Below are 57,671 nucleotides of genomic sequence, written 5' to 3' on the forward strand. Positions count from 1 at the left end.
GCGCGACAGTTTGCGCAGGGCCGCCGCCCGGCTTGGCCCATGGGTGATCAGCTTGGCAATCATCGGATCGTAAAAGGGCGAAATCTCGTCGCCCGTACGCACGCCGCTATCGGCGCGGGCGCCATCGGGAAAGGCCAGATGCGCCAGGCGGCCCGTGGCGGGCAGGAACCCTTTCGGCACGTCCTCGGCATAAAGCCGCGCTTCAAAGGCGTGGCCGGTGATCTGCAGCTCCTCCTGCCGCTTCGGCAACCCCTCACCGCTGGCCACGCGCAACTGCCATTCCACGAGATCGACCCCCGTGATCGCCTCGGTCACCGGATGCTCCACCTGCAACCGGGTATTCATCTCCATGAACCAGAACCCATCGGCGCGCAGGCCTCGGCTCCCGTCCACGATAAACTCCACAGTACCCGCACCCTTGTAGCCAATGGCCTCCGCCGCGCGCACCGCAGCCTCGCCCATGGCGGCACGCATCTCCTCGGTCATCCCCGGCGCCGGGGCCTCCTCGATTACCTTCTGATGCCGCCGCTGAAGCGAACAATCCCGCTCGAACAGGTGCACGGCGTTCTGCCCATCACCGAAAACCTGCACCTCGATATGACGCGGCTGCTGAACGAATTTCTCGATCAAGACATCCGAGTTGCCAAAAGCCGTCGCTGCCTCGCCCTGCGCACTGGCCAGGGCATCGGCAAACTCCTCCGGGCGCTCCACAAGGCGCATCCCCTTGCCGCCACCGCCGGCCACGGCCTTGATCAGCACCGGATAGCCAATCGCCTCCGCCGCGCCCGACAAATGCTCGGGGTCCTGGTTCTCCCCGTGATAGCCCGGCACCACCGGCACGCCCGCGTCTTCCATCAAGGCCTTGGCCGCATCCTTCAGCCCCATGGCGCGAATGGCCTCGGCCGAGGGTCCGATGAATGTCAGATCCGCCGCTTCAACGGCCGCCACGAACTCCGGGTTTTCCGACAAGAACCCATAACCCGGATGGATCGCCTGCGCGCCTGTCTGCCGCGCCGCCGCGATAATCGCCTCACCACGCAAATAGCTCTCCGCCGGGGCCGAGCCGCCGATGTGCACCGCCACATCTGCCATCTGCACATGCTTGGCACCCCGGTCCGCATCTGAATAGACCGCGACCGTGCGCACCCCCATGGCCCGCGCGGTCTCCATTACCCGACAGGCGATCTCGCCCCGGTTGGCAATCAGGATCGTGTCAAACATCTCGTTTCTCCCATCCGCGAAGGTCATGATCCCCCGCTTCATCTTTCCCAAAATACTCCCGCCGGAGGCATCCTGCGCGCACCAAGGGCGCATCGTCCCCGGTCATAGCGCCACGCTCTACCACCGGCCCAGCGCCACCCGCGCCTCTTGCATCATCGTTTCAACAATCTCCGCCGCAGGCCGCACATCCTGGATCAACCCCACGGCCTCCCCGGCAATCGCGGGCGCGCCATCTGCATCACCCTTTGCCACGGCCTCGGCATAGGCATGCCGTGCCTCGGCACTGGCCGGACCACCCGGCACCTTTTCCCAGTCACGAACCCAGGCGTTGCGCAGGGTGCGAATGGTAAAGGGGGCAGGCCAATCCAAACCGCGGGCGATATCCGGCAGGCTGCTGCGCCGCGTGGCATCGCCCGAGGCCTCGACCGCCGCCTTGTGAAACCCCTCTGCCACCAAGGCCTCTTCAGCGGCCCAGAACCGCGTACCAACCAGCACCCCGTCGGCCCCCAGCATCAAAGCGGCGGCCAATCCCCGGCCATCGGCAATTCCACCGGCGGCCAGAACCAGCGCATCGCGGGCCACGGCATCCACCACCTCGGGCACCAGCGTCATGGTCCCCCGCGTGGCGCCATGCCCCCCGGCCTCGGTGCCTTGCGCGACGATCACATCTGCGCCCGCATCCCGCGCGGCCCGCGCTCCGGTAAGGTCCTGCACCTGCACGAAGCTCGGCACGCCTGCCGTCCGCGCCCGCTCGACATACGGCGCGGCCTCGCCAAAGGACAAGAACACCGCTGCAGGCCCCCGTGCCAAAACCGAGTCGAACACCCCCGGGTCCGCCTCGTCCAGCGCCCATGTGATAAAACCACACCCCACGGGTCGATTGCCCGCCTCGCCGAACTGCGCCGCGATCCAATCGGCATCGCAATAGCCTCCGCCGATGAACCCAAGGCCCCCGGCGTCGCTCACCGCACCCGCCAGACGCCCACCTGCCGCCATGGCCATGGGCGCGCTGACAATCGGGGCCTTCAGCCCAAAGCGTTCGGTCAACCGAGTCTTCACGCGACGCCCTCCCTTACATCCGGAACACGCCAAACCGCGTGTCTTGAATGGGCGCGTTCAACGCCGCCCGCAGGCTCAGGCTCAGAACCTCGCGGCTCTTGCGCGGGTCAACGATGCCGTCGTCCCACAGCCGCGCGCTGGCATACAAGGGATGGCTCTGCCGCTCGAACATCTCCACCGTGGGGCGTTTGAACTCTGCTTCCTCCTCGGCGGACCACGCGCCGCCCTTGCGCTCGATGGCATCTCGCTTGACGGTGGCCAGAACGCCCGCGGCCTGCTCGCCGCCCATCACCGAAATCCGGCTGTTGGGCCATGTCCACATGAAGCGCGGCTGATAGGCCCGACCGGCCATGCCATAGTTGCCCGCGCCGAAACTGCCGCCCACGACCATCGTGACCTTGGGCACATTGGTGGTGGCCACCGCCGTCACCATCTTGGCACCGTGCCGTGCGATCCCCTCGTTCTCATACCGCCGACCCACCATGAATCCGGTGATATTCTGCAAGAATACCAAGGGGATATGCCGCTGACTGCACAGTTCCACGAAATGCGCGCCCTTCTGCGCCGCCTCGCTGAACAACACGCCGTTGTTGGCGATGATCCCCACGGGGCAGCCCTCCACATGGGCGAAACCACAGACCAGCGTTTCACCAAACCGCGCCTTGAACTCGTCAAACCGCGAACCATCCACGACGCGCGCAATGACCTCTCGAATATCATACGGCGTGCGCAGGTCGGCCGGCACCACACCCAGCAACTCCTCGGGGTCATAGGCCGGGGGCTCGGGGCTCTCGAACCGAACACCGGCCACATTGGCGGCCCCAAGGTTGCCCACCGCCCGCCGCGCCAGCGCCAGCGCATGCGCGTCATCCTCGGCCAGGTAATCCGCCACGCCTGACAGGCGGGTATGCACATCGCCCCCGCCCAGGTCCTCGGCGCTCACCACCTCGCCAGTGGCGGCCTTCACCAAGGGCGGTCCGGCCAAAAAGATCGTCCCCTGCTCTTTGACGATGATCGTCACATCGCTCATCGCGGGCACATAGGCGCCGCCAGCAGTACACGACCCCATGACAACCGCGATCTGCGGAATGCCCTTGGCGCTCATCTGCGCCTGATTATAGAAAATTCGCCCGAAATGGTCGCGATCCGGGAAAACCTCGTCCTGGTTGGGCAGGTTTGCCCCGCCGCTATCCACCAGATAGACGCAGGGCAAGTGGCATTCCTCGGCGATCTCCTGCGCGCGCAGGTGCTTCTTGACGGTCATCGGGTAATAGGTGCCACCCTTCACCGTGGCGTCGTTGCACACCACCATCACGTCCCGGCCCTGCACCCGGCCCACACCGGCGATCACCCCGGCACAGGGGGCGGCCCCGTCATACAGCCCATGCGCCGCCGTGGCGCCGACCTCCAGAAACGGGCTTCCCGGGTCCAAAAGGTTGGCCACCCGCTCGCGCGGCAGCATCTTGCCCCGCCCCACATGCCGCTCGCGCGCGCCCTCGCCCCCCCCGGCGGCGGCCAAGGCGGCGGCCTCCTCCACAACGCGCAGCGCTTCAAGATGCCCCTCGCGGTTGGCCTTGAACTCATCCGACGCCGGAATCGCCTTCGATTGCAGTTTCATCCCGTTCCTCGCTTCTCAAGGCCACCTACGGCCCGCCAATCTGTTGTATTTTTGCCGCAATGCGGCACGACCCGCGCAACTTGACCCAAATCAAGGCGACTCGTCCGCCCCAAGCGCAGGGTCCGCCGCGAAGGACGCGCACGAATAGAAAGAAAACGACCATGAAAAGACTCACAGCTCTCACTCTCGCCACAGCCCTCACTGCTGTCGCCGCCCCGGCCCTCGCTCAGGAAAAAGGCGACATGCTTCTCGGCCTCGGCATCGGCTACATCCAGCCCACCGACAGCTACAGCGGCACCCCTGGCACCCCACTGCGGGTCGATGGCAACGCCCGCCCCACGCTGACGTTTGAGTATTTCATCGCCGACAACATCGGCATCGAGGTTCTGGCCGCCACGCCCTTCGAGCACGACATCGAAACACCCGCAGGCGACATCGGCAAAACCAAGCACCTGCCGCCCACGGTTTCGCTGCAATATCACTTCACCAACAATTCCAGCATGACCCCCTTCATAGGGGCCGGTATCAACTACACCACCTTCTGGGATGACCGCCTCAACAGTGGCGCTCCACTGAAGCTTGATGATAGCTGGGGCTATGCCCTGCACGCCGGGATCGATTTCGCAGTCAGCGAAAAGGCCGCCATCCGGACCGACCTTCGCTACATCGACATCGAAACCGACGCAAGTTCGGGCGGGACGGCACTTGGCAAGGTCAAGATCGACCCGGTCGTCTTCGGTGTCTCCTACGTGATGAAATTCTGATCCACCACTCAGGACAGTGATCGAAGGGCCAGCCACCGCGCTGGCCCTTTTTTCGTGGGCACAGGCGATCATTGCGCCGCCTCCGCCGCTGCGCGGGCCTTCAACTCCTTGCGGATCACCTTGCCGGTAACCGTCATCGGCAAGGCCTCAAGAAACTCGATCTCTCGCGGGTACGAATACTGCGCCAGCCGCGCCTTGACATAGTCGCGCAACGCCCCGGCCAGGTCCTCGCCAGCCTCGAAACCGTCTTTCAAAACCACATAGGCCTTCACCACCTCGGTGCGCAGCGGGTCGGGCTTGCCGACAACCCCCACCGTGGCCACGGCCTCATGGGTCAAAAGACAATCCTCGATCTCGGCAGGGCCAATGCGATAGCCCGCAGAGGTGATCACGTCATCCTCGCGCCCGACAAAGCGCAAATACCCCTGATCCCACTGCCCGCGATCCCCTGTCAGCATCCAGTCACCCCGGAATTTCTCTGCCGTTTCCCCGGGCTTGTTCCAGTACTCCAACATCATGCTGGCCGCGCCCCGGCGAACGGCGATATCGCCCTCGCCTTCCGTGACCGTTCCAGCCTCATCAAGCACCCCGATCTCGAACCCCGGCACCGGCTTGCCAATGCAGCCCGGGCGCGGCGCGAAGAGGGCATTGCAACTGCTGGCGACCATGTTGCACTCGGTCTGGCCGTAAAACTCGTTGATCGTCAGGCCAAAAGCCACGCGTCCCCAGTCCAGCATTTCGGCCCCTAAAGGCTCTCCGCCACTGGCCACACTGCGCAGCCCTGCAACCTCCTGATCGGCCGCCTTCAGCATCCGCAGGGCCGTGGGCGGGAAAAACACGTTGCGCACCGCGCCCTCGCGGACGATCCGGGCGCAGTCCCCGGGGGTGAACTTCGGCAACCGTGCCGCCACCACCGGCACGCCCAGCGCCAGCCCCGGCATCAGCACATCGAACAACCCGCCGATCCACGCCCAATCGGCGGGCGTCCAAAGGCAATCACCGTCTTGTCCCAGAAAATCGTGGCTCATCTCGACACCCGGCAAATGCCCCATCAGCATCCGGTGCCCATGCAGCGCGCCCTTTGGGCTTCCCGTGGTGCCGCTGGTGTAAATCAAAACCGCCGGGTCTTCCGGCCCGGTCGGGGCAGGATCAAACGGCGCCTCGTCCAACGTCAGGGGCTCGGGTAACAGCGCCCGCGCCTGCATCCCCTCCAACATGCCAGCGCCCTCGGCATCGGTGACAACCCAGACCGCGCCAGCATCGCCAACACGGCTTTCCAAGGCATCGTGCCGGAACAGCTTGAACAGCGGGATGGAAATCGCCCCCAGCTTCCAGATCGCGATATGCGCCGCCGCGCACCACGCATCCTGTGACCGCAAAACGCCCACCCGATCACCGCGCGTCACACCCCGCGCCTGCAAACCCCGGGCCAGGCCATCCGCCATCCGGCGCAACCGGCCATAGCTGATTTCCTCGCGCCCCTCGCTCAGGTCAAGGATAGCGGCCCGATCCGGGGCACGCGCGGCCCAGTCATCACAAACCTGCACAGCCATATTCAGCCGCGCCGGCAACTCCCAGCGGAACCGGGCACAGATCGCGTCATAGCTTTCACCCCGGCTCAACATGACCGCCCCGGTGCAACTATTCGTTCAGACGGTAATAAAACTCCACCGCGCGCTCCGCGGCCATATCGCGGTAACAGGTAGCCGCGAAAATGACCCGGATCGACCCTTCGCGCCACTTGTCGTACACGCGCGCGCATTCCGCTTCCCGGTCCTCGCTCCAGCGTCGTTGATCGGCCAGCAAGCGGTCCACGTCGCCGCTTGTCTTTTGCCGTTCCTTCAAACGTGCCAACCATGCATCGAGCAGGTGGTCCCACGCCGCCGTCTCTCGCATGATGCAGTCGGAAATCTCGATGGTCGTCTTGCCGCCACAGGCGCTTTTGATGATTCCGACACAACCACCAATCACCCGCTCCTGCGGCGCACCCTTGGCGTAATTCCGAACGCACGCCTCGATCTGCGCGACATCGGCCGCGCCCTCCGCCTCCGCATGGGAGGCCGCGGGCCAGATCGCGGCAAGCAACAGTAGAATCCAGCGCATGGCGCCCTCCATGGCAGCTCGGCACAACACGTGCCAGCCTACCACGGATCGCGCCTGACGCACAGATGCGGCGGGACTGGGTCACCCCATGGCCCCCATCAATTCGCGGCCCACCAACATGCGGCGAATTTCGCTCGTGCCCGCGCCGATCTCCATCAGCTTGGCATCGCGGAAAATCCGTGCCACCGGCGCATCGTTCAGGAACCCGGCGCCGCCCATGGCCTGCACCGCCTGATGCGCCTGCACCATGGCCTGTTCACTGGCATAAAGACAGCAGGCCGCGGCATCCTGCCGGGTCACGTCGCCCCGGTCACAGGCCTTGGCCACCTCGTAAACATAGGCCCGCGCGCTGTTCATCGCCGTGTACATATCGGCGATCTTGCCCTGCATAAGCTGGAAATTCCCGATCGGCTGCCCGAACTGCTTGCGCTCGGCCAGATAGGGCATGATCTCGTCCAGACAGGCTGCCATGATCCCGGTGCCGATCCCGGCCAGAACGACGCGCTCGTAATCGAGGCCCGACATCAGAACGCGAACGCCCTTGCCTTCCTCGCCCAGCACATTCTCGAACGGCACTTCCACATCGTCGAAAATCAACTCGGCGGTGTTGCTGCCCCGCATCCCCAACTTGTCGAAATGCGGACTGGTCGAAAACCCGGTCATCTCCTTCTCGATGATAAAGGCCGTGATCCCCTTGGCCCCGGCCTCCGGGTCGGTCTTGGCATAAACCACCAGTGTGTCGGCATCCGGCCCGTTGGTGATCCAGTACTTGTTGCCGTTCAGCTTGTAATGATCGTTGCGCTTTTCCGCGCGCAGCTTCATCGAAACCACGTCGCTCCCCGCGCCCGCTTCGGACATGGCCAAGGCGCCCACATGCTCGCCACTCAGCAGCTTGGGCAGGTACTTGGCCTTCTGCGCCTCGTTGCCATTCAGCTTGATCTGGTTGACGCAAAGGTTCGAATGCGCCCCGTAAGACAAGGACACACTGGCCGAGGCCCGCGCAATCTCCTCCACCGCGATGACATGCGCAAGGTATGACATATCCGCGCCGCCATATTCCTCGGGCGTGGTGATCCCCAGAAGGCCCAGCTCCCCCATCTCTTTCCACAACTCGTTGGGAAATGCGTTGGACGCGTCGATCCCGGCGGCCATGGGCTTCACCCGCTCCTGCGCCCACCGATGAACCATCTCCCGCAGGGCATTCACGTCCTCGCCCAGATCATATTGCATCACCGCGTTGAACATCGCGCCTCGCCTCCCGCTTCCGGCATTTATTGAACACTTGTTCATTTATAGCCACAAAGCCCGAGTCGGGTCAATCCCGGACTCTGCCGGGCCCTGACACATTCACTTTTCCTGAAATATTCCGGGGGAGGCGTTGAAAATCCCATTTTCAACGTCGGGGGCAGCGCCCCCAATCCCTACGCGCCCTGCCCCTGGTAGACCGCGCCCACCTCGGCCCGGATAATCCGCGCAATCTGTGCGCAATCCTCAAGGCTGAAGGTCAGCGGCAGGCGCATGTCCAGAATGCCGCGCAAAATCCGGTCGCTCTTGGGCATCCGCTCAGACGGGGCATAGCGCCAACTGTCATAGCGGCTGGTGAACCCCGCAGGCTCGGCCCCGCCGAACCACTTGAGCTCCACACCCCGTTTCAAACAGCGCGAGACCACCTCGCCAATCGCGCTATCTTCCCAATCCAAAAGCAAAAACTGGATCGACGACCCCACGAATGTCTCGCTCTCGGGCCGCTCGACGATCTGCAAGCCGGGCGTCCCGCGCAGCCCCTCCTCGACCACGGCATACCGCGCGTTCCAGGCCGTGCATTGTGCGTCCAGCTTCGCCAATTGAGGCCGCAGGATCGCCGCGCGCAGATGGTCCATCCGCCCGGACACATTGGGCGTTTCATATTTCACCCGCTCGAACACCTCGTCCGGCGGAACCGTCCCGTTGCGCCCATAGAGCATGTACGAGCCGGACAGGATCGTGGCCCGCGCCGCGATCTCGTCATCGTCGGTGACCAGCAACCCGCCCTCGCCCGAGTTCATGTGCTTGTAGGTCTGCGTCGAATAGCACCCCACAACACCCCAACGGCCCGACGGCACGCCCTTCCACGCCGCCCCCATCGTATGCGCGCAATCCTCGATCACCACGATTCCGGCGCCATCGCAAATTTCCATCAGGCGCTCCATATCGCACAGATGGCCGCGCATGTGGCTCAGCATCAAAACCTTGGCCTCGCCCACCTTGTTACCCAGATCGTCAAGGTCGATGGTCAGGCTTTCGGTCACGCCCACGAAAACGGGAACCGCCCCGACGCTCGCAATCGCCCCCGGCACCGGGGCCAGCGTGAAGGCATTGGTCAGAACCCTGTCGCCGGGTTTTACGCCCACTGCCCGCAGGGCCGTGGCCATGGCATAGCCACCCGACGCGACGGCCAGCGCATATTTTGCGCCGGTGTACTCCGCGAATTCACGTTCCAGCAGCCCGGCTTCGCCCACCTCGTCGCCCACAAGGTTATAACGGTGCAACCGCCCGCTGCGCATCACCTCCAGCGCGGCTTCGATCCCCTCGTCGGGGATCGGCTCCTGCTGGGTGAAGTTTCCTTTGAATATCTCGCTCATAAAGTTGTTTTGCGCCGCCGCGGCGCAACCGTCAAACCTTTTCCCCCTCGCCAAGCGCCTCTTCACGAAAACCGAAAATCCCCTGTATCCTTTCCAAAAGCCTCATCCGATCAAGTCTCGCACTACATCGCTCAATTCACCATAATTCGCGATCATCGCCTCGGGTTTCAGGGCGGCCACGCCCTCGCCATCCGGCCCGAAAGTCACCAGAACCGAGGGCACCCCCGCCGCGCGGCTGGTCTCGCGGTCGGTCACCGTATCGCCCACCAGAAGGCTGCGCGCCGGATCGCCGCCCGCGCGCCGCACCGCCTCGCGCAAGGGCTCGGGGTCGGGCTTGCGCACCGGCAGGGTATCGGCCCCGATCAAGGCGCCGAAGGCGTCCAGCACCCCCAGCCGCGTCATCAATAGCCGCGCCAGCCCTTCGGGCTTGTTGGTACAGATCGCCACCCGGTAACCGGCCTGCCGCAGGGCCTCCACCGCCTGCATCGCACCGGGGTATAGCGCCGTGTGCGTATCGATTGCCCCTTCGTAAGCCTCAAGAAGCAAAGGATAATTCCGGTCCACCTCGGCCTGGTCACCGGCGCGGCCCAACCGCTCCATCCCCAGCGCCAGCATGGCCCGCCCGCCGCGAAAGGCCGTGGCGGCATCGCGCACCGGGTCCAACAGATCGCCCGCGCCCATGCCCCGGAAACAGGTATTCGCCGCCGCGATCAAATCGCCGCTGGTATCGGCCAATGTCCCGTCCAGATCGAAAACAACCGTCCGCATGTTCTCACTCTCCCGCCTCAAACGGGCGTTTTTCCGCCCATCCCTGTCACAAACCGAAATCTGGTTTGATCCATTGCCACCTTGCACAGCATGGGCAACCCGATAAAACGGGCGGAACAGGAATACAAAGAGAAACCGTATGAGCACAGCACTGATCCTCCTTGCCGCCGGGCAAGGCTCCCGCATGAAATCCGACCTGCCCAAGGTCCTGCATCAGGTGGCGGGCGCGCCCCTGCTGGTTCATGCGATGAAGGCGGGGGCGGTGCTCGACCCTGACCATACGGTCGTGGTCGCGGGTCACGGGGCCGAGGCGGTCAGCAAAGCCGCCCAAGCTCATGACGAGACCGCGCAAATCGCCATCCAGTCCGAGCAGAAAGGCACCGCCCATGCCGTGGCCCAGGCCGCGCCGCTTCTGAACGGCTATGAGGGCGACGCCATCGTGCTCTATGGCGACACCCCCTTTATCCGCCCCGAAACCCTGGCCCGCATGGCCGAGGCCCGCAAGGCCCATGACGTTGTGGTTCTGGGGTTCGAGGCCGCCGATCCCGGCCGCTATGGCCGCCTGAAGATGTCCGGCGATGCGTTGCAGGCCATTGTCGAATTCAAGGATGCCGACGAGGATGAGCGCGCCATAACCTTCTGCAATTCCGGGGTGATCTGCGCCGCGGCTCCCCTGCTGTTCGACCTGATCTCGAAGGTCGGCAACGACAATGCCAGTGGCGAATATTATCTGACCGACATCGTGGGCCTCGCCCGGTCACAGGGCCTCTCGGCTACCGCCATCGCCTGCGACGAGGCCGAGACGATGGGTGTCAACTCGCGCACCGATCTGGCCCGCGCCGAAGCCGCCTTTCAGGCCCGCGCCCGCGCCGCGGCGCTGGACAACGGCGTCACCCTCACCTGCCCCGAGACCGTGCATTTCGCCCATGACACCCACGTCGGCCGCGACACGGTGATCGAACAAAACGTCGTCTTCGGCCCCGGCGTCACCATCGAATCCGGCGCGCATATCCGCGCCTTTTCGCATCTTGAGGGCTGCCACGTGGCGCGCGGCGCCACTGTCGGGCCCTACGCCCGCCTGCGCCCGGGCACCGAACTGGCCGAAAACACCCGCATCGGCAATTTCGTGGAAACCAAGAACGCGATCATCGACACCGGCGCCAAGGTCAACCACCTCAGCTATATCGGTGACGCCCACCTGGGCGAGGAAACCAATGTCGGCGCGGGCACCATCACCTGCAATTACGACGGCGTGATGAAGCACCAGACCGAGGTGGGCAAGCGCGTCTTCATCGGCTCCAGCACCATGCTGGTGGCCCCTGTGAAAGTGGGCGACGAGGCCATGACCGCCTCTGGCTCCGTCATTACAAAAGACGTGGCCGAAGGGGCCCTTGCCATTGCCCGGGGCCCTCAGGTCGAGAAACCCGGGATGGCGCGAAAATTGTTCGAAATCTTAAAATCCAATAAAGCAAAAAGAGATAAAGGGGTAAAATAATGTGCGGTATTGTAGGCGTCCTAGGCAAACACGAAGCGTCTCCCATCCTCGTCGAGGCCCTCAAGCGACTGGAATATCGCGGCTATGACAGCGCCGGGATCGCCACGCTGCACGAAGGCCATCTCGAACGCCGCCGCGCGGTGGGAAAACTGGTCAATCTCTCCGACCTGCTGGTGCACGAGCCGCTGGCCGGCAAGGCCGGTATCGGCCACACCCGCTGGGCCACCCACGGCGCGCCGACGCTGGGCAATACACACCCGCATCGCGCCGGGCCGGTGGCCGTGGTGCATAACGGGATCATCGAGAACTACCGCGAATTGCGCGCCGATCTGGCCGAACGCGGCATCGGGTTCGACACTGACACCGACACCGAAACCGTGGCGCTGCTGACCCATGGCTATCTCGATCAGGGCTATGCCCCCATCGACGCGGCGAAGGCCACAATCGACCGGCTGGAAGGGGCCTATGCGCTGGCCTTCCTCTTCGATGGCGAACCCGACCTGATGATCGCCGCCCGAAAGGGCAGCCCGCTGGCCATCGGCCACGGCGAGGAGGAGATGTACGTCGGCTCCGACGCCATCGCGCTCGCCCCTTTCACCAACCGGATCACCTATCTCGAAGAAGGCGACATCGCCGTCCTCAGCCGCACGAGCCTGACGATCACCGATGCCAACGGCGAGCTGGCCAACCGCGAGGTCCGCACCATCCGCATCGACAGCACACAGGTCGACAAGGGCGGGCACAAGCACTTCATGGCCAAGGAGATCGCCGAACAACCCTCCGTCATCGGCGATGCCCTGCGCCATTACCTTTCCGACGATGGCCGCGACGTGGTGCTGCCCGGCGCAGATCTCGATTTTACCCAGTTCGACCGCATGATCATGGTCGCCTGCGGCACCGCCTATTACGCCTGCCTCACCGCGAAATACTGGTTCGAGCAACTGGCCGGAATGCCGGTCGAGGTCGATATCGCCTCGGAATTCCGCTATCGCGAACCGCCCATTCCCGCCCGCACCGGCGCGCTTTTCGTCAGCCAATCGGGCGAAACCGCCGACACGCTGGCCGCCATGCGCTATTGCGAGGGGCGCGCCGACAAGGTGCTTTCTGTGGTCAATGTCCCCGAAAGCTCCATCGCCCGCGAGAGCGACATCGCCCTGCCGATCCTTGCCGGCACCGAAATCGGCGTCGCCTCCACCAAGGCGTTCACCTGCCAGCTCACGGTGCTCTTGCTGCTGGCCCTCAAGGCCGCCCATGATCGCGGGACCCGATCCCCCGAGGAGTTGGCCGATACGCTCTCCAACCTGCGCGGGTTGCCCGCGACCATCAACCACGCGCTCGAACTGGACCCGGCCTTCAAAACCGCCGCCCGACAGTTGGCCGAGGCCGACAACGCGCTGTTCCTGGGCCGGGGCCTGATGTACCCCCTCGCACTGGAAGGTGCCCTGAAACTCAAGGAAATCAGCTACATACACGCCGAAGCTTATGCATCGGGGGAGCTCAAGCACGGCCCGATCGCCCTCATCGACAAAACGATGCCGGTGGTGGTCATGGCCCCTTGCGACGCGCTTTTCGACAAGACCGTTTCCAACATGCAGGAGGTCATGGCCCGCGGCGGCAAGGTCATGCTGATCACCGACCGCGCGGGCGCCGAAGCGGCCAATGATGGCGTCTGGACACAGATCACCCTGCCCGATGTCGACCCCATCCTGTCGCCCATCCTCTATGCCCTGCCCGCACAACTTCTGGCCTATCACACGGCAGTCGCAAAGGGCACAGACGCGGACCAGCCGCGCAACCTCGCAAAATCCGTGACGGTGGAATAACCCCGACGCGCCCCGGGCATGCCCCGGGGCCTCACAGGGTTTGCACACAAAGAACCGGGATGGTCACCGCGGGCCGACACGGCCTCAGTTCAGCCGGTAAACCTTCACCTCTGGCAGTTCGGTCAGGCCAACCCCCAACAGGCGCATCGCCGCCAGAGAAAGCTGGCTACCCGCCCCGCGCGGCGCATCCAGCGGCAGAAGGTCCACCGCAACCTGCGCGCCACTCGCCGGATCCTCCACACGCCCCTTGGCGGGCGCGCTGACAAGCGGTGTCTTCATCCAGATACCGGCCTCCGACGGCGCGCCCAGCGAGGCAATCGTTGTCCCCAAAAGTTTTGCCCCGGCCCCGCTTTGCGCCGTCTGAACCGCCGCGAGACGCTCTTCTTCGGTGGTGGTATCGAACTCTTCAGCGGTGCGCGCGCCCTCGGGCGGGCGCTGGCCCATAGTCACACCGGATGGTCGCACCCTTGGCCGGGTTTGCCCCTCCGCCGGGGTCAGCACCTCGATATCGCTTTTCGGCCCAGCCCGGTCAAAAAGTCCCTGACCCGGCGTACAACCGGCCAGCGGCATGGCCAGAATGGCAATCGCAAAACCTGTTCTCATAAGAATAGTCGTAAACCCGTACCAACTGCCCTGCAACGACCAAGATCGTACTTGCCCCACCCCGGGCAAAGCCTTACCTTTTCACTCATGACCGCACCTCTTATTGATCCATTCCAGCGCGCGATCTCCTACCTGCGCGTCTCCGTCACGGACCGCTGCGATTTTCGCTGCGTCTATTGCATGTCCGAGAACATGACTTTCCTGCCCAAGAAGGAATTGCTGACGCTCGAAGAACTGGACCGCATGTGTTCGACCTTCGTACGCATGGGCGTTGAGAAACTTCGCATCACGGGCGGGGAACCCTTGGTGCGCAAGGGCATCATGACGTTTTTCAACTCCATGACCCGGCATTTGGACTCCGGCGACCTCAAGGAACTGACCCTCACCACCAACGGCAGTCAGCTTGAGCGTTTCGCCGATGATCTCTACGCCGCCGGGGTGCGCCGGGTGAATATCTCGCTCGATACGCTCGACGAGAAAAAATTCGCCGACATCACCCGCTGGGGCCGTCTGCCCCAGGTCATCAAGGGGATCGACGCGGCACAACGCGCAGGCCTGCGCGTCAAGATCAACACCGTGGCCCTCAAGGGGTTCAACGAAGAAGAGCTGTTCACCCTCGTCGAGTGGTGCAAGAACCGCGACATGGACCTGACGTTCATCGAGGTCATGCCGATGGGCGACATCGGCAATGAAGACCGCCTCGACCAATACTGGAAACTCACGGACCTGCGCGAACGGCTGGCCGAAAATTACACCCTGACCGACCTGCCCGAGCGCACAGGTGGCCCCGCCCGCTATGTCCGGCTTGAAGAAACTCAACAAAAAATTGGATTCATCACCCCGCTAAGCCATAATTTCTGTGAATCTTGCAACCGCGTCCGCCTCACCTGCACCGGGGAGCTTTACATGTGCCTCGGTCAGGAAGACATGGCCGACCTGCGCGCGCCCCTGCGCAACAACCCGGGCAATGACGCGCCTTTGGAAGAGGCCATTCGCGCCGCCATCGCGCTCAAGCCCAAGGGGCATGACTTCGATTACTCCCGCCAGTCGGTCGATGGCCGCATGACGCGGCACATGAGCCACACCGGCGGCTGATGTCCGGGCCTGCCGCGCCCCTGCCGGTCCGCCTCTACGGCGTGGCCGCCAACCTGATCGCGCCACTGGCCTACCGCCGCGTGCGCGCCAAGCTCGAGGCACAAGGCACCCCGGCAGGCCGCGTCAGGGAACGCATGGGCCGCGCCACCGTGGCCCGCACCGAAGGACGGGTCGTCTGGTTCCACGCGGCCTCCGTCGGCGAAAGCCTTTCGGTCCTGCGCCTCATCGAGGAAATGGGCCTACAGCAACCCGATTTATCCTTTCTCATCACCTCCGGCACGGCCACCTCGGCCCAGATCGTCGGCAAACGCCTGCCCCCGCGCACACAGCACCAGTTCGCCCCCCTCGATTCCCGCCGCGCCGTGGCGCGGTTTCTCGATCACTGGCGCCCCGAGGCGGCCGTTTTCGTGGAAAGCGAGCTTTGGCCCAACATGCTGCGGGGGGCCAAGGCGCGCGGCCTGCCATTGGCCCTCGTCAATGCACGCATCTCCGACAGGTCCGCCCGGAACTGGAAACGTCTCTCCGCCACCGCGCGCCACCTGCTGGATCATTTCACCCTGATCCACTGTCAGGATGCCCGCACCGCCCGCCATTTCCACGACATCGGCCTTGCCCACGCCGCCCCGGGCGTGAACCTCAAATCCCTCTCCGGCGCGCTGCCTTTCGACAAGGTCGAACTCACCCGCCTGCGCGAGGTGATCGGCGCGCGCCCCTTCTGGCTCGCCGCCTCCACCCATCCGGGCGAAGACGAAGTGATGATCGAAGCTCACAAAGCCCTCCTCAAGACCCTCCCCGAGGCACTTCTCCTCCTCGTGCCCCGTCACCCCGAGCGCGCCAACCAGATCGAAGTGCAACTGGCCGAGGCCGGCCTGACCAGTGCCCGGCGCTCAACCGGCATGGCCCTGACGCCCGACACCCAATGCTACCTCGCCGACACCCTGGGCGAGATGGGCCTGTGGTACGCGCTTTCGCCCGTCACCTGCCTCTGCGGCTCCTTCGCGCCCGTGGGCGGCCACAACCCCTATGAACCCGCCCACGCGGGCTCGGCCATTCTTCACGGGCCGCTTTATGCCAATTTTTCCGAGACTTACGCCGATCTCGCAGCCCAGAACGCCGCTACCGAGGTGACCGATGCAAGGGCGCTTGCCAAGGAACTGACCACGCTTCTGACCAAGCCCGACACCCTCGCCACCCGCCGCGCCGCCAGCCGCGCCTTCGCCGCCGGTCAGGCCGACGCGCTGCACGACATGGCCGAAACCCTTTCCAAGGCGCTGTCACTGGGCTAAGCAATCGGCACACAATACCAAGGCCCACCCCGTGCCCGAGCTGATCGTCACCAATTTCAACCGCAATTTCACCGGGGTCTCGGCCACCGCCGCCGGCGTAATCCACCAACAGATGCAGTACTACGACCTCGCCCTCGCGGGCCACGCCCTGCCCGGTTGTCCCGATCCGATCACCAAGCGCGAGGCCCTCCGCCTCTCGCGCACACCACCGCAAAACCGCCCCTTCACCATCTGGCACGTGCGCCGCAACACGGAAATGCGCACCGCCCTCTGGGCGCGCGACATCCTGCGCCTGCCCGTGAAGATCGTCTTCACCTCCGCCGCCCAGCGCCGCCATTCGGCCTTCCCGCGCTGGCTCATCTCGCGGATGGACGCGGTGATCGCCACCACCGAGCGCGCTGCGGACTTCGTCCCCCATGTTCGCGCGGTCGTCCCCCATGGCGTCGATTGTACCCGTTTCACCCCGGCCACGAACCGCACTGCCGCATGGGCCGCCACCGGCTATCCCGGCACCCGCGGCATTGCCACCATCGGGCGTATCCGCCCCGAAAAAGGCACCGACCGTTTCGTCGAGGCGATGCTCGCCTACCTGCCGACCGCCCCCGATGTCACCGCCCTCGTCATCGGCCGCGCCGCCAAATCCGACGCGGGCTTTCTGTCTGATCTGCAACAGAAAATCGCCAAGGCCGGCCTCACCGACCGAATCCTGTTTCCCGGCGAAATCCCCCCCGGCGATCTTCCCGGGCTCACCCGGGCGCTCTCGGCCATCGTGCAACTGCCCCGCTACGAAGGCTACGGCATGACACCGCTCGAAGGCATGGCCAGCGGCGTGCCCTTCGTGGCCACCGACGCAGGCTACTACCGGCATTTCACGCAAAACGGCACCACCGGGTTCATCACCCCCGAGGATGATGCCAAGGCCACCGCAGAGGCCCTGACGACGCTGCTATCCGAAAGCACCCACGAAAAAATGGCCCAAGCCGCCCGCCACGCCGCCGAATCCCTCTTCAGCATCGAGGCCGAAGCGCAGGGCATCTCACAAGTGTACGAGGCCCTCTGGAGCGCCTCATAACCCTTCATCTTTCCTGAGAATACTCCGGGGGAATCGCCCGCAGGGCGATGGGGGCAGCGCCCCCAAAGCTTACCCGCCCAGGGGCATCCGCTGCTCGGCGATCCCCGCCCACCAGCTACAGCCGGCCGGGATCGCATCGTCGTTAAAGTTATACTCCGGGTGATGCACCATGGCCGTGTCGCCATTGCCCACAAGGATATAGGCCCCGGGCCGCGCCTCCAGCATGAAGGCGAAATCCTCCCCGCCCATGACAAGCGGCGCCTCGTCGCACTGCCCGCTGACCGATTTGGCCACCTCTGCGGCAAAGTCGGTCTGCGCGTCATGGTTCACCATCACCGGGTAATTGCGCTGGTACTCAAGGGTGATCTTCCCCCCCATGGCCGTGCCCAGATGCTCACAGATCGCCCCCATACGCTCTTCGGCCAGATCGCGCATCTCCGGGCTCAGGGTCCGCACCGTTCCCATCAGGTCCACGCCCTGCGGGATCACGTTGAAGGCCTTCGAGGTGGTCTCCATCGAGGTGACCGAAACAACCAATTGCTCCGTCGGGTCGGCATTGCGGCTGGCAATGCTTTGCAAGGCGCTGACCAGTTGCGCGGTCATCACCACCGGGTCCACCGTGTCATGCGGTTTGGCCGCATGGCCGCCTCGTCCGCGCACCTCGATCTTGAACAGGTCGGTCGCGGCGAAAAACGGCCCCGGACGGATCGCGAAGCTGCCCTCCGGCATACCGGGCCAATTGTGCATCCCGTACACCTCCTGCACGCCGAACCGTTCCATCAACCCGTCCTCGCACATCTCGCGGCCGCCCCCGCCGCCCTCTTCGGCGGGCTGGAAGATCACCACGACGGTGCCGTCGAAATTGCGGGTCTCGGCAAGGTATCGCGCCGCGCCCAGCAGCATCGCGGTATGGCCGTCATGGCCGCAGGCATGCATCGCACCGGGCGTTTCGCTGGCATAATCCACCCCCGTTGCCTCGTGAATCGGCAAGGCGTCCATGTCGGCCCGCAACCCGATCACCTTGCCCGATCCCGTTTCGCGCCCCTTGATCACGCCGACGACCCCGGTGCGCCCGATGCCGGTTTCCACCGTGTCACAGCCGAAGTCCCGCAGCTTCTCAGCCACCAGCGCACTGGTGCGGTGCGTCTCGAACAGGATTTCGGGGTGGCGGTGAATATCCCGCCGCCACGCGGTGATCTCGTCATGCAGTTCGGCAAAGCGGTTCTTCACGGGCATCTCGTCGGTCCTCGGGTTGGGGAAGTTACCTTTCAACCTGACGGCTTTGGCCGGGATTTCAACGGCAATCTGTCGGCAGGTTGTGCAAAAACAGCACAGGGACAAAACCAAAGGTTGCACGGGCCCGCCCTTTTCGCGCAATTAGATCATCGAATTGTGGAGGGTGCCACCTGCCGCGCAGAGGCGTGAGCGGTGACAGCAATAACGGCAGAACCGGCCCGGCAGACCCGGCCAATGCCATGTAACAGGAGGAGCCATGCCCATTTTCGGCCATAGCGCCCAGCGCAAGGCGCGCCGACGGTCTAGCGGGCTCGCGGGCCTGCTCGTGGCTCTCGTGAATTTCGCGGTTCTCATGGCCCTTGTGGCGCCCCGGACCGCACAGGCCGATACCCTGCGCTTGCGGAACTGGCAGGCTCCCTCGACGCTCAATCCCTATCTCTCCGCCGGGGCCAAGGATGTCGAAGCCGCCAGCCTCGTGCTCGAACCGCTGGCCCTGACCGACCCGGACGGCGCCTTGATCCCAAGGCTGGCCGCAAGGATACCCACCCGCGAAAACGGCGGCATCAGCCCGGATGGCATGGCGATGACATGGAGGTTGCGCGACGGTCTCACGTGGTCCGACGGCTCGCCGCTGACCTCGGCAGATGTGAAATTCACATGGGCCTATTGCATGACCCCCGGCGCGGGCTGCGCACAGACCATGAAATTCGCCGGAATCACCCGCATCGACACCCCCGATGCCCTGACGGCCACCCTGCATTTCGACGCCCCCCGCCCCATGCCCTACCAGGCTTTCGTCGGGCCACGGGCGCCGGTTCTGCAAAAGGCGCAGTTCGCGGGTTGCCTCGGCCCCAAGGCCCAGCAATGCGGACAGGAAAACGCCGCCCCCATCGGCACCGGCCCTTTCGTGGTGCGCCTGTTTCAACCCGGCAACCTGGCCGAGTTCACCGCCAATCCCGCCTATCGCACCCCTCGCCAGCCAGCGTTTGACCGGGTGGTCCTGCAAGGCGGCGGCGAGGCCGCGGGCGCCGCCCGCGCCGTGCTGCAAACCGGCGAGGCGGATTTCGCCACCAACCTGCAACTGCCACCCGAGGTGCTGCGCACCATGCAGGCCACAGGGCGAGGTCGGCTTCTCACCGCCTTCGGCCCGTTGCTCGAACGCCTCGTCTTCAACCTGACCGATCCCGACCCGGCCCTCCGGTCCGGGCGGTCCACCACCAGCCACCCGCATCCTGTTCTCTCGGATGCGCGCGTCCGCGAAGCACTCAGCCTCGCCCTCGATCGCGCGGCGCTGGTCGAGCTGGGCTATGGCCCGGCAGGTCGGGTGGCCTGCGCGCTCATCCCCGCCCCCGCACGCTTTGCCCCGCCGCGGCCCGACGGCTGCGCCGACCAGAACCTCGCCCGCGCCCGCGCCCTGCTGGACCAGGCGGGGTGGAGCGACACCGATGGCGACGGCCTGCGCGACAAGAACGGCAGGCCCCTCCGCCTGACGTTCCAGACCTCGGTCAATCCCGTCCGGCAGGATTTCCAGGTGGTGATACAGGGGTGGTGGCGGCAAATCGGCGTCGAGACCGGCTTGCGCGCCATCGACGCCAGCATCTTCTTCGGCTCCGACCCGGGCAACCCCGACACCTACCAGAAATTCAACGCCGACGTGCAAATGTTCGCCTCGGCCTTCGATGGCACCGATCCCGGCCCCTTCCTCGCCAATTGGCGCTGTGAAAACATCCCCTCGCCCGCCAACAGCTGGCAAGGGTCCAACATTGCCCGCATCTGTGACCCCGCCTTCGATGCGCTCTCGGCACAACTGGCCCAAACCGCCGCTCCAAAGGCCCGCGCGCAACTGGTCCAACGCATGTCCCAACGCCTCACCGACAGCCACGCACTTGTCCCGCTGGTCCACCGCGGACGGGTGGCCGCCAGCGCCAAGGACCTGCTCGGCCCCAAGCTCAACCCGTGGGGCAGCCCCTATTGGAACATCGCCACATGGCGCCGCGCCCGCTGATCGACGTCGCCCGCCGCGGCCTTGCCCTCGGCCTCAGCCTCCTGCTGATTGCCCTCGCGATCTTCGGCCTGCTCTCGCTCGCCCCCGGCGATCCGCTGGCGCATATGCCGCTGACCCTTCCGCCCGAGGTGCGCGCCGCCATGCGTGAGGCCATGGGCCTCGACGCCCCATGGCCCGCGCGCCTTGCCCTCTGGCTCCGGCAGGTCCTGGTGATCGAACCGCTGGCGCTTTGCGATGCCCTCCTCGGCACCGCATGGGCCGAGGGGCTGCCGCGCCTGATTAGCTGGCACAGCCATACCCCGGTGACAGGGCTTATCGCCGACCGCCTGCCGCAAACCCTGCGCCTCATGGGGCTGGCCTATCTGCTTGGCCTCGCCTGTGCCCTGCCATTGGGCCTCTGGCAGGCCCATACCCATCGAAGCCCCGGCGACCACGCCGCAAGCGCGCTGACGATGACGGCCTATGCCCTGCCGCCCTTCGTCACGGCGCTGCTGCTGATCTGGCTGTTTTCCATCACGCTGGGCTGGCTGCCCTCGGGCTACGACCCAAGCCACCGGATCACCGATGCCCAAAGCCTCTGGATCGAGGCCCGGCAACTCCTCCTGCCGGTCATCGTCCTCAGCCTGCAAATCACCGCGCAACTCGCCCGTCACCTGCGCGCCAGCGCGATCGAGGTCCTCCACGCCGACCACATCCGCACGGCCCGCGCCAAGGGCCTCGGCCCCCGTGCGCTCCTGACGGGCCACGTCATGCGCCACGCCATGGTCCCGGTCATCACCCTCATGGCACTTGGCCTGCCACAGGTCTTCGGGGGCGCCATCATCACCGAGCAGGTCTTCGCCATCAACGGCATCGGTCATCTGCTGATCTCCTCGATCCACGCGGGCGACCTGCCGGTGGTGCAAACCATCACCCTGCTGATCGCCGTGCTGGTGGTGCTGGCCAACCTGCTGGCCGATGCCGCCTATCGCTGGCTCGACCCGAGGATCGCGGCATGACCCGCCACCGCCTCCTCCTCGGGGGCCTCGGCCTCATGGCCTTCACCCTTCTGGCCGCGCCCATACTCTGGCCGGGCGAGGCCACCGCGCCCGACCTTGCCGCAAGACAGCTCGACCCATCCCTCGCCCATCCCATGGGAACCGACAGGCTGGGCCGGGACCGGCTGGCGCGGCTCCTGTTGGGCGGGCAAATCTCGGCCGTCACCGGGCTTGCGGGCATGGCGCTCACCCTCCTGCTCGGCTGCGGCATCGGGCTTGTGGCGGGGATGTCCCGCCGCCTCGACCCATGGCTGATGCGATTGACCGACCTGTGCCTCGCCTTGCCCACGCTGCCGATGATGCTGCTGATGGTCATGCTCTTCCGTGCGCCCCTCAGCGGCCTGTTCGGCGCCACCCTTGGCGCCTTTGTCCTTGTGACCACGGTCATCGCGGTGACAAGCTGGATGCAGACCGCCCGCCTGATCCGGGCCGAGGTGCTGCGCCTGCAAGGCATGGAATTCACCCGCGCCGCCCGCGCCATGGGGACCCCGCCGTTACAGGTGGTGACCCGGCATATCCTGCCCAGTTGCATGGCCCCTCTGGCAACCTCGGCCACGCTGGCCATGGCACAGGCGATGATCGCCGAATCCGCCCTGTCCTTTCTGGGCCTCGGCTTCCCGCCCGGCACCCCCAGCCTCGGGGGGCTCCTGCACGAGGCGCTGCCCTATCTGGGGCTTGAGCCGACCCGCGCCCTCGCGCCGGGGCTTCTGCTGTCGCTGATCGTGCTGACGGTGACATGGGCGGGCGAAGACCTGCGCAACCGCTACGACCCCAAGGCGTGATCTGGATGGGGGATGCCCCATTGCGACAGGCAACCAAACCCGTCGGGCATCATCTGCCAAGACCACAGCAAAAAAGAACCGCGTCGCAGGAAGGCCCCAAGCCCCGGATCAGATACAGCCCGCACCCCACCAAGGCGGAACCCTGTTCCACGCACAACCCGATACCGGAACAATATTTTCCTTACGCAGCCATCGGCGGCATTCATAAGGGTTGATTCAAATCAGAACCCCCGCCATCTGGAACAAAATTCCGCATTCGGGAGAAAAACCATGTTCGAATCCCTCGGGTTTGAGACCCTCACCGCACCCCAGGCTGCCGTCTGGTTCGCCTTGGCCATTGGCCTCGCCTTCGGCGTTCTGGCCCAGATCACCCGCTTCTGCCTGCGCCGCGCCGTGGTCGGTGAAGATCGCAAACAGGCGGCAGGGGTCTGGCTCACGGCGCTGGCCGTCGCCATGCTGGGCACGCAATACGCCGTGGCGCAGGGCGTGATCTCCTTCGCCGATCACCGCTTCATGGCCGCTGATCTGCCGGTTCTGGCCATCGTGGCGGGTGGCCTGATGTTCGGCATCGGCATGGTCCTGACCCGTGGCTGCATCTCGCGGCTGACGGTGCTGACCGGCGCGGGCAACCTGCGCGCCGCGCTAGTGCTGATCGTCTTCGCCATCACTGCCCATGCCGCGCTCAAGGGTGTGCTGGCGCCCCTGCGCACTTCGCTGGGCAGCGTCACCCTGCCGCTCGACTCCGCCGCCCTGCCCGGCAACCCGCTGATCTGGACGGCGCTGATCGCCGCGGCGGCCCTGCTGTTCGCCCTGCGCTCGGGCAACAAACCCGGCACACTCGCGCTGGCCGCCCTGATCGGCGCACTTGTGCCCGTGGCATGGGTCGGCACCGGCTTTGTCCTGTACGATGATTTCGATCCCATCGCGATGCAGTCGCTCTCCTTCACCTCGCCTGCCGCGGACTCGATTTTCTACACCGTGGCCTCCACCGCCGTGCCCGCCAACTTCGGCGCTGGCCTTCTGGGCGGTGTTGTGATCGGGGCCCTGCTGGCCGCCCTCCTGTCGGGTGGCTTCGAATGGCAAAGCTTCGACTCCCCCCGCCAGACGGGCCGCTACCTGACCGGCGCCGTTCTGATGGGGCTGGGTGGTGTTCTGGCCGGCGGCTGCACCGTCGGGGCCGGCCTTGCCGGTATCCCCACCCTGTCGCTGGCCGCGGTCCTCGCGCTGGCGTCGATCATCGCCGGTGGCCTTCTGGCACAACGCGCCCTGCGTTCGGGCGCGGCCACCGCCGGGGTCCTGCACCCCGCCGAATAAGCGATTTTCGTACGACTCGTACGACAATAGGAACACCCCCCCGGAATTTCGTACGAAACCGGGGGGTTTTTCGTACGACTCGTACGCTGTCATCCCCCTTGCGCTAGCCGACCAAACCTCTAGGATACGGCGCGCATTTCAGAAGGGACCATTTCATGACAACCTACGAATATCGCGTGATCCCCGCCCCCACCAAGGGCCGCAAGGCCCAGGGTGTGAAAGGGGCCGAGGCGCGATTTGCCCATACCCTACAGGACGTCATGAACGAACAGGCCGCCGAGGGTTGGGAATACCAGCGCTCCGACATCCTGCCCTCCGAGGAACGGCAGGGCCTGACCTCCTCGCATACCGTCTATCGTAGCGTTCTCGTCTTCCGCCGCGCCGCCGATGACCTTGACGAAAGCGAAAAGACGGCACCCAACACCGAGGGTGAGATCGAAGAAAACGGTGACTTGTCAGAGCCTTACAAAGAAAACGCCGACGAATCCGCCGCCGAAAACAGCCCACCAGAACGCCCCTGACAGGCAACAAGCGACACTCCGCCACCCTCCTGAAATTTTCCGATTTTGCCCCTTCAATTCACCGCGTTTTAGCCTAAAATCACCGCTCCGAGTCGAAAAGGTAGCCCCATGTCCAAGTCAGACCCCTTCGGTTTCGACATGTCCGTCTCTTCCGCGAAGAAGAAAAACCCCCGCGGCCGCCGTGGCATGTCCGGAGCCTCCGAAACCTCCACCCGCATCTGCGAACACGAGGGCTGCAAAGAGGCGGGCAAGTACCGCGCGCCCAAGGCTCCCGACGTGTTGGATGAATTCTACTGGTTCTGCAAAGACCACGTGCGCGAATACAATCTCAAATGGAACTTCTTCCACGGCACCACCGAGGCCGAGATGAACGCGCAGATGTCCAAGGATAAGGTCTGGGAAAGACAGACAAAATCCTTCTCCGACCCCGAGGCGCGGGCCTGGGCCCGGCTGGGCATCGAGGACCCGCATCAGGTGCTTGGCGAAAACGCCACGCAGAACCCCGGCAAGAAAAGCGGCGGCGGGCGCAAGCTCCCCCCGACCGAGCGCAAGGCGATCGAAATTCTCGAAGCCGAGGACAGCTGGACCAAGGTGGAAATCCGCAAGGCCTATAAAAAACTCATCAAGGTTCTGCACCCCGACATCAACGGCGGCGACCGCAGCCAGGAAGAGCAACTGCAACAGGTCGTCTGGGCCTGGGACCAGATCAAGGACAGCCGGCACTTCAAGTAACCCGCTGATCGTGCTACAAAAAACCGCCCCGTGCGCATCTGCGCCGGGGCGGTTTCGTGTTCAAGCTGCTGAATTGGCCTTCGCCGTTGCACCCATCAGGCCGGCTTGAACACAAGGCTGACACCATTCAGGCAATGCCGCTTGCCGGTGGGTTGCGGGCCATCTTCGAAGATATGGCCAAAGTGGCTCCCGCAGCGGCGGCAATGACATTCGGTGCGCGGATAAATCAGCTTGAAATCCCGCTTCGTCCCGATCGCATCCGGCAAGGATTGCCAGAAGCTCGGCCAGCCGGTCCCGCTGTCGTATTTGTGTTCACTGGAATAGACCGCCAGATCACATCCTCGGCAATGATACAGACCCTCCGAATACTGCTTGTCCAAGGGCGATGAGAACGCGGGTTCCGTCCCCTCTTCACGCATCACGCGGTATTGCGCATCGGATAGCATGGCCTTCCACTCGGCCTTGCTGCGCGTGACCTCGAAATCGCCACTGGCCGCCACGCCACGCCCGGCCAATGTCAGCGCCCCTCCGGCTCCGAGAGCAAAGGCGAAAAAATGACGACGGTTCATGGCAGACCTCCTTATCTGTTACAAGAAACCTGTGCTGTGCGGAGCCGCAACACAATGCACGGCTCCACACAATACGGTGAGCGTTACGACTGCGGCGGCAGGATCACGCGATCCACCACGTGGATCACGCCGTTCGACTGATCGACATCGGCGATCGTCACGTTGATCGTGCGGCCACGTTCGTCTTCCAGCATGATCTTGTCGCCGCTATAGGTCGCCTGCAAGGTGCAGGAGCCAAGCGTCGGGACGGGATGTACCCCACCGTCATCGTCCACCATGCCCTTGATCGCCATCGACATCGCCTCGGTGCCCACGACGTGGCACTTCAGGATGTTGGCCAGTTGCGCCTTTGCGGCCGGTTCCAGCAGGGCCTCGACGGTGCCATCCTTCAGCATACCAAAGGCATCATCGGTGGGTGCAAAGACGGTGAACGGCCCTTCCGAATTCAGAACCTCGACAAGGCCCGCCGCCTTGACGGCCGCCACCAGGGTTTCATGGTCCGCCGAGTTCACGGCGTTTTCCACGATGGTCTTGTCCGCATACATCGGCGCGCCACCCACCATGGGGTTCTCGGCGCTGGCCGGTCCGGCGGCAAGACCCAAGGCAACGGCAGTCGCGGTGAAAAATCCTGTCTTGAACATCTTTCAATCTCCTCTGTCTGTCCGGGCTGAATTGCCCGAAGCTGACGAAGGCACGCAGGCCCGCCCGACAGAGTTTCAATTCAGGAGATCACGTGTTCGTGATTTCTCCGACGGCCAACACATCGCCGGTGGGCGCGCCGGTGGGCGAGCCGCCCGGCGGTTCGTCGGAAATCGCCAGAACCCCGCCATCAAGCTGCGGGCGTAACCCCTCGGGAACGGCAAGTGCGGCCTGCGCCTCGCCCGGCAACACACCCAAGGACACGGGCGCATTCTCGCCAGCGATCAACCACAGCTCAAGCGCGCGGCCCTCACGGGCGTCGCCCTCGCGGCGATCCACGAAAAGTTCGCCAGCGTCGGCATCGTAGGATGCGGCCACCACAAGGCTACCATCCTCGGCAGACACCTCCGCCACATAAACCGGATCGGTCGGGGCTTGCGGGCCAGAGGGCACCAAATCCGCACCAAAGATCAGGCCAAGCGCCAATGCGGCCGCCGCCAATCCACCAAGGAACCCGGCGACCCATCGCATGAAACTTGTCTTGTGGCCGGTCGATCCGAATAGCTCGGATTCGATCCTCGCGTGAAGCCATGGCGGCGGGGCCACGGGTTCGATCCGGTCGGTCAACCCGGCCAGATCCTCGCACCATTCCGCGTAAAATGCCCGCAACTCCGGCTCGTTCACCAGACGCGACTCGAAGGCCGCTGCCTCATCGGCAGGCAGAAGTCCCAGGGCATACTCCCCGGCCAAAGCCTTGTCGGCGTCGCGGTCTGGCAACTCGTCGCTCATCGCGAGAGGCACTCCTTCAGTTTCAACAGGCTGCGCCGCAGCCATGTTCGCATCGTATTCAGCGGCACCTCGAAGCGCGCCGCAAGATCGGCGTAGGTCTCGCCGTCAAGATAAGCCCCGCGTACCGCTTGCGCGTGCCCCTCGTCCAATTCGTCGAAGCAGGCGTTCAGACGGTCCGCCTCGGAGGCCGCTATCGCCTGCGCTTCGGGTCCCGGTGCAGGATCGGGCCGTTCTTCGGCCTGGTCCATGCTGGCGGTGGTGGATCGCCTTTTGCGCAGGCGGTCCACCGCCGTATTCCGCGCGACGGTAATCAGCCATGTCATGGGGCTGAGCCCATTGACGCGATACTTTCCGGCATTATGCCAAATCTTGACATAGACGTCGTGAAGAACCTCTTCCGCCTCGGACCGATTATCCAAGACACGCAGGCAGATGCCGAAAAGTTTCGCAGATGTCGCAGAATATAGGGCGCCGAAAGCCCGCCTGTCGCCGGTGCTACATGCGGCCAACCATGCCTCGATTTCGTCGCGCGTTGCCATGTGGTTCAACATCCCCCTGCCGTGCCAACCTAACGTGGTTTGCCGCGAGGCCAATGCAAAACTTCCCCTTTCCCTTGCCCTTCCGCGCGATATGTTGCACGACGTAGGCGAATTGAAGAATGACCCGTGAAGCGAAGGATTGCGCCCATGGCCGACGGCAGCATCGACATGAATGCGAAACCGACCGAAGAGATCTCGGTCCGCGACGTGTTCGGCATTGATTCAGACATGGTGGTCAAAGGGTTTGCCGACCGTACCGACCGTGTCCCCGAGCTCGACAGCACCTATAAATTCGATCCCGATACCACGCTGGCCATCCTTGCAGGCTTTTCGCACAATCGCCGCGTGATGATTCAAGGCTATCACGGCACCGGTAAATCGACTCATATCGAACAGGTGGCCAGCCGCCTCAACTGGCCCTGCGTGCGCGTCAACCTTGATAGCCACATCAGCCGGATCGACCTCATTGGCAAGGACGCCATCAAACTGCGCGACGGCGTGCAGGTGACGGAATTCCACGAAGGCATCCTGCCCTGGGCGCTGCGCAACCCCACGGCCATCGTCTTTGACGAATACGACGCGGGCCGCGCCGACGTGATGTTCGTGATCCAGCGGGTGCTGGAAGCCGACGGCAAGCTGACGCTGCTGGACCAGAACGAGGTGATCACGCCGAACCCCTATTTCCGCCTTTTCGCCACGGCCAATACCGTGGGCCTGGGCGACACCACGGGCCTTTACCACGGCACCCAGCAGATCAACCAGGGCCAGATGGACCGCTGGAGCCTTGTCGCCACGCTGAACTACCTCAGCCACGATGCCGAAACCAATATCGTGCTGGCCAAGAACCCGGTCTACAACACCGCCGAAGGCCGCAAGATCGTCAGCCAGATGGTCACCGTGGCCGACCTTTCGCGCACCGCCTTCATGAACGGCGAGTTGTCGACGGTGATGAGCCCCCGGACGGTGATCGCATGGGCGCAGAACGCCACCATCTTCCGCGACGTGGGCTATGCCTTCCGGCTGTCGTTCCTCAACAAATGCGACGAACTTGAACGCCAGACCGTGGCCGAGTTCTATCAGCGCTGCTTTGACGAGGAACTGCCGGAAAGTGCTGCCAGCATGAGCTTGGGGTGACGGCGGGTGACCTTGCGGCCTGCGCCATCGGCGCAGACTGGGGGAGCGCGCTTGCGCGCGCCATGAGGGGCTTTGCCCCTTCGTTGAAAATGAGATTTTCAACATACCCCAGGATATTTGGAAAAAGAAGAAGGGAGAGGCCCGCTTGAGGGTCTGAAACAGGAGGCTGGCGATGGTTCAGAACAGCGACAATCCCGCAGATCCCTTCAAGAAGGCGCTGGCCGAGGCCACCAAGGTCATGGCCGATGACCCCGATCTGTCGGTGAGTTACTCGGTCGATCCGGCGGGCCTGTCGGGCGAGTCCATGCGCCTGCCGCAGGTCAGCCGCCGGATGACCCGCGAGGAAGTCTTGCAGGCGCGCGGCACCGCCGATGCGCTGGCCCTCAAGCACAAGTATCACGATGGCGGGTTGCATGCGCGGTATGCGCCTGCGGGCGAAATGGCGCGTGATTTGTACGAGGCGATGGAAACTGCCCGTTGCGAGGCCATCGGCGCGCGCGAGATGCCCGGCACGGCGGGTAATATCGACGCCAAGATCGGCGCCGAGGCACAGCGCATGGGCTATGACCAGATCAGTGACCGGGCCGATGCGCCCTTGGCGACCGCCGCCGGGTATCTGGTGCGGCATCTGGCGACGGGGCGGGAACTTCCCCAAGGCGCACAGAACGTGATGGAGTTGTGGCGCGATTATATCGAGGCCGAGGCCGGTGGCACGCTGGAAGGCCTGGAAGACACGCTTGCCGATCAGGCCGCCTTTGCCCGCTTTGCCCGCAAGATGATCGAGGATCTGGGGTATGGCGATCAACTGGGCGATGACCCGGACGCGCCCGAGGATGACGCCGAGGACGAGGCCGAGGAAAGCCAGGAGGACGAGGAACAGCCCGACAGCAGCGGCGAGGACGACAGCGACGACTCAGAGAGTGACGCCGAGGCCGAACGCAGCCAGGAGGAACAGCAGGACGCCAGTCAGGCCCAAGTCCAGATGGACGAGATGGCCGACGAGGAGATGGGCGAGGAAACCGAACTGCCCGAGGGCGAGGCCCCGATGGAGCCCCCCGCGCCGCAGCCCATTTCCGAAGCCGACCCGGATTACGAGGTTTATTCCACCGATTTCGACGAGGAAATCCGTGCCGAAGATCTGGCCGAGCCGGTCGAACTGGAACGCCTGCGCGCCTATCTGGACCAACAGCTCGATCCGCTGAAAGGCGCCGTCAGCCGCTTGGCGAACAAGCTGCAACGCCGCCTTCAGGCACAGCAGAACCGCTCGTGGGAGTTCGACAAGGAAGAAGGTGTACTCGATGCAGGCCGCCTCGCCCGCGTCGTGGCCAACCCCACCACGCCGCTGAGCTTCAAGGTGGAAAAGGATACCGAGTTCCGCGATACCGTGGTGACGCTTCTGCTGGACAATTCCGGCTCCATGCGCGGGCGGCCCATTTCCATCGCCGCGATCTGTGCCGATGTTCTGGCACGCACGCTGGAACGGTGCAACGTCAAGGTCGAGGTGCTGGGCTTCACCACGCGCGCGTGGAAAGGCGGGCAAAGCCGCGAGGCATGGTTGAACGAAGGCCGCCCGCAACTGCCCGGGCGCCTCAATGACCTGCGTCACATCATCTATAAATCCGCCGATGCGCCGATGCGGCGCACCCGTGACAACCTCGGACTGATGATGAAGGAAGGGTTGCTCAAGGAGAACATCGACGGCGAGGCGCTGGAATGGGCGCACAAGCGCCTGGTCAACCGCCACGAGGCGCGCAAGATCCTGATGGTGATCTCGGACGGCGCCCCGGTGGATGACAGCACCCTGTCGGTGAACCCGGCCAATTACCTTGAGAAACACCTGCGCGACGTGATCGACATGGTCGAGCGCCGCAAACAGGTGGAGCTTCTGGCCATCGGCATCGGCCATGACGTCACCCGCTATTACGACCGCGCGGTGACGATCACCGATGTCGATCAATTAGCCGGCGCCATGACCGAGCAACTGGCGGCACTGTTTGACAGCGATCCAAGGGCGCGGGCGCGCGTGATGGGGATCAGGAAGGTGAGCTAACCCGCCGGTTTGCGCCATCGCTCACCGCGTTACGACCGCCTTGGTTTTGCGTTGCCAGCCTTGTCGATCTTCTTGGCCGCCGCGCGCGCCCGGTTTTTCTTGCTGTTGGGCTTGCCCTTGGGGGGCGGCGGCCCTTTGCGCTTGCCCTCTTGCCCCGCAGGCTTGCCCGAGGGCTTCCTCTGCCCCGGTTTCGCACCATCGCCCTGTCTGCGCTCAGCGCCCTTTGCCCCATGCCGCTTTTTGCCAAACTCCGCATGGACCGCCGGGTCGCGCTCCTCTGTCTTGCGCTCCCGCTTGGGGGCAGCGTCATTTGACTTGCCATGCCGTGGCTTTCGGCGTGGCTCCGGCGTATCACCGTCCTTGGGCTTTCGCTCATATTTGGCGGGCGCGGGTCTGGCCTTGGGCGCTGGCCCGGATTTACCGGGCCGGTGGCTAGGCAGATCGGGCGCTTTGTCGAGGCGTCGAAGCTGCTTCTTGCCTTCGATCACCATGCCCTCGCCGATCGCCGCCAAGAATCCCGGAACACTCGCCTCGCGAATTTCGATATAGGACAGATCATCGGCGATACGGATGGCGCCGATGTCATCCTTTGACAGCCCGCCCGCCTTGCAGATCATCGGCAACAGGTGACGCGGTGAGGCCGCCTGATTGCGCCCCTCCGACAGCGAGAACCAGACGCTGGGGCCAAAATCCGCGCGGGGCTTTTTCTGCTCGGCTTTACCGGCAGCGACGGCGCCCAACTCTTCCGGGGCGGAATGGCGCAGCTTGTACTGCCGCAGATAGGCCGCCGCGATTTGCTCGGGCGTGAAGTTTTCAACCAGTTGATCGACCGCAGCGCGCTCACCTTGGGTGATCTCGGCCTGCCAATCGTCGCTGTTCAACATACGCTGCTGATCACGTGCCTCGATGTCTTCTGCCGAGGGCGCAAGCCCCCACTCCGCCGTCAGCTTGGCAAATTTCAAGATCCGCTCGGCCTTCTTGCGCGCCGACGGTACGACCACCAAGGCGCTCACCCCTTTTCGCCCTGCCCGGCCGGTCCGGCCCGAACGGTGCAAAAGCGTCTCGTGGCTGCTTGGCAATTCGGCATGGACCACCAGTTCCAGCTTGGGCAGGTCGATGCCACGGGCGGCCACATCGGTGGCCACGCAAACCCGCGCGCGCCCGTCCCGCATAGCCTGTAGCGCATTGGAGCGTTCGCCTTGCGTCAACTCCCCCGACAAGGCCACAACCGAAAACCCCCGGTTCGAAAGCCGCGTTGTCAACCGCGCCACCATGGCCCGGGTATTGCAGAACACGATGGCATTGGGCGCCTCGTAGTACCGCAAGACATTGATAACGGCCTTCTCACTGTCATGCGGCGCCACGGTCAGGGCGCGATATTCAATATCGGCATGTTGCGTCTGCTCGCCCACGGTCGAAATCCGCTCGGCCTCACGCTGGTAGCTTTGGGCCAGCTTGGCGATGGCATTCGGCACCGTGGCGGAAAACAACAGCGTTTGACGCGTGGGCGGGGTCTCATCCAGGATAAACTCCAGATCCTCGCGAAACCCGAGGTCCAACATCTCGTCGGCCTCATCCAGAACCACCGCCCGCACCTCGGTCAGGTCGATGGACCCACGCATGATGTGATCCCGCAACCGCCCCGGCGTGGCCACCACGATATGCGCCCCGCGCGCCAGCGCCTGGCGCTCATCGCGGATATTCATCCCCCCAACGCAGGAGGCCAGAACCGCCCCCGCCTTGCCATAAAGCCAGCCAAGCTCGCGCTTGACCTGCATCGCCAATTCGCGCGTCGGCGCAATGACCAAGCCCAAGGGGGCCGCTGCCGGGCCAAATGTCTCCCCCTCGCCCAAGACCGTCGGCGCAATCGCCAAGCCAAAGGCAATGGTCTTGCCCGATCCGGTTTGCGCCGAAACCAAAAGGTCCCGTCCATCCAGGTCGGGTTGGGTCACGGCCTGCTGAACAGGCGTCAAGACATCATAGCCTTTACCGGCCAGCGCCTCTGCAATGGTGTTTTTCAATGGTCTGGGTCTTTTTATTGAGGACAGCATGGACCGCATGACACCTGAAGCCACGCGGAAGCGTTGCGCATATCGGCTTGAGGTGGCCTTGTATAGTCACATAAAGGCCTTTTCCGACAATGGCGTCATTTCGTCCATCCCCGGATCGCCCCGCCACATTGAGCCTAATGGCAATCCGGGTCTAAGCTGCGACTATCCCAATGACCGAAAGGAACGTCCATGATCATCGCCCTTGTCCAAATCCCGCTTGATGGCCCCAAGCGCCCGCATCAGGACGTGATTGACCAATCTCTGGAGTCCACCAAAATATTTCACAAGGTCAAAGGCTTGCGCCGCAAGTATTACCTCAATTCCGAGGCGGGCGGCGGCGGTGTTTACGAATTCGACACGCGCGAAAACGCCGAAGACTGGTTCAACGACGGTTGGGCCGACTGGATGGAGGGCCGCTTTGGCGTGCGGCCCAGGCTCACGATCTTCGACACCCCGGTGGTTCTGGACAACGAAGCCGGCGAGGTGCGCGTCGATGGCCACCCCGTTCCCGCCCCATGGCAGGGCGATTGATCTTCCGCCCCCCACCCATTAGCACTGTCTGACCCGCAAAGTGCAGGAGAGCCGCGATGTTCCAGTCCTTCGACGAATCCGCCAGCCCCGAACAGGGCCCGCCGCGCCTTGCCGCCCTGCGCGACGTCATGGGGGCCCATGGCGTCACCGGTTTCATGGTGCCCCGCGCGGATGCCCACCAGGGCGAATACGTCGCCCCGCGCGATGACCGTCTGGCGTGGCTCACCGGCTTTACCGGCTCGGCGGGGTTCTGCATCGTGCTTCCGCATGTGGCCGGGGTTTTCGTCGATGGCCGCTACCGGGTGCAGGTGAAATCACAGGTCGCGACCGATCATTTCACCCCCGTCGACTGGCCCGAGACCTCCCCCGCCGCATGGCTGCAAGAACACCTGCCCAAGGGTGGCACCGTGGGCTTCGACCCGTGGCTCTATACCCCCGATCAGATCTCGGCCATCCAAGAGGGCCTCAAGGAAAGCGCCATCACCCTGCGCCCCACCGAGAACCTGATTGATGCCATCTGGCCCGACCAACCCGGCGTTCCCATGGGCGCCATCCGCATCTACCCCGAGGACCTGGCCGGTGAATCGCACCATGACAAGCGCCGCCGCCTCGCCGCCGCCCTGCGCAACGCGGGCCACGCCGCCGCCGTGATCACCCTGCCCGACTCCATCGCGTGGCTTCTGAACATCCGGGGAAGCGACATCCCCCGCAACCCGATCCCCCATGCCTTCGCCGTGCTGCATGACGATGCGCACCTGACGCTCTTCGTCGACGCCGAAAAACTCTCGGACGAGATCCGCACGCATCTGGGCGACGAGGTGACCATCCGCCCGCCCCATGCCTTCGGTCCGGGCCTGCGCAGCCTCACCGGCACCGTGCGCGTCGATCACGCAAGCGCCCCGCTTTGGGTGCTGCACCAACTGGACGAGGCGAACGTCACCCACGCCAAGGGAGATGATCCCTGCGTGCTGCCCAAGGCCTGCAAAACCAAGGCCGAGATCGCCGCCACGCGCGAGGCCCACCTGCGCGACGCCGCCGCCATGTGCGAATTCCTCACGTGGTTCGACGAGCAAGCGCCGGGAAGCATTACCGAAATCGACGTCGCCACAAAGCTTGAAGAATGTCGCCAAGCCACCGGCAAGCTCTTGGACATCAGTTTCGACACCATCGCAGGCTCCGGCCCCAACGGCGCGCTGGCCCATTACCGCGTCAACCGCCAAAGCAACCGCACCCTGCAAGCTGGTGACCTGCTGGTGCTCGACAGCGGCGGGCAATACCTCGACGGCACCACCGACATCACCCGCACCCTGCCCGTGGGCGAGGTGGGCCAGGATGAGCGCACCGCCTTCACTCGCGTGCTGCAAGGCATGATCGCCATGAGCCGCGCCCGCTGGCCCCGCGGCCTTGCGGGCCGCGACCTTGACGCCATCGCGCGCTACCCCCTGTGGCTGGCCGATCAGGACTATGGCCACGGTACAGGCCACGGTATCGGCGTGCATCTATGCGTCCACGAAGGCCCGCAGCGCCTGTCGAAAACCAGTACCGTTCCCCTGCAAGAGGGCATGATCGTCTCGAACGAGCCGGGATATTACCGCGAAGGTGCCTTCGGAATCCGCATCGAAAACATTGTCGTGGTGCAAGAGGCCGAAGCCCTGCCCACCGGCGACGCCCATGGCAAGCTTTGCTTCGAAACGCTCAACTACGTCCCCATCGACCGCCGCCTGATCCTCCCCGAGATGCTAAGCCAAGGCGAACGCGACTGGCTCAACGCCTACCACGCCCTCTGCCGCGACAAAATCAGTCCTCGGATCACCGGCCCGGCTCGTCTATGGTTGGACCAAGCGACCAAGCCACTGTGACACACGGGTGTAACAATTCCCCGGCACAGCAAGGCATGACCACCCGAAATGACGTAGAAGGAAACAGCATGACCGATATCAAAATCCGGAAAGCAGAAGGCACATGGGTTGTCCGCGCAGGCGGTGCCGTTCTGGCCGAATCCAAGAACGCGCTGGAATTGTCCGAGGATGGCTACCCCAATGTCATCTACTTCCCGCAAGAGGATATCGCCATGGCCTTCCTCGACGAAAGCGACCACCGCACCACCTGCCCCCACAAGGGCGAGGCGCGCTATTACTCCATCGTCACCAAAAGCCAGACTCTGAAAAACGCCGCCTGGAGTTATGATGACCCCAAAGCAAGCGTCGACCGCATCAAGAACCACCTTGCCTTTTATCCCGGTGAAACACTGGCAGTAGAGCGCGTATAACCGAACCGGATGGCATGAACAGCGGCGGTCAGACCACAAGGCCCAGGTGAAGGCCGGGTATGGCCCGCCGCGGAATGTCCTTCTCGATATGGTCGGTTTTCACTGTTTCCATTCAGGTCACACGCCATCAGGCGCGAGCGGTCGCCGCTGACGCTTCGGAAAACAGCGGCCCGGCTCCCACGCCCCTTGCGCGTCCTTCGTCATCACGCAGGAGGAACAGCGCGTCCAGTCCGCGTTGCCTTGCCAATGCCAGGCCCGCCTCAGAACCAAGAACCATAAGCGCCGTCGCCCAGGCATCGGCCTCGGTACAACTGCGGGCGACAACGGTCACCGACGCTGGCGACGCAATCAGGGGGGCCCCGCGCCTTGGGTCCATCGTGTGCGACAAGCGTCGCCCCTGCACCTCGACCCAGTGGCGGTAATCACCGGAAGTCGCCACGCCAGCGTCCTCAAGCGTAAGGACCGAATGAGGTGTCCGGCACGACGCATCCGGCGCCTCGACCGCGATGGTCCATGCCTCTCCATCCGGTCGAAGGCCCATCGCGTGCATCTCGCCGTCAATCCCGACAAGAGCATCGGTGATCCCGTGCTCCCTCAGTGTCTCGGCCAGACAATCGACTCCATACCCCTTGGCAATGCCGTTTAGATCAATGGTGATCGGTTCGATCTTGCGCACATGGGGGCCAGACATTTCCAACACCTCATGCGCCGGGTGCCGTGTGGCGGCCATTGCCGTACGGATATCCGCAGGCGCGGCAGCCTCTGGGCCGAACCCCCATGCCGTCACCGCATCGCCCATACCGATGTCAAAGGCGCCATCCGTGGCGCGCCCGATCTCAAGACCCAGACGCAGGACATGCTCAAGGCGCTCAGGAATCGCCACCCAGTCGCCCACCGCTGCCGCATTGAGCCGCATCAGGTCGCTGTCAGGCTTCCATGTCGACATCTGTGCATCCACCTCATCGACAGCAGCCTGAAGCGCGACCTTAATTGCGTCCCTGTCAAATCCGGGGTCCCGGAAAAACAGCGCGGACCACCGCGTGCCCATGGTCGGGCCGTTCAGGGCAACGCGCATCATCTCAGTAGACATCTTCGACATACCGCCCCTCCGCTTTCAAAACAGCAGGCGAAAGCCCACAGGGCGCAAGAATCTCGGCCATCGTATCGGCCACGCCGGTCGCCATGTCGCGACCGCCACAGACCATCACGCGCGCGCCACCACGGATAAGCCGGGAAACCTCGGCGGCATCACGACGCAGCGCATCTTGCACATAATGGGGCCGCGCCCCACGTGAGACAGCCGTGACCAGCCGGGTCAGACGACCCTCCCCCTTCCAGACGGGCATCTCTTCTTCATAAAAGAAGTCGCTGTCATGATGGCGCATCCCGAAGAAAAGATGAACAGGCCGCTTTCGTGCATTTCCACGCACGAAGCCTGCAAGCGGCCCAATCCCGGTTCCGGCCCCGATCAGGATCAGCGGCGCGCGCCCCCTGCCCGGACGGAAGCCGGGGTTGCGACGCAAAAAGGCCGTCACACTATCGCCGGGCTCCAGTGCCATAAGCTGCCCCGAGCAAAGCCCCCCCGAGTGCTTTTTCACAACGATTTCGATACTCCCATCTCGGTGTCCAGTGGCCAGCGAATAGAACCGTGGAACGGTACTGCCCTCAGGCAGAACGCCGATCAGGTCTCCGGCCTTGAACCGGGAAAACCCCGCACCGGTCAACCGCTGCCAAAAGGTGACGCGCGGCATGGCGAAACGAAGGATCGCCGTCGGGGCCTGCACCTCAGCGCCATAGTCCCGGCGTGAGACAAGGGTCAACCTCTGCGTCACGGGCAAGACGGGCCTATGCGACAGTTCAAGGTCAACCCCGAGGACCGCTCCAAGCGCCCGCCCCCACCGCGCGAAATCCTGCGGGGATTGACGATCAACCGTGTCGAGCGGCAGAAGTTCAGGCCAGCCCTTTGCCTTCGTCTCCGCGGCGACGGTCTCGGCAAAGGCACAGTAGGCCGGAAAGCTACGGTCGCCAAAGCCGAGCACGGCCAAAGGAATATCGCGCGCCTGCTCAGTCGCGCGCAAACGGTCGAGGAACCCCTTGCCCGAGGCGGGCGCGTCCCCGTCACCATACGTCGCGGCAAGCACGATGATCCGGTCGGCATTTTGGTAGCGCGCCGGTGCAAAGCCCGACATCGGGCCGACATGCACACTCTGACCGGCCTCTGTCAGCGCGGCGTGAAGCGTCGCGGCAAAGCCCCATGTGCTCCCCCCCTCGCTGCCGACAAGAAGGATCGTCTGGGCGCGCGCAGCGGCCTGATTGCCACGAATACGCGGGCGCCCCCGCCGTCCGGCAAGCCAGATAAGAAAGCCGCTCACCCCCATGACCGGAACGCCCAGGGCCATGACCCCGAGCACAAGACCGAGTACCGCAGCACCCTGCCCCGTGTGCAACATATAAATGGTTTCAGACAGACGCGCCCATCCGGTCAGGTCGGCCCATGCCAACAGCGCACCTGTCCCCTGATCGAGATACCCGGTTCCCCGGTCTGTCTTCAGCGTAAAGACATCCGTGGCATCCCCCGGATAGGGAAAGCTCAATTCGCGCAGGTCGGTGACGGGCGTCTGCCGCAAGGTGGTCATCTTATCGGGAACGGCTCCCGTTTGCCCACTAATGTTTGCCGGCAAGGCAGGCAAGGCACTGCCGTCGGGAAGCAGATCGAAGGTCGAAGCCGTCATCCAGAGGGCCGTGATCGACGAAAGAACAAGGCCAATCACCGCGACCCGGGCGACCTCGACATGCAATCGGCCGGCAATCGGTCCACGCAGAGAGGTGAACCAGTGCCGCCAACCACCTACCCGCCGCGCGACAAGCGCCGCACCCGAAATCGACAGGGCCAGCATCGCCGCAGCCCCCGCCGCCATGGCGATACGCCCGCCATCTCCAAGGAACAATGACCGATGCAACTTGGTCAGCCAGCGTTCGGTCTTGTTCGGGTCAGCCGAAGCCACACCTTGCCCGGTCGCGGGGTCGATCACGGCGGCCCCCGGTGTCCCCTGGTCGAACCAATAAGCCGTGATCCGGCCCGAGGGCGAGCGGCGGATCTGCTCTACCCCCGGATAAACAGCCTGAACGCGCCCCACCAGTGAGGCAACCGTCAGACCGGCCTCCGCCTGCGGCGCGGCAATGCGCTCCGCCGCAGGAAAGACCGACAACGCCGCGCCGCTCAGGGCAAGCAGACTGACAAGCACGAGGGCCAAAAGACCCGGCCAACGATGGAAGGAACGGATCATGGCCTGCCTCCTCACATGTCGTAGGCGAAGCTGGCGATGTAACGGCGCCCACGTGCTGGCACACCCGCGCCATCGGTCGTGAGCGGCACCGCCACCTCGTTCGGGCTATCGCGCATATCCTCGACCGCAGCATCGATATGGAGCGTATACCCCGCATCGAACAGCGCGTCGGCCAGATCAAGCGTGATCTCAAGCGTCCGGCCCGCACCGACGCTGGCGCCGGTGATTCCATTGACCTGCCCCGTGTCTCCGCCCGTGGCGCGGCTCCAGTCGCTCAGATGCTCATAGTATTTCGACTTGCCACCAGCCATCCAAAGACTGCCGACATAGGCCCCCGAAGCATCGGTGACATACAGCGCCAGATAGGCCCCGTCGCCACCATAATTGTTCAACTTGGTGGTCAATGTGACCGGCTTGGCCAATGCAAGACCGGGAAGCGTGAGCGCCGTGGTAAGCGCAAGCGATGCAAGTAGCGATTTCATCGGATTCATCCTTTTCGACAATTGACTGTGAAGCGGCTCAGTTCACTTGAACCTTGGGAGGCGCGCCATCGCCAAACAGACCGTTCTGCGGCGGGGCAACGGTACCGGCGGGCGCCGGGTTGCGGGCACCGCCCTCGTCGTCGTCGTCATCCTCGTATTCCATCTCGACAACCCGGAGCGTCGCCGGATCGAGTTTCACCTCGACCCTCCGGTTGCTGCTGTCGCGGCCCTCGATCTCATAGCATCCATCGTCGACCTCGAAGTCACGCACGGTCCAGCCGTTCTTCTCGGCCACCTGCATCGCAGCCTCCCGCGATTGCCACGTATCGCGGGGGGCATAGCACTCATCATCATCCGCAAGCACGGCGCCCGCGGGCAGGGTTGCTAATAGGGAAAAGGCAATCAGGGTCTTTCTCATGGCAGGGTCTCCTTTCATCTGCTGGGTACAATCTGAAGACCCGACCTGAGGGCTTCCTGACGATCCGACGAATTCCTCTTCAGCTTGCCGTCAGAAAGAAAAAGGCCCCGCCGGGGAAGCGGGGCCAGTTGCAGCCGAAGGGACGATCGGCCTTGCAGGGAGGTATCACTCATCCTCCCTTAGTCACGGTCGCGACGGTCATCATCATCGTCGTCATCATCATCATCGTCGTCCTCGTATTCGAACTCGATCATCTGAAGCGTGGAAGGATGAACAGTCACCTCGATTCTGCGCCCATTCGCATCGCGACCGTCGATTTCATAACACCCATCGTCGATCTTGATCCGCCGCACCGTCCATCCATTCTCCGCGGCCAGCCGGGCAACGGCGTCTCGCGGCTGCCAGTCAGCCATCGGCACGAAACAATCATCGTCCGCCAATGCCCCACCGGCCGGAAAAACCGCAAGAATGCCGAGAATTGTCAATGTCGTCTTCATGGGCCAAACTCCTCATGGCTCGCCTCTTGATGCGTTGATGCACTGCCAAGCTTACAACAGCCTGAAGGGGCCTGCCCCCCCTCTTCAGCTTCACGTCAGCCAGACAGGTCAAGCAAGGGGCACCGAAACAGGACAGGAACGACCATGCGCATTCTGCTGATTGAAGACGATACGACACTCGGGGCCGCGGTGCGTGATCAAATCGATGCCGATGGACACTCGGTGGACTGGGTGACGCGGCTGGATGCCTCCGCCGACGCGCTAAGCGCCACATCCTATGACCTGATCCTGCTCGACCTCATGCTACCGGATGGGCGTGGTGTCGTTTTCCTCAAGGACTTGCGCGCGCGGGGCGATGTGACGCCGGTCATCATCCTGACAGCCCTCGATCAGGTCTCGGACCGGATCGAGGGGTTGAACGCAGGGGCCGACGACTATCTGGTGAAACCCTACGATCTGGCCGAACTGTCCGCCCGGATCGGATCGGTCGCCCGACGTTACAGCGGCAACCCGAACCCGATCGTCAGCCATGGATCACTGGACATCGACCTCGCCGCGCGCAGCATTCACCGCGATGGCAAGCCCGTCCCGCTGACTGCCCGCGAGTGGGCACTGTTCGAAGCCTTCCTGTCTCGCCCCGGGCAACTCCTGTCCAAGCCCCAACTGGAAGAAAAGCTCTACGCCTTCGACTCGGACATCGAAAGCAACACAATCGAAGTCCACATCAGCCGCCTTCGCAAGAAGCTCGGAAGCGCCGTCATCGAAACCGAGCGCGGCATGGGCTACAGGCTGGGCAGGCCATGAAGTGGCCGGCAAGCCTTCAGGCACGGCTCGGGCTGTCGCTCGGCCTTGTGCTGGCGATTGTCTGGCTTCTGGCCGCAACGGTCACAGCCGTGATCGTCCGGGGCGAAATGGACGAGGTCTTCGACAGCGCCCTGCGCGAGACGGCCGAACGCATCCTGCCGCTGGCCGTGACCGACATCGTTGGACGGGAAGATCAGGGCGTGACTCAGCGGCTTGCATCGGTCCGGGAGCACGACGAATTTTTCACTTATCTGGTCCGCGATGCTGAGGGCCGCATCCTTCTGCAATCCCACGCGGCAGACACCACAGTCTTCCCGCCCTATGAGGCGCCGGGGTTTCGACAGACCGCCACCCATCGCCTCTACAGTGACGCGGCGCTACAAGGGTCGATCCGTATCACCGTGGCCGAACCCCTGGCACATCGCGCGTCGGTCGCGCGGGAAATCCAGATGGGCCTTGGCTTGCCGTTGCTGATTGTGCTGCCCATCGCTCTTGTCGCCATCATCCTCGCCGTCCGCTTCAGCCTCGCTCCCCTGCGCCGTTTTCGGACGCGGCTTGAGGCCCGTGGCGCCCACGACCTGTCACAAGTGCCTGCCGACGACTTGCCAACGGAAATCGGCCCGCTGTCCGAAACCCTGAACAGCCTTCTGGCCCGGTTACGTGACGCATTCGAGGCCGAGCGCAGCTTTGCCGCAAGCGCCGCGCATGAACTGAGGACACCACTGGCAGGTGCCATCGCGCAGGCACAGCGGCTTCGCTCCGAGACACAAGATCCAACCACTGACGCACGCGCCGCTGAAATCGAGGCCACACTCAAGCGGCTCACACGGCTGTCGGAACGCCTGATGCAGCTTGCCCGAGCAGAAGGTGGACGCCTGCGGAAAGACGAATGCGCGGATTTACGCGCCATCGCGCAGGTCGTGGTGGATGAGATCAGACGCACCGACGCGCCGGACCGGATCACGCTGACTCTGCCGGGCACGCCCGTCATGTCAGACATTGACCCCGATGCCTTCGCCATTCTCTGCCGAAACCTCGTTGAAAACGCCCTGCGGCACGGGACAAAGACCGCACCAGTCGACGTAACCTTGACGGCGGATGGCCGGCTGATCGTGGCAAACGACGGCCCCGTTCTCCCGCGTGACACCCTTGACCGCCTGACAGCGCGCTTCGAACGGGCGAATTCAAACACCGAAGGCAGCGGTCTCGGCCTCGCCATCGTTTCCGCCATCGCGGACCGCATCGGAAGCCCTCTTCGTCTGGAGTCACCGCGTCAGGGGGCATCATCCGGGTTTCAGGCTTCGATCAGGTTACCGGTCGGTCCCCCGGACGGGTCATGAAACGTCAAGGCCAAAACCGTTGCGCCCGCCATCATTAACCATGTCTGAGGGCTGCGCCCCCCTGTCACGCTGTGGCCCGCCAAAACGTACGAAACGCACGTACGTTTCGTACAAAACTCACCGCACGCCCTGTTCATTCCGGGGGGTACGCGGAAAAATACCGATGCGATTCCGACGTTTGACCGACGCGATGCAGCATGGATTTTTCATTGTTTACCATTGCCTTAGCGCTGATTCGGGCGTCAACTGTGCTCTTCCTCGGAGACCGCCGCCAAAGCCCGGTTGTAAGCCTTGAGCGCATCCACGTGGAAAAGCGCCCCCTTCAACTCCGGCGGCTCCCCCTCTCCACTCAGCACGACCACCGGAATGAAAGGCACAGCCGAGCGGTCGAACAGCGGCATCGCCGCCTCCAGTGTGCCGTTCATCCCGATATAAACGCCATCCTCGATCATCTCCCAACAGGCGTCCTCGCTGGCGCCCCGCGGGTGATCCGGCGGGCGCATCAATGGCTCCACCCGGAACATCGCCAGCAAATACGCCTGCGGCCCGGCGGCCAGTTGCGTCCCCCGCCGATCCAATTGTGTGAGGAAAAACGAGCGTTTAACAAGCTTTGAGCCCAGCGCGGTGGACATCGACACCGCCACCATCACGGCCAGCCCCGTCTGCCAGTCGCCCGTAAGCTCGAACACGATCAGCGTCGTGGAAATCGGCGCGCCCAGCACCGCCGCCGCCACGGCGCCCATGCCCGCCAGCGCGTAAAGCGTGGCCTTGCCGGAGACATCCGGGAAGACCCCCGTCGCGATCAGGCCGAAAGCCAACCCCGTCAGGGCCCCCACCATGAGCGAGGGCGAAAACACCCCGCCGCCCATGCGTCCGCCAATGGTTATCGAGACCGCAATGACCTTTAATATAGCGAAAACAATGGCTTCGTGAAGGACAAGCTGTCCGGTCAAAGCCGCCGAGGTGGTCTCGTATCCGACCCCGATGATATGCGGAAATCCAATCGCCAAGCCCCCGACCATGGCCCCGGCAATCATGGGCCGCAGCCAGCGGGGAACGCGCGTGCGCTTTTGCAGGTAACTGGCCATGTCCTCGGCAAAGAGAAGCGAATGCATCAGAACCGTCGCCACCATGCCGCACACAAGGCCCAGCAACAGGAAGGCCGGAAGTTCGACATAGAATTCCAACGCTGTCGTGGTGGGCAGGGCAAACTCGGTAATATCCCCGAATTCCAAGCGGTTGATGATCGTACCGGCCACGCTGGCAATGACGATGGGCGCAAAGGCGTGTACGGCAAAGTGACGCAAGACCACCTCAAGGGCGAACAGGGCCCCGGCAATCGGCGCATTGAAACTGGCCGATACGGCCGCCGCCACCGCGCAGCCCAGCAAATCACGCCCCGTGATCCCGTCGGCATTGATCCGGTCACTCACCCAGCTTGCGATAACACCGGCCATATGCACCACCGGCCCCTCTCGCCCCGAGGAGCCCCCGGTGCCCAGCGTGATCATCGACGCCAGCGCCGAGGCCACCCCCTCGCGTCGCTCGACACGCCCATCGTTCAGGGCGGCCCCCTCAATCACGTCCGAAACCGACCGCACCCGCGCATCATCGGTGAAGTGGTGCAGGATCAACCCGACCACCAGCCCACCAAGGATCGGCACGATCAGCACCCAGTACCACGGCAGGGTTTCGGCCACGGAATGCACCCGGGCCATGTCCTCGGTCCCGTAGACGAGGCCCTGAAGTACGATGATCCCCTTACGAAACAACAGGGCGGCAAAACCTGCGGCGATCCCGATGATAAGGGCGATGAACCAGAACTGGATCTGGCTGGGCCCACGATGCAGCATGACAGACCAGCCATTGCGCAGCGCCGCAATAGCCGCAGCCGCCTTTTTCTTCAGGATGGAATTATCCCTGTCCGTCATGACCCCTGTACCGTCTTATGCGGTCTTTTCATGCCCGCCCCCTTATCCTACTTTGCGCCGAAATCGTTAAGAGGGGCAAGGCCATGCACCATTCCGCCGCATTCACCGAAATTTCCAACCTTCTAGGTGACCGGCTCACACAGTCCAAGTCCGATCTCGACCTGCACGGTCGCAGCGAAAGCCACTTCCCCCCGATGCCGCCCGAGGCCGTGGCCTATCCCGAAACCACAGACGAGGTGGCGCAGATCATGCGCATCTGCGCCAGCCATGATTGCCCCGTTGTTGGCTGGGGGACCGGCACATCGCTCGAAGGGCAGGCACAGGCGCCGCACGGCGGGCTTTGCGTTGATTTTTCCCGTATGAACAAGGTGTTATCCATCCACCCCGAGGATATGGACGTCACCCTGCAACCGGGTGTCACGCGCGAAGCACTGAACACCGAATTGCGCGCGACGGGCCTCTTCTTCCCGGTCGATCCGGGGGCCAATGCCTCGCTTGGCGGGATGGCCGCAACCCGCGCCAGCGGCACAACCGCCGTGCGCTATGGGACCATGCGCGACAACGTGTTGGGGCTTGAGGTCGTCACCGCGACCGGCGAGGTGATCCGCACCGGCACGCGGGCGCGCAAATCTTCGTCCGGGTATGACCTGACCGGGCTTTTCGTGGGGGCCGAGGGCACGCTTGGCCTGATCACCGAACTTACCCTGCGCCTACAGGGACAACCCGAGGCGATCTCAAGCGCGGTCTGCGCCTTCCCCGATGTCGGCAGCGCCGTGGCCTGCGTGATCGACACCATCCAGATGGGCCTGCCCATGGCCCGGATCGAACTGATGGACCCGGCCAGCGTCGCCGCCGTCAATGCCCACTCGGACATGGACCTGCCGGAAACCACTCATCTTTTGCTGGAATTCCACGGCTCTGACTCGGGCGTCACGGAACAGGCCGAAACCTTCGGCGAAATCGCAGCGGAACACGGTGCCAGCGGCTTTGACTGGGCCACCCGACCCGAGGATCGTACCCGCCTCTGGACCATGCGCCACAACGCCTATCACGCCATCCTCGCCAGCCGCCCGGGAAGCCGCGCCGTGGTGACCGACCTTTGCGTGCCGATCTCGAAACTGGCGCAAGCCATCGAGGAAACCCGGACCGACCTGGCCCAAGCCGCCCTCCCCGGCCCGATCCTCGGCCATGTTGGCGACGGCAATTTCCACGCCATCCTGCTGTTCGACGAGGGCGATACGGCAGCTACCGAGCGCGCAAAGGAAGTGCACCACCGCATGGTGCAACGCGCCCTCGCCCTTGGCGGCACCGCCACCGGCGAACATGGCGTGGGCATCGGAAAACGCCCCTATATGAACGAGGAACACGGGGGCAGTTGGGGCCTCATGGGCCAGATAAAACAGGCCCTCGACCCGCAAAACATCCTCAACCCCGGCAAGCTGGTACCGCCAAGGAATTGACGTAGTCACGCGGGCGGCGCGGCCCGACGCCACAAAGGCGCAGGGCCGCGCCAGAACATCACCAGATTTCCGAATAGCGCCACAACCACGCCGATACCGGCCAATGGCGTCCATTCAAAGCCCTCAAGCAAGGTGGACGCCGCCATCGCCACCACAGGGAACAAAACCGTAGCATAACCTGCTTTGGCCGATCCAATCCGCCAAACCAGAACCAGATAGGTTGTGAATCCGATGACGGAGGCAAAAACCGCCAGATAGAGCAGCCCCGCCCAATAAACCGCGCCTTGCGGTAGAACCAAGACCTCTCCTTTGACGGCGAGCATCCCCAACAGTGCCAAGGCCCCGATGGCAAGACCCCATGCATTGGCCAAAAGGGGCGGCACGCCCGAACTGCTGTTGACGCGCGAGGCCATGTTTCCCCACGAAAATATCATGGCGCCCAGCAAGGCCCAGCCGATGCCTGTCATGGTCTCCACCTCGCGCGCCACGGCCAGATCGCGCCAGAACATCAGGCTCACCCCCACGACGCCCAAGACACCGGCAAGACCGACCTGCGCCGTGATCCGCTCGCCAAAGAATACCCGCGCATTGATCGCGTTGAAAATCGACGCCAGCGAGAAAATCACCGCCACCATGCCCGACGGGATCAAGGCTGCCGCATGGTAGAAGGCCACGAAATTGAAGCTGAACAAACACAGCGCCTGCACGACCACGAAACGCCAGCGTGCGGGGCGTCGCAACCGCCCCGTCACCGCCAACCCCGCCAACAAGATCAAAGCGGCAAGTGCCATGCGATAGAACACCGACACATCCAAGGGCACCGGCCCGATCTGTAGCTTGATCGCGTACCAACTCGTCCCCCAGATCAGGACAGTCACGATGAATAAGACGGGTGTGGGCAAGACAGTTCCTCCATGTAGGCCCCTTTCCCCTACCCCCAATCACCACAGGAGGATTGCACGATCTTGCGGTGAAATGCGCCGCGGCCTTTTGCAGGGGCTCCAGACAGGTTAAACTTTCCCACATGCAACAGCGCGTTCCAGATTTCCTTGCCCAAGCGCCAGATGCCCACGCCATCGCGGGTCTTGATCTGGGGCGTGGCTTCAAGGTTGCCATCTGGGAAAACAGCAGCGGCCATATCACCTATGACGGGCCACGGGGCCATACCTTCAGCCTTTACTTGCAGGGTGGCAGCGGCACCAAGCGGTTGGACGCCGGGGCCGTGGCGGGCTTTCCCGGCGCAATCTGCGTCATGCCCGAAGGGCACCGTTCTGAATGGCAGATCACCGCGCCTTTCCGCTTCGTGCACCTCTACGCCCCCGATGATCACCTGCGCGCGGGCTTTGCCCGGATGACAGAGCAAGACGCGCGCCGCCTGTCGGTGCAAGAGGCCACATTCGTCATGTCTCCTAGGCTGGCCGTACCCCTGATGCAAATGGCGCAGGCGGCCACGGCGGGGGATATTCTTTTGGCCGACAGCGCCCTGATCGAGATGCTCGGGCAATTGCCGGACGACACGCGCCCTCTGCACGGTGGCCTTGCGCCCCGCACCCTGCGCCACATCGACGACTGGATCGCGGCCCACCTCGATCAAACCATTCGTCTGGCCGATCTCGCCCGCGTCGCAGACCTGTCAGAGTTTCATTTTCACCGGATGTTTCGCAGCACACGCGGGGTGTCGCCGCACAAATGGATCACCGCCCGTCGCGTTGAATTCGCCAAGGCACGGTTGGCCGGTACCGACAGCCTTTGCCAGATCGCGCAAGACTGCGGGTTTTCCTGTCAGAGCCATCTATCACGGGTGTTTCGTTCAGAAACCGGCCTGACACCGGGGGCCTTCCGCAAACTTGTGCGCACCCACCACTAGCCCATCAGGGCTTGCGCCGCCGCACGGGCCTCTTGCGTGATGGTATCGCCCGAAAGCATCCGTGCGATTTCGTCCACCCTATCGCTGTCCGGCAAGGGCGTGACCGTCGACAGTGTTTGCTCCTCCACCACCTTCTTTTCCACCCGCCAATGATGCGCCCCTTGTGCGGCCACCTGTGGCGAGTGCGTCACCACCAGAACCTGCCCACCCTCGGCCAGTTGCCTGAGCCTGCGGCCCACGGCATCCGCCGTGGCCCCGCCGACGCCGCGGTCGATCTCGTCAAAGATCATGGTCAACCCGCTGTCCGTCCCGGTCAGGCAGACCTTCAGGGCCAATAAGAAGCGGCTCAATTCCCCGCCCGAGGCGATCTTGTTCAAGGGCCCCGCCGGTGCGCCGGGGTTGGTCGCGACAGTGAAGGTCACCGCATCGCGCCCCTCCGGCCCCGGTTCGGCCTCTTCCATCACCGTGGAAAACACCGCGCGCTCCATCTTGAGCGGGGCAAGTTCTTCCATCACGGCCTTGTCCAAAGCCTTGGCCGCCTTGGCCCGTGCCGCACTCAGATCTCCGGCGGCGGCTTCATAGGCGGCCTCGGCCTCCTGCAACGCGCCCTCAAGCGCCTTCAGGTCGGCATCCCCTTGGTCCAAAGCCGCCAGTTTCCCGCGCAAACCCTCGGCGAACGCGCCCAATTCGTCGGGCATCACCCCATGCTTGCGCGCCATGGCCCGAATGGCAAAGAGGCGCTCCTCGCATTCTTCCAGTTCCAGCGGATTGAACGTCAGCCCCTCAAGGCATTGCGTCACACCCTGCGCCGCCTCATCCAGTTCCACCATGGCCCGGCCAATGGCGGCAATCGGCTCATCCAACTGTCCCTCGGCCCGGTCGGCCACACCTTCCAACCAGCGCAGGGCATCCCCCGCCGCGCCCTCGGCCCCGTCCAGCCCAAGCGCAGCCTGGGCGCGGGCAATATCTTCGCGGATTTTCTCGGCCTGCTGCATCAGCCGGCGGCGCGCATCAAGGGCTTCGTCCTCGCCCGGCTGTGGGTCGAGAGTATCCAGTTCCCCCACCGCATGACGCAGGAATTCTTCCTCGGCGCGCACCTCTTCCAGGGCCGCCTGCGCCTTGTCCAAGGCCTTGCGGGCCTCGGCCATGTTCCGCCATCCGGCGCGCACCTTGGCCCGCTGCGCCTCAAGCCCGCCATAGGCATCCAGCAAATCGCGATGCCCGCGCGGGTTCAAAAGCCCCCGGTCGTCATGCTGTCCATGCAGTTCCACCAAAGTGTCCGATAACTGCCGCAGCACCTCACCCGAACAGCGCCGGTCATTGACCCAAGCGGTCTTGCGTCCATCGCGCGTATTGACCCGCCGCAGGATCAATTCCTCGCCCGCAGGCAGGCCCGCTTCCTCCAGAACGGCGCGCGCCGGATGCTCCTCCGGCAGGTCGAACTCGGCCACGACCTCACCCTGCTCGGCCCCTTGGCGCACCAGTTCGGCCCGCCCGCGCCAGCCCAGAACGAAGCCAAGACTATCCAGCAAGATGGATTTGCCCGCGCCGGTTTCCCCGGTCAAAACGTTCAACCCCGGCTGAAACCCCAGCTCGAGGTGGTCAATGATCAGAATGTCCCGAATATCCAGCGCGCGCAGCATCAATGAAACCCGTCAGGCGGGGCCATGCCCCGCCATGCCCTTACAGCCAACGGCCTTGGATCATTTGCCGATACACCTGCCGTAGCCAGTTGTCGCCCGCCGCCTCAAGCGTTAGGCCCTGCCCGGTCAGCATCTTGTAGCTGTCCTCGTACCATTCCGTCCCACGGAAGTTGTGGCCCAGAATCGCACCGGCGGTCCGCGCCTCGTCGGTCAGGCCAAGCGACAGGTAGGCCTCCACCAGGCGATGCAGCGCCTCGGCGGTATGCGTGGTGGTCTGGAAATCCTCCACCACGACGCGGAAACGGTTGATCGCGGCGGTAAAGTGATCACGCTTCAGGTAATAGCGCCCGATCTCCATTTCCTTCGCGGCCAGATGGTTGAAGGCCAGGTCGAACTTCAGGATCGCCGAGCGCGCATATTCACTGTCCGGGTAGGTCTCGATCACCTTGCGCAGCGATTGCAGCGCCTGAAAGGTCAGTCCCTGGTCGCGCCCGACCTCGTCAATCTGATCGTAATAGCTCAATGCCAGAAGATACTGTGCATAGGCCGCATCTTCATCGGTCGGATAAAAATCGATGAACCGCTGCGCGGCGGCGCGGCTGTTCTCGTAATCCTTGTCCTGATGATAGGAATAGGCCTGCATGATCAGGGCACGCTTGGCCCATTCGGAATAGGGGTAAAGCCGCTCGACCTCTCCGAACACTTCGGCGGCAAGATCGGGATCATTGCGCGCAAGGTCATATTCCCCGCGTTCGAAAATCTGCTTGGCGGTGAAGTTTTCATAGTCAACTTCGCCCCGCTCCACGCGGCCATCCTGGCCGCTGCACGCGGACAGGATCAGACCCATCGCGACCACACAAACCAGTTTCGCTCCGGACCTGCGCAACGTCATGCTGGAATCCACCTTCTTTTCGACATGCAAAGGGCCAAGCCCCCCTTAACTCGGAACGGTCCTAGCACATAAATTTCCGGTGCAAAATGACTTTGCGCATTTCCTCACGTGGTCAGGCCACTTCGGGAATTTCGCCCCAATGGACACCAGCACCGGGAAGGCGCTGCGCCATGGACGAGTCGCAGTTCACCCACTCGTAATTCGCAGGGTCGGCAAACAGGGCATGCAACAAGTCATTGGTCAGGGCATGGCCCGCGCGCATCCCCTGATAGTGCCCAAGGATTGGCGCCCCGGCCAAAGCCAGATCACCTAGCGCATCCAGCATCTTGTGACGCACGGCCTCATCGGCATGACGCAAGCCGCCCGGGCTCAACACTTTTTCGCCATCCACGACCACGGCGTTTTCCAAAGTTCCGCCAAGTGCAAGGCCGTTGGCGCGCATCATGTCCACGTCTGCCTTGCGACAGAATGTGCGGCTGGTGCTCAACTCGCGAATGAAACTTCCGTTCGACATATTGAGCGTCTTTTTCTGAACCCCGATCGCCGCATCCTCAAACTCGATTCCGAACTCGATCATAAGCGTGTCATGCGGCGACACGCGGGCCCAGGCCTCGCCACGGGCAACAGAAACCGTTTTCAAAATACGCAGGGCTTTGACCGGACGGTTCAACATCTGAACGCCGCTGGACAGGATCCCACGCACGAATGCATCCGAGCTGCCATCCAAGATCGGCACTTCAGGGCCATCCACTTCGATCAGAGCGTTGTGAATGCCACAGCCCATCAAGGCCGCCATGACATGCTCAACCGTGGAAACGGATACCCCGTCGGCATTCTCGAGGCGCGTGCAAAGCGGCGACTGATGAACCACGTCGAACCGGGCCGCAAGGTCCGCATCCTTGGTCGTGACGTCGACACGCCGAAAGACAATCCCGTGATCCACACCCGCAGGACGAATCGTCAAACACGCAGGAAGCCCGCTATGCAGCCCAACGCCTTGAAACGATACCGATGACTGAATGCTTGTCTGCACGTTCGCCCTCTGAAGCTTATTCATCCTTCAGCGCGTGACCCGTTTGCATGTTGTGCAGGGATTACGCCTGATTAAGGTTAGCAAAGGGTTTAGTGGTCACATCCCTTTGGCTCAACTCAATCTTTGCAACGATATGAAACATGCCATGCACCCGCAGCGGCGGTTTTTCGCCGACCCTGCTGAATCTTCCCACAACTCGTTGATCTAAAACAGAAAAGGCCGCCCAAAGGCGGCCTTTAAAAAAACTCAAGATACGCGCGTTAATTCGCCTGCCGACGCAGGAATGCGGGAATTTCGATCTGTTCGTCTTCTTCTTCCTGTGCCGATTGTTGCGGCTGCGGGGCCTGCATTGTCGGCTGCTGACGCACCGGGCGCGGAGCGGATTCGGCTTCGTGGCTGTGGCCCGTCATCCGGTTGATGAGCGAATTGATACCAAAGCGCGATTTTTCATGCGTTTGCTCTTCACTCGGCTGCTGCGCCTGTGGTTGCGGTTGTTGCGCCGCCGCCGGACGCTGGCCCGGGGCTTTGCTGACAGCATGTTGCAACCGGGCCATGGCCTCGGGCGAGGGGGTGCCGGGGGCCGGAGCCTTCGGCGCGACAAAGGCATCAAGCTGTGCGTCGTCGTCCACTTCGGCCTCGGCCCGGGCAACCGGATCGAACTGTTCCACGCGCGGGGAATAGGCCGGCGGCGGAAGATCGTCCTGCGCGTCTTGCACCGGGGCCTCTTCAAAGATGTCTTCCATCTGGTCCTCGGCGGCGGCACGCTGCGCATCCAGATCATTGAACATGCTGGGCTGTTCTTCGACGCTGCGGGCGGCCACAGGTGCCGGGGCCTCGTCTTCGACCGGGGCCTCTTCCTGCACCTCTGCGGGTCTCAGCGGCTCGGCCAGGCTGCGGCGCGGCACGGGAATGTCGTGGCTGACGTCGCTGGCGTCGATGCCGGTGGCAACAACGCTTACGCGCATGGTGCCGTCCATCGAGGTATCAAGCGTGGAGCCCACGATGATGTTGGCATCGGCATCCACTTCCTCGCGAATGCGGTTCGCGGCCTCGTCCAGCTCGAACAGGGTCAGGTCGTGGCTGCCGGTGATGTTGATCAACACGCCCTTGGCGCCTTTCAGGCTGATCTCGTCCAGCAGCGGGTTGGCGATGGCCTTTTCGGCGGCCTGAACCGCGCGATCTTCGCCCGCGTCCTCGCCGGTGCCCATCATCGCCTTGCCCATCTCGTCCATCACGGCGCGCACATCGGCAAAGTCGAGGTTGATCAGGCCCGGGCGTACCATCAGGTCGGTTACCCCCTTCACACCTTGATACAGCACATCGTCGGCCATGCTGAAGGCTTCGGTGAAGGTTGTCTTTTCGTTGGCCAGACGGAACAGGTTCTGGTTGGGGATGATGATCAGCGTATCGACCATCTTCTGCAGCGCCTCAACACCGTCCTCGGCTTGGCGCATCCGCTTGGCCCCCTCGAACTGGAACGGCTTGGTCACAACGCCCACGGTCAGAACGCCCAGCTCACGCGCGGCCTGCGCGATGATCGGGGCCGCCCCGGTGCCGGTACCGCCACCCATGCCCGCGGTGATGAAACACATATGCGCCCCGGCAAGATGATCGACGATCTGCTCGATGCTTTCTTCGGCCGCGGCCGCCCCGATCGTGGCCTTGGCGCCTGCGCCCAGCCCCTCGGTGACTTTCACACCCAATTGAACGCGATGTTCCGCGTTGCTCTGGGAAAGGGCCTGTGCGTCCGTGTTCGCCACGACGAAATCAACACCCTCGAGGTTCTTCTCGATCATGTTGTTGACGGCATTGCCGCCTGCGCCGCCCACACCGAAAACGGTGATCCGGGGCTTGAGTTCGTCATGTCCGGGCATCGTGAGGTTCAATGTCATTGCTCTGTCCGCCTGCTGTTGTGCCTGTTGCGCCTGTTGTCCCGACAGGCCGTAAAATCCGCGTATATTGGCCTATTCTTACCGATCGTTAACTGCCACGTCACCTAAAAAACACCATAAAACCACAAAATATGGCAAGGTTTTTGCGCTAACACGCGGGATTTCGCCGAAATCACCATATCTTGCGATCACCAGTTGTCCTTAAACCATTTCACGGCCCGCTTCAGAGAGCGCGCCGGATAGCGGTCGACGGGAATCTCGAAATCCCACCATTCGTCCTGTGGATTCGCCGCGAATAGGCACATCCCCACCGCACTGGCAAAGCCCGCTCCGGTCGCCGCCTGCGGCAGCCCATGCACCCGCAAGGGGCGCCCAAGTCGCACTTGCTGACCCAGGATCTTGCTGGCCAATCCGTCCAGTCCGGGAATCTGGCTTCCCCCACCGGTCAGCACGATCTGCTGGCTCGGAAGGTGATCGAACCCGGCGGCATCCAGCCGCGCGCGCACCTCTTCGAGGATTTCCTCGACCCGGGGCCGCATGATGCCGATCAATTCGGCACGGCTGACGGTGCGGCGGTCATGCTCCCAATCGCCGGTCTCGCCCCCGATCTCGATCATCTCGCGGTCATCCATGCCTGTCGCCACGACACCGCCATAGAAGGTCTTGATCCGCTCGGCGGTCGCCTGCGGCACCTGAAGTCCCATGGAAATATCGCCAGTCACATGGTCGCCGCCCATGCGTACACTGTCCGCGTAAATCATGTGCTTCTTGATAAAGATCGAAATGCCCGCACTGCCGCCGCCAAGGTCGATACAGGCTGCACCCAGCTCCTGCTCATCCTCGACCAAGGCCGACACGCCGCTGACATAGGCAGAGCTTGCCAAGCCCGCCAACTCCAGATCGCAACGCTTCACGCAATGCGCAAGGTTCTGGATCGCCGCGCCATCGACCGTCAGCATATGCATATCGGTCGAAAGCTCCTGCCCCATCTGACCGCGCGGATCGCTCAGGCCCGTGCGATGATCCAAGGCGAAATTCACCGGCTGGGCGTGCAGCACCTCGCGCCCCTCGCCGTAATCCGGCACATCGCAGGCACTCAGCACCCGGCTGATGTCCTGCTCGCTGACGGTATGGCCTTCCAGTTCCACCTGCCCGGCAAGCCCATAAGACCGCGGGCTCGCGCCCGAGAAACAGGCGATCACGTGATCCACCCGGATATTGGCCATCTTCTGCGCCGCCTGAACGGCGGTCCGAATGGCGCGCTCGGTCTCGGTCATGGTGTCGATCTCGCCGAAACGCACCCCGCGCGAGCGCGTGGTCGCCGCCCCGATCACCCGGAACCCGGCCTGCCCCGCCATGGCCCCGATACCGTCGGCCTCACGAAGCCGCTCGGTGCCGTCAAACCGCAACACCAAACAGGCGATCTTGGAGGTGCCGACATCCAGAACCGCCACGACACCGCGCTGCATCGCCGCCTTGCGCATGTTGCGCATCGCACGTTGGGATTCATAAAGCTCGATCATGTTCTCATTCTGCCCCTGAGCTTATCTTTGTTATCCGCCACCACTCTTCGGTGGCTGCTTCGTTCATTCTTATGGTGGGTCGCGCCGCAAGGCGCATGTCCACCGCCATCAGGTCGCGCGCCAGCATGTCCTGCACCTCGTTCAGCACGATCACCCGTTCCAGCGCGCGCACCGGCTCGGACTCGGGCAACATGATCCGCTGCCCGCGCTGCATCACCACATCCCAGCGCCGCTCGCCCATGCGCACAAGCCCACGCATGTCGTCGGCCAAAGGCGCCGCTGCCTGCAAAATCCTCAGCGCCTCGGTCACCGCCTTGTCGGCCCCCTCGCCCGCGATCACCGGCAAATCGGCCCGGTCCGAGCGATGGCGCAGGTCCGCAAGACTCACGCCCTCGGCATCGACCACGACCAAACCATCGCGGGTCCGCCAGACCGCCACCGGCTCACGCTCCGTGACCTCGGCCACCAGAACCCCGCCTTGCCGCAAACGCACATCGGCATCCGCAACCGCCGGAAGGCCCACGATCATCTCGCGAACCTGCTCCAGCTCCAGCTCGAAGGAACTGACCGGAAGGTCGAAGGGAAATATCTCGCGAATATCCTCTTCCACGCCGGTACTCGCCCCGTCCACGGCCAAAAGCTGAACCATGAATTCGGGGCGGGTTTCGATCTCGTGCCGCAGCTCGGCCACCTTCAAGGCCAGCGCATCGCGCCGCGCCTCGTCAGAGAGGTAAATGGCCCCCGCCGCGACACACAATGCCAGCGGCACACCAACCCGCAACACCTTGCGAAACAGCGGCGTCAGCATCAGCCGCTCGAAGCGATAGGCCCAGCGCGAGGGGGCGGGATCAGGGCGGTTCACCTGTTGCACGAGGCATCCTCCACCATCCATGCGCAAAGCTCGGGGAACGACATCCCCACCGCCTGCGCCTGCTCGGGCGTCAGCGAGGTGGGCGTCATCCCCGGCTGCGTATTGGTTTCAAGCAACACCAAACCATCAAGGCCCCGCGCCTCGTCCCAGCGGAAATCGGTCCGGCTCACCCCGCGACAACCCAGAACGTCGTGCGCGCGCCGCGCGTAATCCAGACAGGCATCGAAAATCTCTTGCGGGATATCCGCCGGCACAACGTGGCGCGATCCGCCTTCCTTGTACTTGGCGTCATAATCATACCAGCCATCGGTCAGAATATCGGTCACGGTCAGCGCCCGTTCGCCGATCACGGTGGTCGTCAGTTCGCGCCCCGGCGCGAAGGCTTCGACCATGACCAGTTCGGGCATGTCGTCGGACAGTTGCGGCGGCCCGTTGGCCTCTTCATGCACAAGGTACACCCCAACCGACGAGCCCTCGTTATAGGGCTTCACCACGTAGGGCGCCGCCATGACATGCTCCTTGCGGACCGTGTCGCGCGGCGCCAGGACGCTGTCGACCACCGGCAAGCCCTCTGAGCGGTACGCGTCCTTGCTGCGCTCCTTGTCCATCGCCAGCGCCGAGGCCAGCACCCCGGAATGCGTATAGGGCAGGCCCATCCACTCCAACAAACCCTGCACACAGCCATCTTCGCCCCAGCGGCCATGCAGGGCATTAAAGACTACGTCGGGGGAAATCTCGGCAAGCTGCACGGCAAGATCGCGGCCCGCGTCGACCTCGATCACCTCGTACCCTGCTTCCCGCAATGCGGCGGCGCACTCACGTCCTGATGACAGTGACACCTCGCGCTCAGCCGAGGGGCCACCCATAACCACCGCCACTGCCGGGGATTTTCTGCTCGAAAGTCCCAACTCGTGCCTCAATGTCCAGAACCGTTCAATCGGTTCAATTTTATTAAAATCGCCTGCCTTGGCGTTACGGGGCCGTTTCGCCGACCCTCATAATCTCCCAGTGTAACTCTATTCCACTGTTTTGGAAAACCTTTTTTCGCACTTCTTCCCCCAAACCTTCCAGATCGGCAGCCGTGGCATCGCCCGTGTTGATCAGGAAGTTGGAATGCTTCTCGCTCATCTGCGCGCCACCCTGCCGTGCCCCGCGCATGCCTGCCTCGTCGATCACCTTCCAGGCCTTCAGATCATGCACATCATCGGCCCGCCCGGTGCTGGAAAATCCCGCCGGATTACGAAAGGTGCTGCCGGCGGTGCGGTCCTTGGTGGGTTGGGTTTCATCCCGCTTTTCAAGCTGCGCCTCCATGCGCGCGGCCAGTTCCCCGGGATCGCACGTCGCGCCCTCGAAGACCGCCTCCACGATCACCCAACCGTCGGGCAAATCGCTCTGCCGATACTGGAAGTTCAACTCTTCAGGGGTCAGCGTCACCACCTCGCCCTCGCGGGTCACCGCCCGCACCTCGACAAGGTGATCGGCCACATAGGTACCATAGCAGCCCGCGTTCATCCGCACAGCGCCGCCGATGGCGCCGGGAATTGTGCGCAAAAAGGTCAGGTCAACCCCGGCCTCCGCCGCCTTCTTCGCCACATGCGCATCCAGCGCCGCCGCCCCCACGGTCACGCGGTTGCCCTCAACCGAAATACCATTGAATCCGCGCCCCATGCGGATCACCACGGCGCGCAAGCCGCCATCCCGAACGATCAGGTTGCTACCCACGCCCATGGGGAAGACCGGCACATCGCCGGGCAAGTCACGCAAGAAGGCGGCCAGATCCTCGATATCGGCGGGCTGGAACAACCAATCTGCCGGACCGCCGACGCGAAGCCAGGTCAAATCGGCCAAAATCCGATCCTGCGTCAGTTTTCCACGTACATCCGGCATCTGTGTCATAAACGCGGCTTAGTCCCCCGGGTCCGAAAGGGCAAGCGCCCCCGCTTCATCTTTCCCAAAATACTCCCGCCGGAGGCCCCTGCCTCCCAAGCGGGGCAGTCAAAAGCCG

53 protein-coding genes (2 of these 53 only partly in view) are annotated in these 57,671 nt (G+C 63.8%); 21 read left to right on the forward strand and 32 right to left on the reverse strand.

The genetic code is table 11. The features are described from left to right. From FDP25_RS02760 to FDP25_RS02770, 3 genes are all read right to left on the reverse strand, one after another. Positions 1-1,221, reverse strand: partial view of an acetyl-CoA carboxylase biotin carboxylase subunit gene (locus FDP25_RS02760; RefSeq protein ID WP_154148702.1) — the 5' portion only. 729 nt of this gene lie to the left of the window's left edge; only the first 1,221 of its 1,950 coding nucleotides appear in the window; it begins with the start codon at positions 1,219-1,221; its stop codon lies beyond the left edge, outside the window. Positions 1,222-1,338: 117 nt separating this feature from the next. Beyond that, positions 1,339-2,280 carry an NAD(P)H-dependent flavin oxidoreductase gene (locus FDP25_RS02765; RefSeq protein WP_343031943.1) on the reverse strand — a complete coding sequence of 314 codons (942 nt, stop codon included), beginning with the start codon at positions 2,278-2,280 and terminating at the stop codon, positions 1,339-1,341. A gap of 13 nt (positions 2,281-2,293) precedes the next feature. Beyond that, positions 2,294-3,898, reverse strand: a complete 1,605-nt coding sequence (locus tag FDP25_RS02770) for a carboxyl transferase domain-containing protein (protein WP_154148704.1) — start codon at positions 3,896-3,898, stop codon at positions 2,294-2,296. A 161-nt stretch (positions 3,899-4,059) separates the two neighbouring features. Between FDP25_RS02770 and FDP25_RS02775 the strand changes: the two genes are divergently transcribed. Then, complete coding sequence (locus tag FDP25_RS02775) at positions 4,060-4,662, forward strand: OmpW/AlkL family protein (RefSeq protein ID WP_154148706.1); 603 nt, start codon at positions 4,060-4,062, stop codon at positions 4,660-4,662. Between the two features lie 68 nt (positions 4,663-4,730). Here FDP25_RS02775 and FDP25_RS02780 read toward each other — a convergent pair whose 3' ends face one another. The 5 genes from FDP25_RS02780 to FDP25_RS02800 form a co-directional block, all read right to left on the reverse strand. Further along, positions 4,731-6,287 carry an AMP-binding protein gene (locus FDP25_RS02780; RefSeq protein WP_154148708.1) on the reverse strand — a complete coding sequence of 519 codons (1,557 nt, stop codon included), beginning with the start codon at positions 6,285-6,287 and terminating at the stop codon, positions 4,731-4,733. Positions 6,288-6,303: 16 nt separating this feature from the next. After that, a complete protein-coding gene (locus FDP25_RS02785; RefSeq protein WP_154148710.1) occupies positions 6,304-6,765 on the reverse strand; it encodes a lysozyme inhibitor LprI family protein in 462 nt (153 codons plus the stop codon). An 81-nt stretch (positions 6,766-6,846) separates the two neighbouring features. Beyond that, positions 6,847-8,010: an isovaleryl-CoA dehydrogenase gene (locus tag FDP25_RS02790; protein WP_154148712.1), complete on the reverse strand. Its 1,164-nt coding sequence runs from the start codon at positions 8,008-8,010 to the stop codon at positions 6,847-6,849. A 176-nt stretch (positions 8,011-8,186) separates the two neighbouring features. Further along, the gene (locus FDP25_RS02795) at positions 8,187-9,386 is read right to left on the reverse strand and encodes a DegT/DnrJ/EryC1/StrS family aminotransferase (RefSeq protein ID WP_154148714.1); all 1,200 of its coding nucleotides are present in this window, start codon (positions 9,384-9,386) and stop codon (positions 8,187-8,189) included. Between the two features lie 102 nt (positions 9,387-9,488). Next, positions 9,489-10,154 (reverse strand): HAD-IA family hydrolase, encoded by a 666-nt coding sequence (locus FDP25_RS02800; protein ID WP_154148716.1) that lies wholly within the window; start codon positions 10,152-10,154, stop codon positions 9,489-9,491. Positions 10,155-10,293: 139 nt separating this feature from the next. Here FDP25_RS02800 and glmU point away from each other — a divergent pair, with 139 nt between their 5' ends. Beyond that, positions 10,294-11,649, forward strand: coding sequence for a bifunctional UDP-N-acetylglucosamine diphosphorylase/glucosamine-1-phosphate N-acetyltransferase GlmU (gene glmU / locus FDP25_RS02805; protein WP_154148718.1), 1,356 nt, complete (start codon positions 10,294-10,296; stop codon positions 11,647-11,649). Further along, entirely contained in the window at positions 11,649-13,472 is a 1,824-nt protein-coding gene (gene glmS, locus FDP25_RS02810; RefSeq protein ID WP_154148720.1) for a glutamine--fructose-6-phosphate transaminase (isomerizing), read from the forward strand. Before glmU ends, glmS begins: the two co-directional genes overlap by 1 nt. Before the next feature lie 84 nt (positions 13,473-13,556). Here glmS and FDP25_RS02815 read toward each other — a convergent pair whose 3' ends face one another. Further along, positions 13,557-14,075, reverse strand: coding sequence for a hypothetical protein (locus FDP25_RS02815; RefSeq protein ID WP_154148722.1), 519 nt, complete (start codon positions 14,073-14,075; stop codon positions 13,557-13,559). Positions 14,076-14,162: 87 nt separating this feature from the next. On the opposite strand from FDP25_RS02815, the gene moaA reads away from it, so the two are divergent. The 3 genes from moaA to FDP25_RS02830 are packed head-to-tail and all read left to right on the forward strand — an operon-like array spanning position 14,163 to position 17,528. Then, positions 14,163-15,170 carry a GTP 3',8-cyclase MoaA gene (gene moaA / locus FDP25_RS02820; protein ID WP_154148724.1) on the forward strand — a complete coding sequence of 336 codons (1,008 nt, stop codon included), beginning with the start codon at positions 14,163-14,165 and terminating at the stop codon, positions 15,168-15,170. Continuing rightward, entirely contained in the window at positions 15,170-16,456 is a 1,287-nt protein-coding gene (locus FDP25_RS02825; protein ID WP_154148726.1) for a 3-deoxy-D-manno-octulosonic acid transferase, read from the forward strand. Before moaA ends, FDP25_RS02825 begins: the two co-directional genes overlap by 1 nt. 31 nt (positions 16,457-16,487) lie before the next feature. Continuing rightward, positions 16,488-17,528: a glycosyltransferase family 4 protein gene (locus tag FDP25_RS02830; protein ID WP_343031944.1), complete on the forward strand. Its 1,041-nt coding sequence runs from the start codon at positions 16,488-16,490 to the stop codon at positions 17,526-17,528. A gap of 69 nt (positions 17,529-17,597) precedes the next feature. On the opposite strand, the gene FDP25_RS02835 is transcribed toward FDP25_RS02830, so the two are convergent. Beyond that, entirely contained in the window at positions 17,598-18,764 is a 1,167-nt protein-coding gene (locus FDP25_RS02835; RefSeq protein ID WP_154148728.1) for a M20 aminoacylase family protein, read from the reverse strand. Positions 18,765-19,020: 256 nt separating this feature from the next. Here FDP25_RS02835 and FDP25_RS02840 point away from each other — a divergent pair, with 256 nt between their 5' ends. The 6 genes from FDP25_RS02840 (at position 19,021) to FDP25_RS02865 (ending at position 25,155) form a co-directional block, all read left to right on the forward strand. After that, positions 19,021-20,769, forward strand: a complete 1,749-nt coding sequence (locus FDP25_RS02840) for a peptide ABC transporter substrate-binding protein (RefSeq protein ID WP_246175747.1) — start codon at positions 19,021-19,023, stop codon at positions 20,767-20,769. Continuing rightward, positions 20,751-21,767, forward strand: coding sequence for an ABC transporter permease (locus tag FDP25_RS02845; protein ID WP_154148730.1), 1,017 nt, complete (start codon positions 20,751-20,753; stop codon positions 21,765-21,767). Before FDP25_RS02840 ends, FDP25_RS02845 begins: the two co-directional genes overlap by 19 nt. Beyond that, complete coding sequence (locus FDP25_RS02850; protein WP_154148732.1) at positions 21,764-22,588, forward strand: ABC transporter permease; 825 nt, start codon at positions 21,764-21,766, stop codon at positions 22,586-22,588. Before FDP25_RS02845 ends, FDP25_RS02850 begins: the two co-directional genes overlap by 4 nt. A 270-nt stretch (positions 22,589-22,858) precedes the next feature. Continuing rightward, complete coding sequence (locus FDP25_RS02855) at positions 22,859-23,902, forward strand: YeeE/YedE family protein (protein ID WP_154148734.1); 1,044 nt, start codon at positions 22,859-22,861, stop codon at positions 23,900-23,902. Positions 23,903-24,057: 155 nt separating this feature from the next. Further along, a complete protein-coding gene (locus FDP25_RS02860; RefSeq protein WP_154148736.1) occupies positions 24,058-24,423 on the forward strand; it encodes a DUF4177 domain-containing protein in 366 nt (121 codons plus the stop codon). A gap of 108 nt (positions 24,424-24,531) precedes the next feature. Next, positions 24,532-25,155: a J domain-containing protein gene (locus FDP25_RS02865; protein ID WP_154148738.1), complete on the forward strand. Its 624-nt coding sequence runs from the start codon at positions 24,532-24,534 to the stop codon at positions 25,153-25,155. Between the two features lie 95 nt (positions 25,156-25,250). On the opposite strand, the gene msrB is transcribed toward FDP25_RS02865, so the two are convergent. The 4 genes from msrB to FDP25_RS02885 all read right to left on the reverse strand — a co-directional run bounded on the left by msrB (position 25,251) and on the right by FDP25_RS02885 (position 27,691). Beyond that, positions 25,251-25,724, reverse strand: coding sequence for a peptide-methionine (R)-S-oxide reductase MsrB (gene msrB / locus FDP25_RS02870; RefSeq protein WP_154148740.1), 474 nt, complete (start codon positions 25,722-25,724; stop codon positions 25,251-25,253). An 83-nt stretch (positions 25,725-25,807) separates the two neighbouring features. Next, positions 25,808-26,365 (reverse strand): fasciclin domain-containing protein, encoded by a 558-nt coding sequence (locus FDP25_RS02875; RefSeq protein ID WP_154148742.1) that lies wholly within the window; start codon positions 26,363-26,365, stop codon positions 25,808-25,810. 88 nt (positions 26,366-26,453) lie between these two features. Beyond that, on the reverse strand, positions 26,454-27,152 hold the full coding sequence (locus FDP25_RS02880; RefSeq protein ID WP_154148744.1) for an anti-sigma factor: 699 nt from the start codon (positions 27,150-27,152) through the stop codon (positions 26,454-26,456). Beyond that, complete coding sequence (locus tag FDP25_RS02885; protein WP_154148746.1) at positions 27,149-27,691, reverse strand: sigma-70 family RNA polymerase sigma factor; 543 nt, start codon at positions 27,689-27,691, stop codon at positions 27,149-27,151. The genes FDP25_RS02880 and FDP25_RS02885 overlap by 4 nt, the downstream gene beginning before the upstream one ends. A gap of 147 nt (positions 27,692-27,838) precedes the next feature. On the opposite strand from FDP25_RS02885, the gene cobS reads away from it, so the two are divergent. Together cobS and cobT are read left to right on the forward strand one after the other, a co-directional pair. After that, positions 27,839-28,825 (forward strand): cobaltochelatase subunit CobS, encoded by a 987-nt coding sequence (gene cobS, locus FDP25_RS02890; RefSeq protein ID WP_154148748.1) that lies wholly within the window; start codon positions 27,839-27,841, stop codon positions 28,823-28,825. A 172-nt stretch (positions 28,826-28,997) separates the two neighbouring features. Continuing rightward, complete coding sequence (gene cobT / locus FDP25_RS02895) at positions 28,998-30,875, forward strand: cobaltochelatase subunit CobT (protein WP_154148750.1); 1,878 nt, start codon at positions 28,998-29,000, stop codon at positions 30,873-30,875. A 29-nt stretch (positions 30,876-30,904) separates the two neighbouring features. On the opposite strand, the gene FDP25_RS02900 is transcribed toward cobT, so the two are convergent. Beyond that, entirely contained in the window at positions 30,905-32,896 is a 1,992-nt protein-coding gene (locus tag FDP25_RS02900; RefSeq protein WP_154148753.1) for a DEAD/DEAH box helicase, read from the reverse strand. Between the two features lie 219 nt (positions 32,897-33,115). On the opposite strand from FDP25_RS02900, the gene FDP25_RS02905 reads away from it, so the two are divergent. The 3 genes from FDP25_RS02905 to FDP25_RS02915 all read left to right on the forward strand — a co-directional run bounded on the left by FDP25_RS02905 (position 33,116) and on the right by FDP25_RS02915 (position 35,726). Further along, the gene (locus FDP25_RS02905; RefSeq protein ID WP_154148755.1) at positions 33,116-33,457 is read left to right on the forward strand and encodes a hypothetical protein; all 342 of its coding nucleotides are present in this window, start codon (positions 33,116-33,118) and stop codon (positions 33,455-33,457) included. Positions 33,458-33,513: 56 nt separating this feature from the next. Beyond that, positions 33,514-35,316 (forward strand): aminopeptidase P family protein, encoded by a 1,803-nt coding sequence (locus tag FDP25_RS02910; RefSeq protein ID WP_154148757.1) that lies wholly within the window; start codon positions 33,514-33,516, stop codon positions 35,314-35,316. A 68-nt stretch (positions 35,317-35,384) separates the two neighbouring features. Beyond that, entirely contained in the window at positions 35,385-35,726 is a 342-nt protein-coding gene (locus FDP25_RS02915) for a DUF427 domain-containing protein (protein ID WP_154148759.1), read from the forward strand. 127 nt (positions 35,727-35,853) lie between these two features. On the opposite strand, the gene FDP25_RS02920 is transcribed toward FDP25_RS02915, so the two are convergent. The 5 genes from FDP25_RS02920 to FDP25_RS02940 all read right to left on the reverse strand — a co-directional run bounded on the left by FDP25_RS02920 (position 35,854) and on the right by FDP25_RS02940 (position 40,410). Next, complete coding sequence (locus FDP25_RS02920; protein WP_154148761.1) at positions 35,854-36,825, reverse strand: FAD:protein FMN transferase; 972 nt, start codon at positions 36,823-36,825, stop codon at positions 35,854-35,856. Next, positions 36,806-39,013, reverse strand: coding sequence for a PepSY domain-containing protein (locus tag FDP25_RS02925; protein WP_154148763.1), 2,208 nt, complete (start codon positions 39,011-39,013; stop codon positions 36,806-36,808). The genes FDP25_RS02920 and FDP25_RS02925 overlap by 20 nt, the downstream gene beginning before the upstream one ends. An 11-nt stretch (positions 39,014-39,024) precedes the next feature. Continuing rightward, positions 39,025-39,495, reverse strand: coding sequence for a DUF2271 domain-containing protein (locus FDP25_RS02930; protein ID WP_154148765.1), 471 nt, complete (start codon positions 39,493-39,495; stop codon positions 39,025-39,027). A 37-nt stretch (positions 39,496-39,532) separates the two neighbouring features. Beyond that, positions 39,533-39,913, reverse strand: a complete 381-nt coding sequence (locus FDP25_RS02935) for a PepSY domain-containing protein (protein WP_154148767.1) — start codon at positions 39,911-39,913, stop codon at positions 39,533-39,535. A 179-nt stretch (positions 39,914-40,092) separates the two neighbouring features. Further along, positions 40,093-40,410: a PepSY domain-containing protein gene (locus FDP25_RS02940; protein ID WP_154148769.1), complete on the reverse strand. Its 318-nt coding sequence runs from the start codon at positions 40,408-40,410 to the stop codon at positions 40,093-40,095. Positions 40,411-40,554: 144 nt separating this feature from the next. Here FDP25_RS02940 and FDP25_RS02945 point away from each other — a divergent pair, with 144 nt between their 5' ends. Then, positions 40,555-41,214, forward strand: coding sequence for a response regulator transcription factor (locus FDP25_RS02945; RefSeq protein ID WP_154148771.1), 660 nt, complete (start codon positions 40,555-40,557; stop codon positions 41,212-41,214). Further along, positions 41,211-42,554 (forward strand): ATP-binding protein, encoded by a 1,344-nt coding sequence (locus FDP25_RS02950; protein ID WP_154148773.1) that lies wholly within the window; start codon positions 41,211-41,213, stop codon positions 42,552-42,554. The genes FDP25_RS02945 and FDP25_RS02950 overlap by 4 nt, the downstream gene beginning before the upstream one ends. Before the next feature lie 242 nt (positions 42,555-42,796). On the opposite strand, the gene FDP25_RS02955 is transcribed toward FDP25_RS02950, so the two are convergent. Beyond that, on the reverse strand, positions 42,797-44,485 hold the full coding sequence (locus FDP25_RS02955) for a chloride channel protein (RefSeq protein ID WP_154148775.1): 1,689 nt from the start codon (positions 44,483-44,485) through the stop codon (positions 42,797-42,799). 83 nt (positions 44,486-44,568) lie between these two features. Here FDP25_RS02955 and FDP25_RS02960 point away from each other — a divergent pair, with 83 nt between their 5' ends. Further along, positions 44,569-45,945 carry an FAD-binding oxidoreductase gene (locus tag FDP25_RS02960; RefSeq protein ID WP_154148777.1) on the forward strand — a complete coding sequence of 459 codons (1,377 nt, stop codon included), beginning with the start codon at positions 44,569-44,571 and terminating at the stop codon, positions 45,943-45,945. Positions 45,946-45,950: 5 nt separating this feature from the next. Here FDP25_RS02960 and FDP25_RS02965 read toward each other — a convergent pair whose 3' ends face one another. After that, positions 45,951-46,847, reverse strand: coding sequence for a DMT family transporter (locus FDP25_RS02965; protein ID WP_154148779.1), 897 nt, complete (start codon positions 46,845-46,847; stop codon positions 45,951-45,953). Positions 46,848-46,969: 122 nt separating this feature from the next. Here FDP25_RS02965 and FDP25_RS02970 point away from each other — a divergent pair, with 122 nt between their 5' ends. After that, positions 46,970-47,812: a helix-turn-helix domain-containing protein gene (locus tag FDP25_RS02970; protein ID WP_154148781.1), complete on the forward strand. Its 843-nt coding sequence runs from the start codon at positions 46,970-46,972 to the stop codon at positions 47,810-47,812. On the opposite strand, the gene recN is transcribed toward FDP25_RS02970, so the two are convergent. From recN to FDP25_RS03015, 10 genes are all read right to left on the reverse strand, one after another. Continuing rightward, positions 47,809-49,455 (reverse strand): DNA repair protein RecN, encoded by a 1,647-nt coding sequence (gene recN / locus FDP25_RS02975; protein ID WP_154148783.1) that lies wholly within the window; start codon positions 49,453-49,455, stop codon positions 47,809-47,811. The genes FDP25_RS02970 and recN overlap by 4 nt on opposite strands. A 40-nt stretch (positions 49,456-49,495) precedes the next feature. Next, positions 49,496-50,347, reverse strand: a complete 852-nt coding sequence (locus tag FDP25_RS02980) for an outer membrane protein assembly factor BamD (protein ID WP_154148785.1) — start codon at positions 50,345-50,347, stop codon at positions 49,496-49,498. Positions 50,348-50,459: 112 nt separating this feature from the next. After that, the gene (lpxC, locus tag FDP25_RS02985; RefSeq protein ID WP_343032064.1) at positions 50,460-51,380 is read right to left on the reverse strand and encodes a UDP-3-O-acyl-N-acetylglucosamine deacetylase; all 921 of its coding nucleotides are present in this window, start codon (positions 51,378-51,380) and stop codon (positions 50,460-50,462) included. A 61-nt stretch (positions 51,381-51,441) separates the two neighbouring features. Next, positions 51,442-51,630: a hypothetical protein gene (locus tag FDP25_RS17025; protein ID WP_172982736.1), complete on the reverse strand. Its 189-nt coding sequence runs from the start codon at positions 51,628-51,630 to the stop codon at positions 51,442-51,444. 10 nt (positions 51,631-51,640) lie between these two features. Next, on the reverse strand, positions 51,641-53,272 hold the full coding sequence (gene ftsZ / locus FDP25_RS02990) for a cell division protein FtsZ (protein WP_154148789.1): 1,632 nt from the start codon (positions 53,270-53,272) through the stop codon (positions 51,641-51,643). Between the two features lie 188 nt (positions 53,273-53,460). Further along, positions 53,461-54,795 carry a cell division protein FtsA gene (ftsA, locus tag FDP25_RS02995; protein WP_154148791.1) on the reverse strand — a complete coding sequence of 445 codons (1,335 nt, stop codon included), beginning with the start codon at positions 54,793-54,795 and terminating at the stop codon, positions 53,461-53,463. A gap of 4 nt (positions 54,796-54,799) precedes the next feature. Continuing rightward, positions 54,800-55,666, reverse strand: a complete 867-nt coding sequence (locus tag FDP25_RS03000) for a cell division protein FtsQ/DivIB (protein WP_343031945.1) — start codon at positions 55,664-55,666, stop codon at positions 54,800-54,802. Further along, positions 55,654-56,532, reverse strand: coding sequence for a D-alanine--D-alanine ligase (locus tag FDP25_RS03005; RefSeq protein WP_246175749.1), 879 nt, complete (start codon positions 56,530-56,532; stop codon positions 55,654-55,656). Before FDP25_RS03005 ends, FDP25_RS03000 begins: the two co-directional genes overlap by 13 nt. A 106-nt stretch (positions 56,533-56,638) precedes the next feature. After that, positions 56,639-57,562: a UDP-N-acetylmuramate dehydrogenase gene (murB, locus tag FDP25_RS03010; RefSeq protein ID WP_154148795.1), complete on the reverse strand. Its 924-nt coding sequence runs from the start codon at positions 57,560-57,562 to the stop codon at positions 56,639-56,641. 99 nt (positions 57,563-57,661) lie between these two features. Beyond that, positions 57,662-57,671, reverse strand: the end of a protein-coding gene (locus FDP25_RS03015) for a DUF2484 family protein (RefSeq protein ID WP_154148797.1). The gene runs 239 nt beyond the window's last position; 10 of the gene's 249 nt are visible here — the last part of the coding sequence; the start codon falls outside the window, past its right edge; its stop codon occupies positions 57,662-57,664.

This window comes from Roseovarius bejariae (assembly GCF_009669325.1).
GTDB lineage: Bacteria > Pseudomonadota > Alphaproteobacteria > Rhodobacterales > Rhodobacteraceae > Roseovarius > Roseovarius bejariae.

Bases quoted from the DNA above. Each gene is read 5' to 3' on its own strand.
- FDP25_RS02770 (WP_154148704.1), bottom strand. From the start codon at position 3,898: ATGAAACTGCAATCGAAGGCGATTCCGGCGTCGGATGAGTTCAAGGCC.
- FDP25_RS02775 (WP_154148706.1), top strand. From the start codon at position 4,060: ATGAAAAGACTCACAGCTCTCACTCTCGCCACAGCCCTCACTGCTGTC.
- FDP25_RS02780 (WP_154148708.1), bottom strand. From the start codon at position 6,287: ATGTTGAGCCGGGGTGAAAGCTATGACGCGATCTGTGCCCGGTTCCGC.
- FDP25_RS02785 (WP_154148710.1), bottom strand. From the start codon at position 6,765: ATGCGCTGGATTCTACTGTTGCTTGCCGCGATCTGGCCCGCGGCCTCC.
- FDP25_RS02790 (WP_154148712.1), bottom strand. From the start codon at position 8,010: ATGTTCAACGCGGTGATGCAATATGATCTGGGCGAGGACGTGAATGCC.
- FDP25_RS02795 (WP_154148714.1), bottom strand. From the start codon at position 9,386: ATGAGCGAGATATTCAAAGGAAACTTCACCCAGCAGGAGCCGATCCCC.
- FDP25_RS02800 (WP_154148716.1), bottom strand. From the start codon at position 10,154: ATGCGGACGGTTGTTTTCGATCTGGACGGGACATTGGCCGATACCAGC.
- glmU (WP_154148718.1), top strand. From the start codon at position 10,294: ATGAGCACAGCACTGATCCTCCTTGCCGCCGGGCAAGGCTCCCGCATG.
- glmS (WP_154148720.1), top strand. From the start codon at position 11,649: ATGTGCGGTATTGTAGGCGTCCTAGGCAAACACGAAGCGTCTCCCATC.
- FDP25_RS02815 (WP_154148722.1), bottom strand. From the start codon at position 14,075: ATGAGAACAGGTTTTGCGATTGCCATTCTGGCCATGCCGCTGGCCGGT.
- moaA (WP_154148724.1), top strand. From the start codon at position 14,163: ATGACCGCACCTCTTATTGATCCATTCCAGCGCGCGATCTCCTACCTG.
- FDP25_RS02825 (WP_154148726.1), top strand. From the start codon at position 15,170: ATGTCCGGGCCTGCCGCGCCCCTGCCGGTCCGCCTCTACGGCGTGGCC.
- FDP25_RS02835 (WP_154148728.1), bottom strand. From the start codon at position 18,764: ATGCCCGTGAAGAACCGCTTTGCCGAACTGCATGACGAGATCACCGCG.
- FDP25_RS02840 (WP_246175747.1), top strand. From the start codon at position 19,021: ATGCCCATTTTCGGCCATAGCGCCCAGCGCAAGGCGCGCCGACGGTCT.
- FDP25_RS02845 (WP_154148730.1), top strand. From the start codon at position 20,751: ATGGCGCCGCGCCCGCTGATCGACGTCGCCCGCCGCGGCCTTGCCCTC.
- FDP25_RS02850 (WP_154148732.1), top strand. From the start codon at position 21,764: ATGACCCGCCACCGCCTCCTCCTCGGGGGCCTCGGCCTCATGGCCTTC.
- FDP25_RS02855 (WP_154148734.1), top strand. From the start codon at position 22,859: ATGTTCGAATCCCTCGGGTTTGAGACCCTCACCGCACCCCAGGCTGCC.
- FDP25_RS02860 (WP_154148736.1), top strand. From the start codon at position 24,058: ATGACAACCTACGAATATCGCGTGATCCCCGCCCCCACCAAGGGCCGC.
- FDP25_RS02865 (WP_154148738.1), top strand. From the start codon at position 24,532: ATGTCCAAGTCAGACCCCTTCGGTTTCGACATGTCCGTCTCTTCCGCG.
- msrB (WP_154148740.1), bottom strand. From the start codon at position 25,724: ATGAACCGTCGTCATTTTTTCGCCTTTGCTCTCGGAGCCGGAGGGGCG.
- FDP25_RS02875 (WP_154148742.1), bottom strand. From the start codon at position 26,365: ATGTTCAAGACAGGATTTTTCACCGCGACTGCCGTTGCCTTGGGTCTT.
- FDP25_RS02880 (WP_154148744.1), bottom strand. From the start codon at position 27,152: ATGAGCGACGAGTTGCCAGACCGCGACGCCGACAAGGCTTTGGCCGGG.
- FDP25_RS02885 (WP_154148746.1), bottom strand. From the start codon at position 27,691: ATGGCAACGCGCGACGAAATCGAGGCATGGTTGGCCGCATGTAGCACC.
- cobS (WP_154148748.1), top strand. From the start codon at position 27,839: ATGGCCGACGGCAGCATCGACATGAATGCGAAACCGACCGAAGAGATC.
- cobT (WP_154148750.1), top strand. From the start codon at position 28,998: ATGGTTCAGAACAGCGACAATCCCGCAGATCCCTTCAAGAAGGCGCTG.
- FDP25_RS02905 (WP_154148755.1), top strand. From the start codon at position 33,116: ATGATCATCGCCCTTGTCCAAATCCCGCTTGATGGCCCCAAGCGCCCG.
- FDP25_RS02910 (WP_154148757.1), top strand. From the start codon at position 33,514: ATGTTCCAGTCCTTCGACGAATCCGCCAGCCCCGAACAGGGCCCGCCG.
- FDP25_RS02915 (WP_154148759.1), top strand. From the start codon at position 35,385: ATGACCGATATCAAAATCCGGAAAGCAGAAGGCACATGGGTTGTCCGC.
- FDP25_RS02920 (WP_154148761.1), bottom strand. From the start codon at position 36,825: ATGTCGAAGATGTCTACTGAGATGATGCGCGTTGCCCTGAACGGCCCG.
- FDP25_RS02925 (WP_154148763.1), bottom strand. From the start codon at position 39,013: ATGATCCGTTCCTTCCATCGTTGGCCGGGTCTTTTGGCCCTCGTGCTT.
- FDP25_RS02930 (WP_154148765.1), bottom strand. From the start codon at position 39,495: ATGAAATCGCTACTTGCATCGCTTGCGCTTACCACGGCGCTCACGCTT.
- FDP25_RS02935 (WP_154148767.1), bottom strand. From the start codon at position 39,913: ATGAGAAAGACCCTGATTGCCTTTTCCCTATTAGCAACCCTGCCCGCG.
- FDP25_RS02940 (WP_154148769.1), bottom strand. From the start codon at position 40,410: ATGAAGACGACATTGACAATTCTCGGCATTCTTGCGGTTTTTCCGGCC.
- FDP25_RS02945 (WP_154148771.1), top strand. From the start codon at position 40,555: ATGCGCATTCTGCTGATTGAAGACGATACGACACTCGGGGCCGCGGTG.
- FDP25_RS02950 (WP_154148773.1), top strand. From the start codon at position 41,211: ATGAAGTGGCCGGCAAGCCTTCAGGCACGGCTCGGGCTGTCGCTCGGC.
- FDP25_RS02955 (WP_154148775.1), bottom strand. From the start codon at position 44,485: ATGACGGACAGGGATAATTCCATCCTGAAGAAAAAGGCGGCTGCGGCT.
- FDP25_RS02960 (WP_154148777.1), top strand. From the start codon at position 44,569: ATGCACCATTCCGCCGCATTCACCGAAATTTCCAACCTTCTAGGTGAC.
- FDP25_RS02970 (WP_154148781.1), top strand. From the start codon at position 46,970: ATGCAACAGCGCGTTCCAGATTTCCTTGCCCAAGCGCCAGATGCCCAC.
- recN (WP_154148783.1), bottom strand. From the start codon at position 49,455: ATGCTGCGCGCGCTGGATATTCGGGACATTCTGATCATTGACCACCTC.
- FDP25_RS02980 (WP_154148785.1), bottom strand. From the start codon at position 50,347: ATGACGTTGCGCAGGTCCGGAGCGAAACTGGTTTGTGTGGTCGCGATG.
- ftsZ (WP_154148789.1), bottom strand. From the start codon at position 53,272: ATGACATTGAACCTCACGATGCCCGGACATGACGAACTCAAGCCCCGG.
- ftsA (WP_154148791.1), bottom strand. From the start codon at position 54,795: ATGATCGAGCTTTATGAATCCCAACGTGCGATGCGCAACATGCGCAAG.
- FDP25_RS03005 (WP_246175749.1), bottom strand. From the start codon at position 56,532: ATGGGTGGCCCCTCGGCTGAGCGCGAGGTGTCACTGTCATCAGGACGT.
- murB (WP_154148795.1), bottom strand. From the start codon at position 57,562: ATGACACAGATGCCGGATGTACGTGGAAAACTGACGCAGGATCGGATT.